Raw genomic sequence first — 57,671 nt, forward strand, 5'->3', positions numbered from 1 at the left:
GTCTTCGCACATCCAAATCCTGCTCCAGATGCACATAACCCCTCTCTGCATGAACTGGGAAAATGGCCTTAACAATTTCTTGATCCTGGCGCTGCCAGGTGTCAGGATTTGCACCTCACTTTTTACAGAACTTTGCCATGCTGAAACTTTTTGCACGATACATGTCAGTTGGTGTGATTAACACGCTTATTCACTGGGTTACCTTCGCCATCTGTGTAGAAAAGGGGTTACAGCAGTCACTGTCCAACTTTATTGCATTCTGCGTTGCTGTCACCTTCTCTTTCTTTGCAAACGCAAAGTGGACGTTCAGTTCAGAAGCCACAACGATCCGCTACATCATGTATGTGTTTTTCATGGGCATGGTGGCCGTCATGATTGGCTCCTATGCTGACCGGATGAAGGTCAATCCGGTCGTAACCCTTATCGTCTTCTCAGCAATAAGTCTGGTATGTGGCTTTGTCTATTCGAAGTACATCATTTTTCGAGATAAGAAATGAAAATATCGCTTGTTGTTCCCGTCCTGAATGAGCAGGAAGCCCTTCCTGTTTTCTATCAGACGGTAAGAAATTACACGCCGCTTGCAGATGATGAAATTGAGATTGTTTTCATCAACGATGGCAGTACAGACAATACAGAATCTCAGATTCAGGCGATCATGAAAAATGACGCGTTAGTCAAATATGTTTGCTTTACGCGAAATTTTGGCAAAGAACCCGCCCTGTTTGCAGGCCTTGAGGCCTCGACCGGAGATGTGGTTATTCCTATCGATGTAGACCTGCAGGATCCCATCGAGGTTATCCCGCTTCTGATCTCGAAGTGGAAAGAAGGCGCAGATGTTGTGCTTGCTAAACGGGTTGATCGCTCATCCGATAGCCATCTGAAGCGTAAAAGCGCTGAATGGTTCTATAAATTACACAACATGATCAGCAAACCGCAGATTGAAGAGAATGTGGGTGATTTCAGGCTGATGTCCCGCCATGTGGTTGATAACATCAAGCTGCTGCCTGAGCGAAACCTGTTTATGAAAGGTATTCTTTCATGGGTGGGTGGAACAACAGAGGTAGTCGAATACACGCGCGCTGAACGCGTCGCTGGGTCGACAAAATTTAATGGATGGAAACTCTGGAACCTTGCGCTGGAAGGTATAACGTCATTCTCTACGTTTCCTTTACGCATGTGGACCTATATCGGTTTCTTTGTTGCCGGGCTCTCGTTTTTTTATGGCGTGTGGATGATTGCAGATAAGCTGATCTGGGGAAACCCTGTAGCCGGTTATCCGTCAATTCTGGTTTCGATTCTTTTCCTGGGCGGCATTCAGCTAATTGGTATCGGTGTGCTGGGAGAATATATCGGCAGGATTTATATCGAGACCAAGCAACGCCCGAGATACATTATCAGAAATGATAGCGATATTTAGGGAAAAGGTTTGATAACTTTTTTAATGTTCAGGCGGAACTCATGAATTTAGAAATTAAAAAAAACAAAAAGTATCTTCTCAACGCCACAATATTTTTAATTATTGTTTTTCTTATAATAATGAGAAGGCCAGACATTATCTCAAACGCGCAACCCTGGGCTGAAGATGGCAGGTTTTGGTTACAGGACGCATATAACAACGGCATATTTAACACGCTTTTCATGCCTGAAAATGGTTATTTTCAGACTATATCTCGCCTGACCTACAGTATTGCTCTGCTTTTTGGTTTAAGTAAAGCTGCCTTAGTCGCTAACATAATAGGTATTTTAATCAGAGCTTGTTTCATTGCATTCATACTTTCAAGTCGTATTAAGTTTGCTCCTATAGCTTATCGGGCAACTGTTGCACTTTACGTTCTTTTGATGCCAAACGTTGCAGAAGGTTATCCAAATATCACCAATATGCACTGGTATCTTTCAATGTATCTTCTCTGTGTAATAATGTCTGAAAGGCCGGAGTCAACAGCATGGAAGATACACGATTATGTTTTATTGATAGTCAGTGGGCTAAGTGGGCCATTTGTAATTTTCATCGCTCCGTGTCTACTCATGAAGCGAGTATGCCAACATGGCGGAATTGTTAACGCCGTTAGGAAAATTAACTCCTTCGATATCGTTTTTACACTTTGTTTTTTAATTCAATTATATACAATTCTAACTTCATCTGGCGCTACCCGTTCATCGGCCCCTTTAGGCGCAAGTATTCAGTTATTCTCTGATATTACTTTTTATCGCATTATTCGTGGCGCTCTTATTGATAACACCTGGAAGCCAGGCATAAATGGCAATCAGGCATCCATTGCGTTAAATGTAATAATAATAACATCCATATTATATTATGCTTTAAAATCAGGATGGCGCTATAAGTCCATACTTCTTTTTCCATCACTGATGCTCGGATTTGCTCTTGCTAAGCCAATGATGAGCATGACAGACCCACAGTGGCCTTTATTTTTATCACCCTTGGGCGGAGAACGATATTTTTTTGTGACAAACATAGCCTTTTTCAGCTTTATAACTTTTCTGACAAGCAAAACAAAGAGGCCAGCAATCGCATTGTTGTGCCTGAATATTTTAATGGCGACAATGTACATCAGACATTTTCATATATATCCTTATTTTGAAGTTGGCTATAAAGAGCAAATCAGATTGTTTGAAAATTCCCCACCGGGAACTGAAGCAGATATAAGCATTAATCCACCAGGTTGGAAAATGCATCTGATCAAAAAGTAATGAAACTTGCCCTTTTAGGGCATTTTTCTTTACTGAAAGTAAAATTCACCTAGAGATTTTTCTGATGGAACTTAAAGCCGCCTTAAAAAAAGAAACTCTTTTAGTTTAATTCATATCATCGTTATTAGTATTATTCATCGTTTACTTTTTTGAACTTACCCACTTCACCCTATCTATTGATGAGGAATTTAGTAATAATATTGCTCACACTATCAGTATGGGTCGGTGGGGACATGTGTTGCTCAAATCAACAATCTTTCCTGAGCCATTTATTACATTTTATACTGAAATATTGTCTCTGGTTATACTTGCCCTTTCATGCTCTGTTATCTCAAAAACGTTAGGCCTAAATACGCAACAGTCTGTATTTTTCTCGATTCTTTACTCTGCCCTGCCTCAGTTTGCATATCAGCTAGAATTCTCTAACCAATCAGATACATTAGCTACAGCCGTGCTTCTATCCTCTGTATCAACTTATCTTACATTAAGAAAAAAAGGATTTTTACTGAGTATTATAACACCTGTAATCGCATTAACATTTTCCGTTTCGATTTATCAGTCTATAATTTTCCATCCTGTATCAATCATTGCTTCTTATATTTGCTATGCTATTGCCAACAACAAGTCTGATTTAACATTCAAAAACATCGTGTTCAAACCTGTTATTGTAATGATTGTTGCTGCTGTCGCCTATTCATTACTGACAAAGATCATTCAATGGCATTTTGGTAAAAGTTCAGAGTCATACTTTCTCAACATGATTGGCTGGATTCATCAACCCGTAAATGAAACTATAAAGTCTATAGTAGCATTCATAATTGATTATTTTTCTTTTAATGCCCCTTATGGGCTGAGTATCTATGCCTTTTCGTTACTTTTTCTTGTTGTAATTTTTGTCAGCCCCATTAAAAACCGCTTTGTTTTTCTGCTTTCAGCAGCCGCTGTAATACTATCGCCGTTCCTGATGAACGTAATAATCGGCGGATTCTTGCCTCCCAGAGCGATGAATTGCCTTGCTATATCTTTCGCAGCATCGGGTGTTATCCTATTTACTCTCTATGCTGAAAAGAGGATTTTATGGGCTGTTCCTGTGATTGTTTTACTCTATGGAACCGCTTCATCCAGCAAACTCTTCTACACCGGTTATCTCTCTTATAATCAGGATTATAATGTGTCGTCTTTTATTGCTAACGACATATACAAATATGTTGGTACGCCACCAGACAGGCCAGTCAGGATCTATTTCTATGGTGCACTCAACGTTGACTCGGTTGATAAACCTACCAACCACGACATGTTTGGAAGCTCTTTCCTCAACTGGGATGCCGGAAACTCCGCACGAATTTCGGCTTTTATGAATGCTACCGCAATAGCAAAAATAATTCCGACTTCCTTTGATGAAATAAAGCCAGAGATTGAAAAAATAAACTCAGCTCCGTTATGGCCTGCTAAAGATTCGGTATTTAAAATTAATAACGTTGTCGTAGTTAAGCTGGGTTCAACTCCGGGCAACTGCATCAATGGCGTATCTGAAAGCACAGATCCTACTCGATGCTTGTAAAATGAAAAGCCGCGGGGAGGGCTTATCGTTGTGAGGTAAGTGACGGTCACCGCTGCCTGCCCGACTGAACTACCGGATTTCAAACGGGCACGGTTAGCCCCGGTATCTTGCTACAAGTATGTTGTAACTACAAAATAGTCAGAACAGGAGAAGATGCAGCGGGAGCAGCCGGCTCCCGCAAAACGGTGTTCAGCGCCTTACTCCAGCGGCATCTTCACCGGATCGTCATAGCGATATTCAAAGCCCAGTTCGCTGCAGATACGCGACCCGTCAATCAGCTTACCGCTCTCTTTCACTGCCTCGGGCGCGAACTGAGGCGGCTGCAGCCCAAGCTGGCGCGTCACCGCCGGGTAAAAGGTGTCACGGGAGGGGTGCTTCGGCGCACAGAGGTTATAGGTCCGGCCCCCTTTCGGCGACTGCAGCAGCAGCGTAATGGCCTCAACCACATCATCGAGGTGCACCAGATTGACGCCCTGCGAACCATTAGCCACATCCTGTTTCCCCGCCAGGAAGCGTCCCGGATGGCGTTTGGGCCCGACCAGACCCGCCAGACGAACAACATCGACGCTGGTGCCAGGCAGATCGTGCAGCCAGTTTTCCAGTTTCACCAGCGTCTTTCCGGCGACGGTTTCGGCAGTCAGCGGGCTGTTTTCCCGCTTAGGCCCGGAGCTGCTGCCATACACAGAGGTGGAGCTGGTAAAGATAATGCGTGGCACCCTGTAAACCAGCGCGGTATCGACCACATTCTGCACCGCCTGCAGATAGGCCTCGCCCCCTTCTGCGGTGCGGCTGGCGGGCAGCGTCACGATCAGCGCATCAACATTGAACAGCGGTTCGATATCGGCGGCATCACACACCAGCTCAGGCGTCAGCTCCAGCTGAAAGGCCTCAATGCCGCAGCGGCGGGCCGCCTCAACACCGTCCGGCGTAGTTTTACTGCCTGTTACCTGCAAGCCCCGCGCCGTTAACGCCGTGGCCAGCGGCATGCCCAACCAGCCCAGTCCCACAATCGCGACCTTCTTCATATTGACTCCTGACGTAAAACATCCACCCTGACTTCACCGTAGTTTGCCCCCGGATTGCAAACCAGGACAACCTGTTTCAGTGCTTTCCGAACCGGGCCTATAAAAAAGTGTTGCCAACGGCACGCATCTTCGCTAGGTTAAACCCCACAAATGAATACTCATTCATCGACGAGATTATTATGACACGCGTTCAGTTTAACCATCATCACCACCATCATCCTGACTAGTCTTTCAGGCGATTGGTGCTGGAAGACTTTCAAGATCTTCCAGTGGTGCGAACGCAAGAAAACCCCCGGAAGATCGTCTTCCGGGGGTTTTTTTATGGGCTGACGTAACCACACATTCAGGACAGGATTAAGAGGACAGGAACCATGTTAGATAACACCCGTTTACGCATAGCTATGCAGAAATCTGGCCGTTTAAGTGATGATTCACGCGAACTGCTGGCGCGCTGCGGCGTTAAAATCAACCTTCAGCAACAGCGCCTGATTGCGTTTGCGGAGAACATGCCCATCGACATCCTGCGCGTGCGCGATGACGATATTCCTGGCCTGGTCATGGATGGTGTGGTCGATTTAGGCATCATCGGTGAGAACGTGCTGGAAGAGGAGTTACTCTCACGCCGGACGCAGGGTGAAGACCCGCGTTATTTTACCCTGCGCCGCCTCGACTTCGGCGGCTGCCGCCTGTCGCTGGCGATGGGAACCGATGACGAGTACACCGGTCCGCAGTGCCTCGACAACGCCCGTATCGCCACCTCCTATCCGCACCTGTTAAAGCAGTACCTCGATAAAAAAGGCGTCAGCTTCAAAACCTGTATGCTGAACGGTTCCGTTGAAGTTGCGACCCGCGCCGGTCTGGCTGACGCCATCTGCGACCTGGTCTCCACCGGGGCCACGCTGGAGGCCAATGGCCTGCGTGAAGTGGAAGTGATCTATCGTTCAAAAGCCGTCCTGATTCAGCGCGACGGCGAGATGCCTGCCGCCAAGCAGGAGCTGATTGACAAGATGATGACCCGTATTCAGGGCGTGATCAAAGCGCGCGAATCGAAGTACATCATGCTGCACGCGCCGAGTGAGCGCCTTGAAGAGGTGATCAGCCTGCTGCCTGGCGCAGAGCGCCCGACCGTGCTGCCGCTGGCGGGAGATGTCAGCCGCGTGGCGATGCACATGGTCAGCAGCGAAACCCTGTTCTGGGAAACGATGGAAAAACTGAAGTCACTGGGTGCCAGTTCGATTCTGGTGCTGCCAATTGAGAAGATGATGGAGTAAGCCATGGCCTTTTCTACCCCGATTGAATGGCAGCAGTGCACCCCGGAACAGCAGCAGGCGCTGCTGTTACGTCCTGCGATTGCCGCCTCTGACAACGTCACACAGACGGTGCGCGACGTCCTGGAGCAGGTGAAGTCCGGTGGTGATGAGGCGCTGCGCCAGTTCAGCGCCCGGTTTGACAAGGCGCAGGTTGACCATCTGCGCGTGACCCCGCAGCAAATCGCAGAAGCCAGCGCCCGTCTGAGTGACGCGCTGAAGCAGGCGATGGCTGTGGCGGTGAAGAATATCGAAACCTTCCACAATGCCCAGATCCTGCCGCCCGTGGATGTGGAAACACAGCCTGGCGTGCGCTGCCAGCAGATTACCCGTCCGGTGAAATCGGTCGGGCTCTATATCCCCGGCGGTTCCGCCCCGCTCTTCTCAACCGTGCTGATGCTGGCAACACCGGCACGCATCGCCGGATGCGGGCGCGTGGTGCTCTGTTCACCTCCGCCGATTGCCGATGAGATCCTTTATGCCGCGCAGCTGTGTGGTGTTGAAGAGGTCTTTCAGGTGGGCGGCGCGCAGGCTATCGCCGCCATGGCTTTCGGCACGGAAACAGTGCCGCGCGTGGACAAGATTTTTGGTCCGGGCAACGCATGGGTCACTGAGGCAAAACGTCAGGTGAGTCAGCGCCTGGATGGCGCGGCAATCGATATGCCGGCGGGTCCCTCTGAAGTGCTGGTGATCGCCGATGAGGGGGCGACGCCCGCGTTTGTCGCCTCTGATCTGCTTTCTCAGGCGGAGCACGGCCCCGATTCACAGGTGATTCTGCTGACGCCTTCCCTGAAGCTGGCTGAGGCAGTTGCGGAGGCGGTTGAACAGCAGCTGGCACAGCTTCCGCGTGCAGCCACCGCCCGTCAGGCGCTGGAGAGCAGTCGCCTGATCGTGGCGCGTGACCTTGAAGAGTGCGTGGCGATTTCTAACCTCTACGGCCCGGAGCACCTGATTCTGCAGACCCGTCAGCCGCGCGAGCTGGTGGACACCATCACCAGCGCCGGTTCCGTCTTCCTGGGCGACTGGTCGCCGGAGTCGGCGGGGGATTACGCGTCAGGCACTAACCACGTCCTGCCAACTTACGGTTACACCGCGACCTGTTCCAGCCTGGGACTGGCCGATTTTCAGAAACGCATGACGGTGCAGGAGCTGACGCCGCAGGGTTTCCTGAACCTGGCCGCGACGATTGAAACCCTGGCCGCCGCTGAGCAGCTGGATGCCCACAGGAATGCCGTCACCCTGCGCGTTGCCGCACTGAAGGAGCAAGCATGAGTCAGGATATTGAGCAGCTGGCGCGCGCCAATGTGCGCGCGCTGACCCCCTATATGTCGGCGCGTCGTCTGGGTGGTAACGGCGATGTCTGGCTTAACGCCAACGAGTTTCCGCTGCCGGTGCCGTTTGAGCTGTCGCAGCAGACGCTGAACCGCTATCCCGAGTGTCAGCCGAAAATCGTGATTGAGCGCTATGCCGCCTACGCAGGCTTAACACCCGAGCAGGTGCTGGTGAGCCGCGGCGCGGATGAAGCCATTGAACTGATCATGCGCGCCTTCTGTGAGCCGGGTCAGGATGCGATTCTGTTCTGTCCACCGACCTATGGCATGTACAGTGTCAGCGCCGAAACCATCGGCATCGAATACCGCACCGCTCCCGCGCTGGACGGCTGGCAGCTGAACCTGCCCGCGATTGCAGAGCAGCTGGAAGGCGTTAAAGTCGTTTATCTCTGCAGCCCCAACAACCCGACCGGTAACCTGATCAATCAGGAAGATATCCGTCAGTTGCTGGCAATGACCGCCGGAAAAGCGCTGGTCGTGGCCGATGAGGCCTATATTGAGTTCTGCCCGCAGGCGACCCTGACCGGATGGCTTAAGGATTATCCGCATCTGGTGATCCTGCGTACGCTCTCGAAAGCCTTTGCGCTGGCAGGCCTGCGTTGTGGCTTTGCGCTGGCGAATAAGCCGGTGATCGACCTGCTGATGAAGGTCATTGCCCCCTACCCGCTGGCGACCCCCGTGGCCGACGTTGCGGGTCAGGCACTCAGCGAGCAGGGTATCGCCCTGATGCGTGAGCATGTGGCGCAGCTGAATGCCAGTCGCGGCTGGCTGCTGGATGCACTGGCTCAGCTCAGCTGCGTGGAGCAGGTTTTCCCCAGTGAAACCAACTATGTGCTGGCGCGCTTTACCGATTCGCCCAGGGTCTTCAAAACCTTATGGGATCAGGGCATTATCCTGCGTGATCAAAACAAAAACCCAGGCCTGTCGGGATGCCTGCGCATCTCTATCGGCACGCGTGAAGAGTGCGAACGAGTGATCGCCGCGCTGCAAGCCTTTTCTGTGGAGCAAGCATGAGCCAGAAGACCCTTTTTATTGACCGCGATGGCACCCTTATCTCTGAGCCGCCTGAAGATTATCAGGTTGACCGACTGGATAAGCTGGCGTTTGAGCCAGACGTTATCCCGGCGCTGCTGGCGCTCCAGGCCGCCGGTTATCGGCTGGTGATGATCACCAATCAGGATGGTCTGGGCACCGCCAGTTTCCCGCAGGCGGACTTCGATGGTCCGCACAATCTGATGATGCAGGTGCTGACCTCACAGGGTATCGCGTTTGATGATGTGCTGATCTGCCCGCATATGCCGGACGACCACTGCGATTGCCGCAAGCCGAAAATCAGAATGGTGGAAGCCTGGCTGGCAGAAGGCGCGCTCGATACCGCCAACAGCTACGTCATCGGCGATCGCCTGACCGACGTTCAGCTGGCGGAGAACATGGGCATTCAGGCTATCCGCTACGGCGCAGATGGCCAGAGCTGGCAGACCATCCAGCAGCGTCTGACCCAGCGCGATCGTCATGCGCTGGTGCAGCGCAACACCAAAGAGACGCAGGTTCGGGTTGAACTGTGGCTGGACCGCGAAGGCGGCAGTAAGATCAATACCGGCGTGGGCTTCTTCGACCACATGCTGGACCAGATTGCGGTGCACGGCGGTTTCCGCATGCACATTGAAGTGAAAGGCGATCTCTACATTGACGATCACCACACGGTGGAAGATACCGGTCTGGCCCTGGGAGAAGCGCTGCTGAAAGCACTGGGCGACAAACGCGGTATTGGCCGTTTTGGCTTCGTGCTGCCGATGGACGAATGCCTGGCGCGCTGTGCGCTCGATATCTCCGGCCGTCCGCACATCGAGTTTAAAGCCGAGTTCAACTACCAGCGCGTGGGTGACCTCAGCACCGAGATGGTCGAGCACTTCTTCAGCTCGCTCTCTTACGCCATGATGAGCACCCTGCATCTCAAAACCAAAGGCAAGAACGACCATCACCGTGTCGAGAGCCTGTTCAAAGCCTTTGGTCGTACGCTGCGCCAGGCGATTCGCGTAGAGGGTAATACCCTGCCGAGCTCGAAAGGAGTGCTGTGATGAACGTGGTGATCATGGATACCGGGTGCGCCAACCTCTCCTCAGTGAAATGGGCGATTGAACGTCTGGGCTACCGCCCGGAAGTCAGCCGCGATCCTGATGTGGTCCTGCGCGCTGACAAACTGTTTCTGCCGGGCGTTGGCACCGCGAAGGCGGCGATGACGCAGCTGGAAGAGCGTGACCTGATCGATCTGGTGAAAGCCTGTACCCAGCCCGTGCTGGGGATCTGTCTGGGGATGCAGCTGCTGGGACGCGGCAGCGATGAAAACGGCGGCGTGCCGACGCTGGGCATTATTGATGAACCGGTTTCGTTGATGGACACGCAGGGTCTGCCGCTGCCGCACATGGGCTGGAACCAGATTACCGCGCAGGCGGGCAATCACCTGTTCCGCGGCATCGACGATGGCAGCTATTTCTACTTTGTTCACAGCTACGCCATGCCGGTCAACGCCAGCACCATCGCACAGTGTCACTACGGCGAAGCCTTCACCGCAGCGGTGCAGAAGGATAACTTCTTCGGCGTCCAGTTCCACCCGGAGCGTTCGGGCAAAGCGGGCGCACAGTTGCTGAAAAATTTCCTGGAGATGTAATGATTATCCCCGCGTTAGATTTAATCGACGGTAAAGTCGTTCGTCTGCATCAGGGCGATTATGGGCAGCAGCGCGATTACGGCAGTGACCCGCTGCCACGTCTGCAGGATTACGTTCGTCAGGGCGCAACCGTTCTGCATCTGGTAGATTTGACCGGCGCGAAAGATCCGGCGAAGCGTCAGATCCCCCTGCTGAAAACCCTGCTGGAAGGGGTGGATGTGACGGTGCAGGTCGGTGGAGGCATCCGCAGCCGTGACGATGTGCACGCCCTGCTGGAAGCCGGTGCCAGTCGTGTGGTGGTGGGTTCCACCGCCATCAAACAGCCGGAAGAGGTCAAACGGTGGTTTGCCGAGTTTGGCGCTGAGGCGATCGTGCTGGCGCTGGATGTGCGTATCGACGCAAGTAACCGTAAAGAAGTGGCCATCAGCGGCTGGCAGGAAGCGGCTGGCGTGACGCTGGAAGAGGTGATTACCGATTTCCAGCAGGTGGGCCTGAAGCACGTGCTCTGCACGGATATCTCCCGTGACGGCACCCTCAGTGGCTCCAACGTCGCCCTCTATAAGGAAGTGACCGCACGCTTCCCGTCCGTCGCCTTCCAGTCCTCTGGCGGCATTGGCGAACTTAATGATATCGCCGCCCTGCGCGGCAGCGGTGTTCAGGGCGTTATTGTCGGTCGTGCGCTGCTGGAAGATAAATTCACTGTTTCGGAGGCGATCTCATGCTGGCAAAACGGATAATTCCCTGCCTTGATGTGCGTGACGGCCAGGTGGTCAAAGGCGTACAGTTTCGTAATCACGAGATCATCGGTGACATCGTGCCGCTGGCCCAGCGCTACGCCGCCGAAGGGGCCGACGAACTGGTGTTCTACGACATCACCGCCTCCTCCGATGGCCGGGTCGTGGACAAGAGCTGGGTGTCGCGGGTAGCGGAAGTCATCGATATTCCGTTCTGCGTAGCGGGCGGTATCAAAACCCCCGAAGATGCGGCGCGTATCCTGGAATTTGGTGCGGATAAGATTTCGATCAACTCACCGGCGCTGGCTGACCCGACGCTGATCACCCGCCTCGCGGACCGTTTCGGCGTGCAGTGTATTGTGGTCGGGATCGACACCTGGTTCGATGAGAGCAGCGGCAAATATCAGGTTAATCAATACACCGGTGACGAAGCGCGCACCCGCGTGACCCAGTGGGAAACGCTGGAGTGGGTGCAGGAAGTGCAGAAGCTGGGCGCGGGTGAAATCGTGCTGAACATGATGAATCAGGATGGCGTGCGTAATGGCTATGACCTGGTGCAGCTGAAGAAAATGCGGGATGTCTGCAAGGTGCCGCTGATCGCCTCTGGCGGCGCAGGTACGATGCAGCACTTCCTGGAAGCCTTTACCGAAGCCAATGTTGATGGGGCGCTGGCCGCCTCGGTATTCCATAAGCAGATTATTAATATCGGTGAGCTGAAGAGCTTCCTGATCGACAACGGAGTGGAGATTCGCGCGTGCTAACCGAACAACAACAGGCTCAGCTCGACTGGGACAAAACAGAAGGCATGATGCCGGTCATCGTGCAGCACAATGTCTCAGGCGAAGTCCTGATGCATGGCTACATGAATCCGGCGGCACTGGAAAAAACGCTGGCTGAAGGCAACGTCACCTTTTTCTCCCGTACCAAAAACCGTTTGTGGACCAAAGGTGAAACCTCCGGCAACTTTCTGCAGGTGGTCAGCATTACGCCAGACTGCGACAACGACACGCTGCTGATCCTGGCCAATCCGATTGGCCCGACCTGCCATCTGGGCACCAGCAGCTGCTTCTCCCCCGCGGCACCGGAGTGGACCTTCCTTTACCAGCTGGAGCAGCTGCTCGCTTCGCGCAAAACAGCCGATCCGGAGAGCTCTTACACCGCCCGCCTCTACGCCAGCGGCACCAAGCGTATCGCGCAGAAAGTGGGTGAAGAAGGGGTGGAAACCGCGCTGGCGGCAACCGTCAACGACCGGCATGAGCTCACCAATGAAGCCTCAGACCTGGTCTATCATCTGATGGTGCTGTTGCAGGATCAGGATCTCGACTTCAGCACGGTGATCAATAACCTGCGCGACCGCCATCAGTAAATGTGCAACAACCTGCTCAGAATACCGTTTTTATGCGGATTCTGAGCAGGATTCTTCTCACATCCTGCACCGCTCCCCTTTCGTGAACACCGCCCATCTACCCGGGAGAAGACCATGACCACCCATGAAAAGTTAATCGCCCTTCTCGACCAGCATCAGGCGCGCTATCGCCTGATGGAGCATGAGGCGACCGGTAAATGTGAAGCCGTCGCGGCAATACGCGGCACCGAAATCGGTCAGGGCGCGAAAGCGCTGGTCTGTCATGTCAAAGGCAACGGCGTTAAACAGCATGTGCTGGCCGTGTTACCCGCCGATCGGCAGGCCGATCTGAATAAGGTTGCCGACGCGGTGGGCGGACGACGCGCGTCACTGGCCAGTCCGGCAGAAACCGACCAACTGACCGGCTGCGTATTCGGGGCGATACCGCCGTTCAGCTTTCATCCCGACCTCCGACTGATTGTGGACCCCGCGCTGTTTGAACGTTATCCGGAGATCGCATTTAACGCCGGTCTGCTGGAGCGCTCAGTGATCCTGAACACCGAAGACTACCGGGCGCTGTGCAAGGCTGACGTGATAGAGATAACGCAATAATTGCCATCCCGGCAGCCCGGCGATACTCTGCATAATCACTCATCACGACAGAATAAGAGCAAAATCATGAACATTTTCACGCAACGCCTGCGTCAGACGCTGGCTCTCACCCTTCTGGCAGGCTGTGCATTTGGCGCGCAGGCAAAAATTGAACAGGTGCGTTTCGCGGTCGACCCGACCTATCCGCCATTTGAATCGAAAACGCCCCAGGGCAAGCTGGTCGGCTTTGACATTGACCTGGGCAACGCACTCTGTAAACAGATGCAGGCGAAATGCGTCTGGGTCGAAAGCCAGTTTGACGGCATGATTCCCGCGCTGAAAGCACGTAAGTTTGATGCCATCCTGTCAGATATGGGCATTACGGAAGAGCGCCTGAAGCAGATTGACTTTACCGTGCCGCTGTATGACACCCACACGCAACTGATTGCCCGTAAAGGCGCCGGCATCCTGCCCACCGTCGAGTCTCTGAAAGGAAAAACGGTTGGCGTGGAACAGGGAACGGTTCAGGAGCGCTATGCCCTGGCGAAATGGCAGCCTCATGGTGTGACCGTCGTCCCTTATGGCGATCAGGCACAGGTAGAAAGCGATCTGGTTTCAGGCAGGCTGGACGCGGTCTTTACCGATGCGGCACAGGCGGCTATCGGATTCCTCAAACAGCCACAGGGCAAAGAGTTTGAGCTGGCCGGCCCGATTATTCAGGATCCGATCATCGGCCCCGGCACGGCGATTGGCCTGCGTAAAGGCGATACTGAGCTGAAAACCGCGCTGGATAACGCCTTTGCCGACATCAAAAAGAACGGCACCTTTGATGAGATTCAGAAGCGCTACTTCGCCACGGATATCTCTATTCAGCAGTAGTGTCGCAGGCCCCATTTTCGTCCTCACTGCGATCCGGCACTATACTCTAACCTTTTCGGGACGGCGCGCTGTCGTCCTTTGCCGATTAAAGGACATTAACACGGTATGCATCAACAACATCATCCACTGTTAAGCGCCTCTTTAGGCACCCAGCGTGAAATCATCAGCTTTCACTTTGCTCAGGATCATGAGCGTCAGGTCTATATCCAGGCGGCATTGCACGGCGATGAACTGCCGGGGATGGCGGTGGCGTGGTTCCTGAAGCAGCGGCTGCAGGCGCTGGAATCCGCCGGGCAACTCAAAGCCGCCTTTACGCTGGTGCCGGTTGCCAATCCTCTGGCACTGGGCCAGCACTGGCACGGTACTCACCTCGGACGTTTTCATACCCTCTCCGGTCAGGATTTTAATCGCCGTTTCCCCTCCCTGGGCACCACCCTGGCGGCCGGGCTGGCTGAGAGCCTGACCCAGAGTGAATCGCAGAACAGAAGCCTGATCCGCGATGCGATCGATCGCCACTACCGCGATACCGTCCCTAAGACCGAACTGGATGCACAGCGCTACACGCTGATGCGAATGGCCAGCCAGGCCGATCTGATGATTGACCTGCACTGCGACTGGGAAGCTGTACCGCATCTCTACACCACCCCGCATGCGTGGCCGGATATTGAGCCGCTGGCACGCTGGCTGGGCAGTGAAGTGCAGTTGCTGGCGCAAATCTCCGGCGGCGAACCCTTTGATGAAGCCTGCTGCGAACCCTGGCTGACGCTGGCGGAGCGGTTTGGCAAAGATTATCCGATGCCACGCGGGCTGCTGCCGGTGACACTGGAGCTGCGTGGCGTGCGTGATGTCTCGCCTGAGCAGGCGGAAAAGGATGCGGATGCCATTATTTCAGCGTTGCAGGAGGGGGGCTATATCGGCTACAGCGAACCTTCGATTTCTGTGGAAGTGGCCGCGCCCGTTATTGGCGGCGATGAGCTGGTCCCCGCGAGCGCAGGCGGGGATGATGTGGTGGCCATCAATGACGGCTCCATCGGTTTAACCGTACCCGATGCGGCTGAAGCGCCGGGAGAGACTGGCGTGATCAAAGAACGCCATAGTGAGGGTTCTGCGGCCTCCTCCCCTGCCCTGAAAAACCCGCCGACACCTCTGGCTGGCTGTGAATATATTCACTCGCCGGTGTCAGGATTGATTCTGCATCGTAAACCGCTGGGCGCAGAGATTCGTCCGGGAGAGGTAGTGGCTGAGATTGTCGATCCACTGACGGATCACATCACCCCGCTGGTGGCGGAGCATGGCGGTATTCTCTATGCACGGCACTGGGTGAGGTTTGCTACAGCAGGCATGCTGGTGGTGAGGCTGGCGGGAGAGAAAGAGATTCGGAATGGGGATTTACTGGTGGGATAAAAAAAGGGCTTCCCGAGGGAAGCCCTTTTTAGTGATTAATCTAACCACTCGGTGTGGAATACACCGTCTTTATCAATGCGCTTGTAAGTATGGGCACCGAAGTAGTCACGCTGCGCCTGAATCAGGTTAGCAGGCAGGACTTCTGAACGATAGCTGTCGTAGTAAGCAATCGCTGCCGAGAAGGTCGGCGTCGGAATACCGTTCTGGATGGCGTAAGAAACGACATCACGCAGCGCCTGCTGATACTGATCCGCGATATCTTTGAAGTAAGGCGCCAGCAGCAGGTTAGCGATGCCTGCATCGGCTTCATAAGCATCAGTAATCTTCTGCAGGAACTGGGCACGGATGATGCAGCCAGCACGGAAAATCTTCGCGATTTCGCCGTAGTGCAGATCCCAGTTGTTCTCTTCTGATGCCGCACGCAGCTGTGAGAAGCCCTGCGCATAAGAGACGATTTTACCCAGGTACAGAGCACGACGAACTTTCTCGATAAACTCAGCTTTATCGCCGGTGAAGGCCTGCGCCTGTGGACCGCTCAGGACTTTAGACGCCGCGACACGCTGGGTTTTCAGCGAAGAAAGATAACGCGCGAAGACAGATTCAGTGATCAGGGACAGAGGTTCGCCGAGATCCAGCGAGCTCTGGCTGGTCCACTTACCGGTACCTTTGTTCGCTGCTTCATCCAGAATCACATCAACCAGGTATTTACCGTCTTCATCTTTCTTGGTGAAGATATCTTTGGTGATGTCGATCAGGTAGCTGCTCAGCTCGCCGTTGTTCCAGTCGGTGAAGGTTTCAGCCAGCTCTTCGTTATTCAGACCCAGTGCGCCTTTCAGCAGTGCGTAAGCTTCGGCAATCAGCTGCATGTCGCCATATTCGATGCCGTTGTGAACCATCTTCACATAGTGACCCGCGCCATTTGGACCGATGTAAGCCACACAGGCTTCACCATCTTCGGCACGTGCTGCAATCTTATCCAGGATTGGCGCAACCAGCTCATAGGCTTCTTTCTGGCCACCAGGCATGATAGATGGGCCTTTCAGTGCGCCCTCTTCCCCACCAGAAACACCGGTACCGATGAAGTTGAAGCCCTGGTCAGACAGCTCTTTGTTACGACGGATAGTGTCTTTGTAGAAGGTGTTACCACCATCAATCAGAATGTCGCCTTTATCCAGGTGTGGAGTCAGAGAGGCGATAGTCTTATCGGTCGCTTCACCCGCCTGAACCATCAGCAGGATACGACGAGGTTTTTCCAGCGATTCGACAAACTCTTCAACGGTGTAAAAAGGAGCAAGTTTCTTGCCCGGGTTCTCAGCGATGACTTCATCAGTCTTTTCGCGTGAACGGTTGAAGATTGAAACAGTGTAACCGCGGCTCTCAATGTTAAGAGCCAGATTGCGGCCCATCACTGCCATACCTACAACGCCGATCTGTTGCTTGGACATATTTTACTCCTGATCGATATATACAGAGCCGTTCAGCTCTATCCCACTTATGAATTCAGACAATTTTAACTTAGCGATTACCATACAACATTTTTTTAAAGAATGTTATCCGTAACACTAAGGTCGTGTTGAAGGAAAGCACTGCTAAACAATAAGAGAGGCGACAATAAGTAAAATCTCTAACCTGTCTTATTACGAATTCTTACAGTTAAACTGTGAAAGGCATTTAGCGTTAAACTGCTCTCTTTCACGATCGTTAAACCAGCCCCATTTGTTGAAATAACGGACAGCGGAAACAATGTGGTAGAAAAGGAATTTAGCATCCTGGTATGAGCGTCGTTGCGATTCATGCACAACGGTGGATTCAGGACAATACTGGATGCCCAGCCCGGAAGCGGAGACACGCCTGGAGAGATCCACATCTTCCATATAGAGGAAAAAGTGTTCGTCAAATCCATTGGTATGATCGAGCGCCTGCCGGCTGATAAGCATGAAGCAGCCAGAAAGTGAAGGAGCATAAAATGGACGACTATAATCAGCTTGATGCAGCTCATAATCGCTATTTGAAACTTTCATATAACGCGAGCAAAAGCGTCGCATAAATAACTGATAAGGCGTCGGCAACAGCTTACAACTATGCTGAAGAGTTCCATCGGGGTAAATCACTTTAGGAATAGTCAGTGAAAGATTATTTTCTTTAGTAAATCGATAAAGAGAATCAACTTCTCCGCAGCCAAAGCTGATATCAGGATTACAAATCAGCATATATTCACACTGATGCTTATATTCCTGAAAGGCTTTATTATGGCCAGCACCGAAACCTTTATTATTTGCTACAGTTAAAACCGAAACTTTCGGATGAGAATAATCATTTAACCAGTTACAATGACCACCATTGTCAACTATGCAAACTTTATCAATACTTTTCTCAGCCAGCAATGAATCCAGCGTGCGTGAAATATCCTCATAAGCATGACGATACAGGACAAGCGATGCGATTATTTTCACAAGATTACCAAAATTAGAACCTGTTAAATAGAGCGTAAGAGAAATTCGTCATCTGCCCCAGGCGGTTTTGATGATAGACGCCGGAGGCTATGAATAATTTTAAACGCGCAGGTAACGCGCTGTCCCTGATTTGGCGAAAAGCATCAAAAACAACCCGATTTTCAGGAGTCATTTCAGCTTTAAGTTGTGCCAGAAAGCTGAAATTCACATCATTCCAGTGTCGATTGCGCCCCTGATGAGCATCAATAAAATTACTGACTCGCTGTGTCAGCTTCATTCCGTTGCCAATCACGTTAGCGTTGTGCTGTCGGTATAACACTGATGGCTCAGGATCATAAAAGACGCTTCCACCACAGGCGGTGACGAGCAAATAAAGCGCCCAGTCATGGGCGATAACAGGCATGTCGAGTATTTTCAGAAAAAGCTGGCGCGCCGCAGCATTGAAGACCATGGTGTTTCCGCTTGCGATATTTTGCAGTAATGCGTTAGGGAAGCCAGGTCTTTTAGCATTAAGTGGCGATAAGCCCAGAACCTGATCATGCTCGTCTATTAACCGGGTTCTGCTGCAATAGAGTGCCGGGCTCTCGTCGGGCAGGGATTGCAGATATTCAACGGCACGTAACAGCTTAGCAGGATGCCATATGTCATCCTGGTCAGCAAAAGCATAAAAATCTGCCTGTATTGCCGGGTTGCCAATCAGAGACTTAAAATTTTCGCAAAACCCTTTTTTCGGACCGGCAAGCACTGTGCAGCTATTTTCTGCACCCGAAAAAAACCGCTCTGTGACAGAGCGGGTATCGTCTGTGGAGCCGTCATCAGACACCCATAAAGACCAGTTTTTCCACTCCTGATCTTTTATAGACTGCAGTTGCTTGCCGATGAAAGCGGCACCATTGAAGGTGCCCATAAGAATAGCAACCTGTCCCTTATGTTGTGTGGTTAACATTGGGAATGGTTCTTGAAGTAATCCTGAAACTTAACAACTTTATTACGTGTACTGCCCCAGGAGTCAAAATTCTCTATCTGCATGAAAAGATGATTTTTACGCCAGTCATCTTTTGTCGTCAGTGAAATAAGCGGTTCCGCCAGCTGCATCGGGGTGAGATTCACCTTTAATCTTGCTACCATCGCCAGAAAATCGTCACAAAATCTATCCACACCTTCGGTCAATTGTGCATTAATCAGGTTATGATCCTTTGATTTAGTCCGGCCAGGATCCGTTACTGGATAAACACCATCTTTAACCGGTTTATAGCCAATAACCGTATTATGTGGTGCAGAGAAAAATAGCTCTATGGCCACGCGATTCTCATAAATCCTGTCCACTAAATCCGGACTGGTCGTATCATTATCAATAAATGCTTTCATTATCTGATGGGGTGTACGACGTTTTCTTTCAAAAGTATTGGCAATGCAAAAATAGTAGCCAATTACATTTATGTTCATGAATTTCTTGACAGTATGGATAAACGCTTCCTGAGTCGTTCCGCTCCAGCCCACGTCTACCATCGCGACAGTGTCGCCCTCTTTAATGCCCAGAGAGTGAAGATAAATGAACAATCCGCGACGATTACGCTGACATACCTTCAGAATTTCTGCTCGAAGCGCGATAAGAAACTTTTCAACTATCTCGTAATTTTCTGGGGCAATGACCAGATCAGGTGCAACACCGGCTGAGACCATCACGCTGTCAGCCGGTGGCTCTACGCCAATACGCTCCAGTAATTCACCCGGGGATAATCCATCAGAGCCTGACATCAGGAAGGGCAGGTTCTGGCTGAAGTTCTCTTCGTCCATCAGAGAGAGATTGAAAGCAATCCGGGATCCCATGAAATAGGAGAAAGAAGGCAGCTTTTCCGTGAAATAACGTGATGCCAGTCTTTCCAGCGCATAACCATCACGGGAAACAAACAATAGCTTATCAACATTGTCTGTAATGCATTCTTTTCGAATCCATTCAAGGAAGCCCCAGGTCGCGGGTGCCTGGTATTCGTAGCCCAGCTGCTGAAAAGAACCGGCAGCGACATTTTCAGGCCGCAGGGTTCGCATCATGCCGTTAATCAGGGAAGAGGCCAGAGGCTGCTTTTTCCCCTTATTGATTAAATGAGGCGATTGGTAATGCCATGCAGTGATACTTTTTTCGCGTGGCTTAATAAAATCAGCCAGTTCATTATCACCGATGTGCAATACCTGATGCGGTTCCACTTCGCACTCTGCAAGCAGGTAGTCGAATATTTCTCCCGTATCACGTTTCGTCGCATTACGACTTGCAGAAATGTACAACGGCACGTCTGGCATATCATACTTCTTCAATGCCGCGCGGAAGAAATCCTCTTCAAGATACATATCTGAAGTGATAACTACGGTTTTACCCGATGAAATCAAATCGTTAAAAAAATCAACAAAGAAAGGATTTGGCTCGACCAGAGCCAGCTCAAGCTGATATTCCGCTTCCATCAGGCTTTCAGTACCGCCACGGGTGCCCTGAAAATTATTATAGATATTCTTAAGGGTGATCTCTTTTCTGCCCTCTCTGACCATCTGAGCAAAGGCATTTTTTTGCGCTTTACGACGCAACTGTCTGAAGTCTGGAAGATAGAACTTATTCGCTAACAGATCAAAAGCATCTTCAGGATCGTCCAGTGGACGAATAAAAAGAGTATCAAAAAAATCAAAAGAGATAACTCTGGCGTCTTTAGCTAAATGACGAAGCGAAATCAGATCCATCTCTTCTTTCGTATAAGCAGTGTTAACAGTGTTATCGCAATTAATCATTTCATGATCTCGAAATTATGTCCATTAAACGCAAAGTTGACATTGTAGAAAGGGTCATACTGATAGTACTGCGGATGTTTACTGTTCAGACGACTCAGTTCATTTTGCAAACGTCTTACTTTTTCAGCATCCATATGATCAAGACCGCGCGAAACAGATTCATGATGTATTAGCGTAACAGCCTGACACATAACGTTATAATAACCGTTTTCAACCAGACGCATACAAATATCAACATCGTTATAAGCGATCGGGAATGATTCATCAAAACCGTTTATCGACTCATATTTATCACGTGCAACCATCAGACATGCTCCTGTAACGGCGAGCCAGTTATATTCAATCTGATTGCGTAAGAAATAGCCGGGATGGTTTTTATCCTGTCCAATATAGGCGTGCACAGGGCCTGTCTGAAGATTGAGCACCCCGGTATGCTGAATTGTCTGCCCGTCAGCATAGACCAGTTTAGCGCCAACAGCACCCACGTGTTTCTGCTGAGCGTAGCCGCCCAGTCTGTTCAGCCAGTCGTCCTGCAGGACTTCAGTGTCATCATTTAGGAAAAGTAACAAACTCCCCTCAGCGTGCGCAACACCAATATTATTGAGCTCGGAAAAATTGAAGGGCTGGTCGTGTCGTATTACAGAGACAGCACTTTCGAGCTTGAGCTTATCGAGATACGCAAGCGTTTCGGATTTCTGAGATCCGTTATCAACCACGATTATTTCATAATGAACCCAACTGGTCTTGGTGCGAATTGAATCAATGCAGCGCGCGAGCACGTCATGATTGTCCCGCGTAGGAATGATGATCGATATTAAGGTCTCTGGACGGAGATCATAATTCACGCGGAAATAACCATGATAGCCAGGCAGCTCCTCAACAACACCTTCGATACCACGACGCTTCAGCGCATCTTCACGTACCGCTCTGGAAGCGGCTAAGACGTAAGGCTTGGCAGTAATATCCGACGCGACTGAGGCGGGGATAATACGCCAGTGATAAAGAATTTTGGGTATATGCGAAATTTTCTGAGTAATTTCACTCAGTCTGAGAATGAAGTCCCAGTCCTGACAACCATTAAATTCTGTCCGTAATCCTCCCAGCTGACGGGCAGTGCTCAGACGAACACATGCTGCGTGGCAGGTATACATAGTACCCATCATGGTATCTGGCGACCAGTTTGGTTTGAAGTGAGGCTGAGAATAGTTGCCTTCCGGGGTGAATTTATCCTCGTCACTGTAGATAAAATCAGGATCTTCTTCGTTGATGCATTTTACGAATTCAAACAGGCAATCCTGTGTTAACTCATCATCATGATCCAGGAAAACAATGTAATCACCGCTTGCATTCTCTATCGCAACGTTGGTCGCACCTGCAATCCCCTGATTTTTTTCCATATGAATGACTTTGATTCGGGGATCGGATAAAGCATCGAGAGCCGGTGCGGTCTCCTCGTCAGGACTGCAATCATTAGCCAGCACTAGTTCCCAGTTGTCATACCATTGATCTTCAACCGACTTAACCATCAACGCCAGTAAATCCAGCGGCGTGTTGTAGATAGGCACAATTATTGAGAAAAGCGGTTTGACCTCGAACTCATTGAGAATATCTTCAAAATAATTCGGCTTCCTGGCCGGAATATAAACGTACTCATCCGGACGATCAGAGAACGAGTAGGTTCCATTATTACTGTGCGAGAGAAAAACTGGCTTGTGACCGTTGCCATTATTGATAATCGTCTGTTCATATAAAGCCTGATTGAAAGCAGGATGATGCCGGAACCAGGCAGGCCTTACTTTCATGGCAATTTTTAATGCTTTTTCTTTATATCGCTCAGGTAATTGCAGATAGACGTTGCGCGATACTTCTCTCACGCGCTTTTTCAAACCGCTGTTGTTAGCCTTCGCCTGTGCAATGGCCTTACCTGATTTTACTTTTATTCTCTGCCCCAGATAAAAGAGCCTGAAGAAGTTTCTCTTAATTGGTTGTCTTATCTGCAATGGAACCCGGCGGCCTGCAACACGTAATGGGGCGGAAATTTTCCAGCTTGCAGAGTTCAGAATGGTTTCGACATCATGACGATATTTGTTCAGAAGATGGCTCTGATGTTCATGAAGTGCATGAAGCTGATTTAATTCATCCTGCAATCTGATGGCGCGATCACTTTCATTCTTAAGCGATTCTTCAAGATTAACAATACGCAGCTGGTATTGATCTTTGAGGTTTTTTTCGTGGCTTATTAGTGAATTGAGACCGTTCAGGTCAGTCCAGTATTCAGCACGAACGGCAAGCGAGAATCCTTTAAGCGTGCTGTAAATATCTTCAGCATTCTTATGCTGAATTTTCGCCAGAAAAGCTGACTCCTGCTTCAGATATTTTCGTGAGTCAGCCCCTGAGCATGAAAAGCCCATAGCATTCAACACTGCCGTGGTTAGTTCAGCGATGTTATTACTAATACAGTTTCGGCTATTACCAGCAGAGGTCACCCGTAGCAGGGAGTGATAAATACCGCGATATGCGATATAACCCAGCGTGATGGCGTCGGACGCGTGCCACTCCTGGTCAAAGAAGACAAACTCACCGTTGTCTTTTCTGATCACATTAAAGGGTAAGGCATCCAGATAAGAATCGGGCAGGACAATATCTTTATCTGTCACTAACGGCACCTGCGCTCTGAGCTGTAGCTGATCAAGCCACCCTTTTGCCCATGCCGCCAGTTCTTCGACACGCCAGTGAGGACGATTGATAATACGTAAAAGATCGGTCCAGAGAGATTGGCCATAAATGAACCTTTCCATATCCGCAGACTCAACATCGTTGTCCTGACTGGATCCTGAAAATACAGATAAGCCCTCATCTGTCTGTATGAATTCTACACTCTTTTTCTTATCTGTATTACGCTCATCTGAATAGTAAATAGCAGCCACGTTTTCATGAAGAGCATCCTGCTTAACCGCACTTGTGACCATCAAAAAGGAACTTGAGAGATCAGCAGCAATTTCATTGTTCCAGATGTTTTTGATGCCCTGCTCAATTGAGAACAGATGCTGTGGTACAAGTTGCTTTTCTTTGTGTGCGCTTTCCATGGCTAACTGGCTTAACGCTCTGGAATGCTTCTGCCAGCCCAGCGGGGTGACCACTGTGCAGGGCAGCTTATAATCCGGTAACGGAATATATTCCAGTGTGTCCTCGAAACCGGCTTTATCCAGTTCATTTAACAGCTCTTTACGACCAAACGTTACAACGCTCTTTTCGTCGTAACTGTTATTCAGCCCATACATTGGTAAATTCACATGGTCTTCACGTGCGCCCGAGAAATATTTGATGCCCAGTTTATTTTCAATGGCTACAAATAATTTACCCTCTTTCTTCAGACGTTTTTTGCACGCCTGCAAAAGCTTCTGTTCACCGTTTTCACCAACGAAGACCCGAGCGTATTCAAGCACCCCGATCAGTAAAACCGCATCGAAATCACCGAAATCCGGGAGCGTATCGGAAGGCGCACAAATGACAGTGACATTCGGAAGATCACGGCAGCGTGAGCGGGCAATCGTGGCGCGACGGAAACTTCCTTCAACAGAGACAACCTCTGCCGCATTCTCACCGAGGAACCGACTGATTGCACCACATCCACAACCGATTTCTAATATTCTTTTCCCCTTCATCCACTCCTGGAAGGGGCGTAACAGGTTCGAACGAACAGGGCTAAGATGATAGGTTGAAGGCCAGTCTACAATGAAGGGTTCTAATTCTTTTGAGTCAACGCTGACGTCTGATACTTCACTGATTGTTTTGTATATGTAGTTTTCAGTCTCTTCGCCGTCGCTATACGCAAAATCCTTCATGTCTGAAGGCGACCAAAGGGTCGTCTTTTCATTTTTCTGAAAACCAGCATCTGATAAAATTTTTTCTAAATTAGCCATTTTCAAGTTTTATTCTCGCGTTTAAATCGGCCAAACCGGTAAAAGTACCTACAGGTCCTACAGGCAAATGAATTGAGTCATAGCGACGATCATGAGGGATTATTTCGCCCTGCGTGTTGCTACTCGCGATGCCCACAGAAACAAAATAGTCGCCTTCAAAAAGAAGATTTGGCAGTGTTACCGATACGATAAAGGACTGATCGGGCTTTGCCTCTTCGACGATCGAAACGGCCTGCCACTCACTGTTGGTATTGTAGATGGTGACACCCTCTTTGGTTTTGATGGCAAAACCAAAAATAGGTCTGAAAATATAGTCATGACAAATGATTTTAAACAGAAATTGAATGGGCAGTTTAGGCTCAAAGATACCCGGAAATGCCTGACCATCCTGTTCAAAATGATAGTCATAAATTTCTGCCGCCTTATCTCCCCACCGATATTCTGAGGGATTGTAATGGGGCCGCTCATCGAACACGCTGTTCAGCCTGCGCTGGCTTTCTGTGTTACCCTCCGCCGCTGTTTCCAGATCAGTTTCCCGCTCCAGCCGCTCCTCTTCACCTTTAGCCGCCAGCGCAATTTGCTTATCCACATCGGCACGCGTGCTGTCATTATCGCGTTTTTTTCCGAATAAAATATCCAGATAGCGGTTTATCACTTCACGGGGTGCACCACACTCCTGCGTAATCCCCCCATCAAGCAGTAATGCCCGATCACAATGCGTTACGATCTGCTCGGTTGCATGGGAAACAAAGAGAATGGAGGTGCCATTTTGTTTGAGCTTTTTCAACCGGGCAAAACATTTAGCCTGGAACTTTGCATCTCCCACGGCAAGAGCTTCGTCCACGATCAACACTTCTGGTTCGATCTGAGCCTGAACAGCAAAAGCCAGTCGGACGAGCATGCCGCTTGAATATGAGCGGACAGGAGAATGGATGAAGTGGCCGATGTCAGCGAACGAAAGAATGTCATCAAGTCGTGATTCAGTTTCTTCACGAGTCAATCCCATCAGGGATGCGTTGAGGTAAACGTTTTCGAGTCCGCTGAAGTCGTTGTTAAATCCTGCACCCAACTCCAGCAGTGCGGCCACGCGCCCGTTAACGGTGACATTACCGGATGTGGGCGTTAATGTTCCGGCGATAATCTGCAATAACGTAGATTTGCCCGAACCATTTCGCCCGACGATACCCATTGTTTCACCCTTGGGTAAAACAAAAGAAACATCCTTTAAAGCCCAAAAATCTTCATGATAAGCCCGGCTTTCGCGTCCTACTACCCGGTCTACTTTTGGCACAATAAACTGTTTTAATCGTCGTACTGGATTTTCATACACCTGAAAACATTTACTTACGCCATCTATAATAATCGCATTTTCATTAAAGGACATCAGCAAAACCTTTTCGCGTTTTTTGGAACCAGGCGTAACACAGCCACATGATCAAAAGTGAGATAAGTGTGTAGATTGCCATACCAGAAAAATCAGGTAATTTGCCCCATATAAGCACCGCCCGGGCCTGCTCAATGATGAACGTTAACGGATTGAGCATTATCAGCGGACGCAGATTTTCGGGGAGTGAAGATATCGGATAGAATACCGGCGACAAAAACATCATCACGGTCATAATTATGGTAATTGTCTGTCCCACATCGCGCAGATAGACGCCTAAAGAGGATAGGAACCAGGTTAGCCCTAAAGTCAGCAGAGCCAATGGCAAAATAACAACGGGTATAAAAACGATAGTCCAATGGATATAACCATTGAAAATGAAGAAAGCGGTGATTAAAACGAGCAAACTGATAAAGCTATGGAAAAGAACGCTCAAAAAACTCACAACCGGCAGTATTTCTAAAGGAAATACCACTTTTTTGACATAGTTTACGTTGCCGAGTATCAGTGAAGGAGCACGACTAAGCGTTTCGGCAAAAAGACCATGTATAATCAGGCCGACAAACAGAATCACGGCAAAATCAGTCTTTGATTCATTCAGCGCGCCAGCGGTTCCCCACCGGGCTTTAAAAACCACTGAAAAAACGAAGGTGTAAACCATGAGCATAAAGATTGGGTTAATAAAAGACCACAAAATGCCCATTGTCGAACCGCGATAACGACCGACAACCTCTCGTTTGGTCATTTGAAAAATGAGATTTCGGTTTGCCCATGTCTGACGAATCAGAGAAAAGAGTGAGGTAGATCTCGAACTATGCGGATTCATTAGTAATCTCTTAAAAGCTTGAGCTGGAGTTTTTACTGCTGTTACGAACTAATTTTGACTTCAAACGCTTATAGTCCCGGCAATACTGATTGCCAGACACACGATGATTAATATTTTCTCGTGTTTTAAAAGGCATCCGGGCCTGTCGGTTAAATTCTGGTGTAAACTGAGCTTTCTTCTCAATCTTTATTGATACAATCTGTGTTGGAATTTCAGCGACACTGCGCCTTAAAACAAGTAAAGGATGGCCATTTTTATTGGCTCATCCTTAACTTTAACAAATCAAAATAATCACTTCAGTTCGGACAGGAGTAATCCGGCTTTATCTTTTTCAGATAAGATAGGATCTGAAACAGGCCAGTCAATGCCTAATTCAGGGTCATTCCATGACAGACAGCCTTCGCTTGAAGGATCATAATAGTTGGTACATTTATATTCAAAATCTGCAAAATCTGAAATTACGACGAAGCCATGTGCTAAGCCTGGCGGAACCCAGAATTGCGTCTTATTTTCTTCTGACAGATAGACGCCAACCCACTGTTTATAGGTTGGTGATTCAGGCCTGATGTCGACTGCGACATCAAAAACCTCCCCTCTTACAACACGAACCAGCTTGCCCTGAGGATTATTGCGCTGGAAGTGTAAACCTCTTAACACATTTTTTGCTGAGCGCGAATGGTTATCCTGAACAAATTCACCTTCAATGTTAAGCGCGCGCTTATATTTTTCACTCTGGAACGTTTCCAGGAAAAAACCACGTTCATCACCAAAGACTTTTGGCTCAATAATTTTTACATCAGCAATTTTAGTATCGATAATCTTCATTATAAACGCCCTTCCACCAGCGCCATCAGGTATTTGCCATATTCATTTTTAAGATAGGGCTTAGCCAGTTCCTGTAATTGCTCTTTATTAATGAAACCCATTCTGAAGGCAATTTCTTCCGGACAAGCGACTTTCAGCCCCTGACGTGATTCTATGGTCTGGATGAAATTATTCGCTTCCATCAGGCTCTGATGCGTGCCGGTATCCAGCCAGGCATGTCCGCGGCCCATAATGGAAACAGAAAGCTTACCCTGCTCCATGTAGATGCGGTTGATGTCCGTTATCTCCAGTTCGCCGCGCGGTGATGGCTTGAGGTTTTTCGCCATCTCAACCACGCGGTTATCGTAAAAATAGAGTCCGGTTACGGCATAGTTGCTGCGAGGATGCTCAGGTTTTTCTACCAGTGAAACAGCTTTACCTTCGCTGTCAAACTCGACAACACCATAGCGCTCAGGATCGGTCACGTGGTAGGCAAAGACCGTGGCCCCTTCATCTTTCACAGACGCAGCTTCAAGCTGCTTGTAAAGGTCATGCCCGTAGAAAATGTTATCGCCCAGAATAAGAGCGACTGAATCCTCACCAATAAACTCTTCACCAATAATGAAGGCCTGCGCCAGACCATCCGGACTTGGCTGCACTTTATACTGAATCGAAATCCCCCACTGGGAACCATCGCCTAACAGACTCTCAAAGCGTGGCGTATCCTGCGGCGTACTGATGATCAGAATATCGTTGATACCAGCCAGCATTAACGTGCTGAGTGGGTAGTAAATCATTGGCTTATCATAGACCGGAAGCAGTTGCTTACTCACTGCCATCGTCACCGGGTAGAGGCGTGTTCCTGAGCCACCAGCGAGAATAATACCTTTATTCTTTTTCACTATTTCACCTTAATTGACCAGGCCGCTTGTGCAGCCTGCGGCTATTAAATAAGAGTTTCAAGCAACATACGTTCGACGCCCACAGACCAGTCCGGCAGTGTCAGACCAAAAGCCTGCTGGAACTTCTCTGTATTCAGTCTTGAGTTAGCCGGGCGTTTAGCCGGTGTCGGGAATGCACTGGTGGGTACCGCATTAATTGTCTGAACCTGAAGCTCAACACCCTGTGCTTTCGCAAACTCAATCACTTTAGTGGCATAGGCATGCCAGGTGGTCTCACCTGCTGCAATAAGATGGTAAATGCCAGCAACGCCACTGTTACCCAGCGCCACTCTGATTGCGTGAGCAGTGCTATCAGCGATGAGTTCTGCCCCGGTTGGCGCGCCATACTGATCGTTAATCACAGACAATGCATCGCGATCTTTTGCCAGCTTAAGCATGGTTTTAGCGAAGTTATTTCCCTTCGCGGCATAGACCCAGCTGGTGCGGAAGATGAGGTATTTCGTCATGTTACTGACGATGGCCTGCTCCCCTTCCAGCTTGGTCTGCCCATACACATTCAGTGGCGCTGTTGCATCGTCTTCACGCCAGGGTTGAGAACCCGATCCATCAAACACATAGTCGGTTGAGTAATGAATCAACCACGCGCCAGTTTCTTCGGCCGCTCTGGCCAGCGCATCAATTGAGGTAGCATTGACCAGACGGGCTTTGTCCTCTTCTGACTCAGCCTTATCCACTGCGGTATAGGCAGTAGCATTGACGATAACGGCTGGTCTGATTCTGCGAACTGTCTCTGCAATCCCCTCAGGATTTTCAAAATCGCCACAGAAGTCAGTAGAGTGACGATCTACGACAATCAGATTACCCAGCGGTGCCAGTGCACGCTGTAACTCCCAGCCAACCTGACCGTTCTTACCAAAAAGCAGAATATCCATTAGCTACGTTTCTCGTAGTTTTGTTCGATCCAGTTCTGATAGGCACCACTCTTTACATGCTCAACCCATTGTGAATTGTTCAGGTACCATTCGACAGTTTTCTTCAGACCTGTTTCAAAGGTCTCTTCCGGTTTCCAGCCCAAATCTTTTTCAATTTTAGCAGCATCGATCGCGTAACGGCGATCGTGTCCCGGGCGATCCTGAACGTAGGTAATCTGATCGCTATACGGGGTTGCTTTTGGACGCAACTCATCCAGCAATTCGCAGACCTTCAGCACTACATCGATGTTTTTCTTTTCGTTGTGGCCACCGATGTTGTAAGTAGTCCCGGTTTTTGCATTTTTCACCACGGTATAGAGTGCGCGCGCGTGGTCTTCAACATAGAGCCAGTCACGGATCTGATCGCCTTTACCGTAGATTGGCAGTGGTTTGCCTTCAAGCGCATTGCTGATGATCAGCGGGATCAGCTTTTCCGGGAAGTGATAAGGACCATAGTTGTTTGAGCAGTTAGTGACAATCACCGGCAACTTGTAGGTGCGGCCCCATGCGCGAACCAGATGATCGCTGGCAGCTTTAGTCGAGGAGTAAGGGCTGCTCGGCGCATAAGGTGTCTCTTCGGTAAACAATGGCAGCTCGCCATCCATTTCATCCGGATGCGGCAGATCACCATAAACTTCATCCGTCGAGATATGGTGAAAACGGAAGGCATTTTTTCGTGCTTCAGGTAAGGCACTCCAGTAATGACGTGCCGCCTCTAACAGAGCATAGGTGCCTACCACGTTCGTCTGAACAAACTCTGCCGGACCAGTAATTGAACGGTCAACATGGCTTTCAGCGGCCAGGTGCATGATGGCATCAGGCTGAAATTCATTCAGTACGTCAGTGACAGCCTGTCCATCACAGATATCAACCTGTCTGAACGTGTAGCGGGAGCTGTCGCTGACGTCTTTTAATGACTCCAGGTTGCCTGCATAAGTCAGTTTATCAACGTTTATAACTTCATCATTCGTATTGTTAATAACATGACGGACAACTGCCGAACCGATAAAACCTGCACCACCAGTGATAAGTATCTTCATAACGTGTTTATTCCTGACAAGCTATCTGAGGCATGGGTGCCTGTATAAAATGCAGACAATCATATGCGTCCAGAGCACGCTACCGCCCCTGGGTTACAGCTCCCACAATGCTGATTGTCTTCAGACGAATGACTATGCTGATACCGAGCACTCGCTTCACGATCAGCATTTCATTGATTGATATCACTTTATTAATGAAATTGTTTAAGTGGGTTTATCATTCAACAATCGCAAATTCTATCACTCAGGTATGGCTATTACGAATAAAATGCGTTTGTTTAACAGGTGTTAGTTCAACTTATGAGCGCTTGACTGACGCAGGGGATGGTTACTGATGTGCCAGGACGAGACAATCAGAATAGTGAGAAAGGGTCGATAAGATATTTCAATGTAAACATTAAAAAAGGCGAACCTCCGTTCGCCTTTTTTCAACTACCGGAACCCATCCGGGTTCTTACTCTGCCAGTTCCACGTATCGCGCATCATTTCATCGATGCCGCGTGTTACACGCCAGTCGAGCTCACGGTTCGCCAGGGACGCATCTGCCCAGAAGGCAGGCAGGTCGCCGTCACGACGGGGTTTGATCTCAAACGGAATCGCTTTGCCGGAGGCCTGCTCAAACGCCTTGATCATTTCCAGAACCGAGAAACCTTTACCGCCGCCGAGGTTAAAGGCGGTGTAGCCCTCAACTTTGCTCAGATGGTCCAGCGCTTTCAGGTGTCCTTCAGCCAGGTCAACCACATGGATGTAGTCACGCAGGCAGGTGCCGTCTGGCGTATCGTAGTCACCGCCAAACACACCCAGCTTCTCCAGACGACCAATCGCGACCTGTGCGATGTAAGGCAGCAGGTTATTCGGGATGCCGGTCGGGTCTTCGCCGATTTCGCCTGACTCATGCGCGCCAACCGGGTTGAAGTAGCGCAGCGCAATCGCCTTAAACTTCGGCTCTGCCTTAGCAAAGTCGCGCATGACGAACTCGATCATCAGCTTAGAAGTGCCGTAAGGACTTGTGGTGCCGCCAATCGGGGTCGTTTCCACATAGGGAACCGGTGCATCCGCGCCATAAACGGTGGCCGATGAACTGAAGATGAAGTTCCAGACGCCCGCGTTGCGCATCTCTTCCAGCAGCACTACCGTACCCGCGACGTTGTTCTCGTAGTACTCCAGAGGCATACGCGTCGACTCACCGACCGCTTTCAGCGCGGCGAAGTGGATGACGGCGGAAATGCTGTTTGAGGCAAACAGGTCGCGCAGGCAGGCGCGGTCACGGATGTCGCCTTCGACGAAGGTCGCTTTCTTCCCCGCCAGCTTTTCAACGCGGTTGATCGCTTCGCGTGAGGCATTGCAGAGGTTATCCAGCACCACTACATCATCACCGCGCTGCAGCAGCGCCAGTACGGTATGGGAACCGATATAGCCTGCCCCGCCCGTTACCAAAATAGCCATGTGCACTCCTTGTAAGCTGCCGCGCAGTGCGCGGCAAAATAATTACTGTTGTTTTGCCAGGATGTTCTGAATCGCTTCGCGGAAATCGCGGCCCTGAGCGTTGTTACGCAGTCCGTAAGAGACGAACGCCTGCATGTAACCCAGTTTACGACCGCAGTCGAAGCTGTGACCGGTCAGCAGTGAAACATCAACAGGTTTGTTTTTGCTCAGGCTGGCGATCGCATCGGTCAGCTGGATACGGCCCCAGGCGCCCGGTTCAGTGCGCTCCAGTTCAGCCCAGATGTCCGCAGAGAGCACATAGCGTCCTACTGCAGCCAGGTCAGAGTTCAGCTCAGCCGGATGCTCTGGCTTCTCAACAAAGTTGGTGATACGGCTTATATCGCCTGGGTTATTGATCGGCTCTTCGGTGGTGATCACCGAATACTCAGAGAGGTCGGAGGCAGGCATATGCTGTGCCAGAACCTGACTGTGGCCGGTTTCTTCAAAACGGGCAACCATTGCCGCGAGATTATAACGCAGGTGGTCAGCAGTGGAATCATCCAGCAGCACGTCCGGCAGCACCACGACAAACGGATTATCACCGATCATCGGACGGGCGCAGAGAATCGAATGGCCCAGACCCAGCGGCTGTGCCTGACGCACGTTCATGATAGTTACGCCTGGCGGGCAGATAGACTGCACTTCGCTCAGCAGCTGACGCTTCACACGCGCTTCCAGCAGCGCTTCCAGTTCATAAGTGGTATCGAAGTGGTTCTCGACCGCATTTTTCGATGCATGCGTGACCAGCACGATCTCTTTAATACCTGCGGCAACACATTCGTCAACGATGTACTGGATCATCGGTTTGTCGACGACAGGCAGCATCTCTTTCGGAATGGCTTTAGTCGCAGGGAGCATATGCATACCGAGGCCCGCAACCGGGATTACTGCTTTAAGCTTGGTCATATTTATTCCGTTTAATAAAATGAAGATGTGGGTCGATTATGCAGGATCGGCCGGAAGAGCAAGTATAATCTTTATCTGAAAAGCGGACAGTAACTCTCTGTCATAACTTAGAAAGTCGGCATTTTGCCCATTGCACGCGATACCATAAACTGAGTAAAGACAATCAGTAATCGCAGATTGCTACTGTGATCTGCAGCACTGTTCGTTGCATGGCTGAGACCAGCCATAAATGAAAACGGGCGACCCTGAGGTCACCCGTTAATATCGCTGTGAGATGATTACAGCCAGCCTTCAAACCACTCCGGCATGATGAAGAGATTGAAGTGGTTCACCAGCACCATCAGGCCGACAAAGACCACCGACACCGCCACCCACTGCCGGGCATAGGGCATAAAGCGAATGCCAATCACCGGCTTGATAAAGAACGGGTGGGCCAGCGCCGAGATCAGGATCTGCGAGATGGAGAGCGTCAGCGCCACATAGAGCACGTTTGGCCAGATAAAGGTGGTCGCCAGCACGCCCAGCACAACGATACTCGCCACGATGTTCCAGTAAAACTCGACGTTGGTGCGTCCGTTAGCCTGCGAAATGGCACCGGTCAGTCCCCCCATCGGCCGCAGCATACCGAACAGCAGCATCAGCGGGATCAGATGATAAACCTGCTCGTGAGATGCGCCATAAAGTATACGGACGATCACCGGCGAGAAGATGCCAATAACCAGATACATCGCGCTGCTGAACAGCATGATCCCCAGAGTGCCCTTGAGGAACAGCTTTTTCAGCTGCTCGGCATCGTGCTGTTTCTCAGCAAAGCGCGGCAGCGCCAGACGGTTGATGACCGGCGTCACCAGTTTCAGCGGTTGCAACACCAGCTCTTTTGCCAGCGAGTAGACACCCAGCATCTCTGCGCCCATCACCTTACCGACCACCAGCGCATCCGCCTGGGTGCGCAGCTGGTTAATGGTCTGGGAGCCAAGCTGGTAGCTGCCGTAGCGAATCGCCCCGAAGAAGGTCGCTTTGTCGAACTCCCAGGTCGGGCGCCATGACTTCTCACCCAGTGCAATCATGCAGAGGATACGGGTAAAGGCGTTGATGAACAGGCCGAGAATCGCTGCCGCTACGGTCAGTGAGGTGAACTCCAGCATTGCCACCACACAGAGGAAGGCAAACAGCTTGGTGCCCATCTCAATCTTCGCCAGCGACACCATCCGCCTGGTCTTGATGTAGTGCGCCTGGTACTGCGACAGATGTCCCAGCACGAGGAAGTTGAGACTGGTCAGCATGATCAGCCCCGTCAGCTCTGGCAGGTGATAGAACCAGGCCACCGGGAAAGCGATCAACAGCATGATCAGGCCAGTGCAGAGACTGAGTGATACGTTAACCCAGTAGATGGTGCTCTGCTCACGGCGGGTGATGTTCTGGCGATGCACCAGATAACTGCTCATCCCCATATCCTGCAGGACACCCGCCACCGCCAGAATGGCGTTGATGATGGCCAGCAGTCCCAGCTCGTGGGTTTCCAGTTTGCGGGCGAGAAAGCTCAGCTGTGCAACCTGCAGCACCGCAGAAAAGCAGGTGCTGCCAAACAGCCAAATCGCCTGTGACTTAAATCCACTCACGCCAGTCGCTCCAGAATCTGTGCCAGTTCGCCGTAGGCGATATGCTGATTAAACTCCGTCTCAACTTTATGCCGCGCAGCAGCGACCACCGGGGCCACATCCACTTCGCCCTCAGAGAGCTTAAGCAGCGTCTCTGCCAGCGCCTCGGGATCGTCCTCTTCCACCAGCCAGCCGGAGACGTTGTTCTCAATCAGTTCGGGAATACCGCTGTGGAAGGTGGAGACCACCGGCAGGCCGACCGCCATCGCCTCCATCAGCGCAACCGGAATCCCTTCCATGTCGCCATCGGCGGCAGTTTTGGAGGGCAGCAGGAAGATGTCCGCTTCGCTCAGCGCGCGACGGATCTCCTCCTGCGGTTTGAAGCCCGGCATACTGACGCAATCTTCCATCCCCTCGCGGGCGATGAAATCACGCATCATCTCATCCTGATCGCCATTGCCGATGATGGTGTACTGGAACTGACCGCCCCGCTGCTTCAGGATGGCGCTGGCTTTCACCGCCACATCCAGTCCTTTCTTCTCGGTCAGACGCGCCACCGAGACGATACGCAGCGGCTTGTGAAATGCCTGTCGCGGCTGGAAGTTAAACTTCTCTGGCTCAATCCCCATGCGTGTCACATGAATTTTTTCCGGCGGGCAGCCCATCTCAATCAGCTTGTTTTCCCACAGGTGGCTGATTGGCAGCATCAGTTCGCTCTGGCGGAACAGATTGACGTAGTCGAGCTTGTGCTCTTCCAGAATGTGACGACGGGAAATATCGGCGCCGTGAAACACGGTCGCCTGCTTGCCCTTCAGTACGCCAAGCTCACGCAGCTTATTCGCCAGCGCTCCTGCATAGCCGAAATGCACCAGGAAAACATCCGCGGTGAACGTCTGCTTCGCGTTGGCCACGATCGACGGCAGCAGCAGCTTGCTGGACTGCGCGCCATAACGACGCATGTTCAGCGAACGCAGCAGCGACGGTTTGGTCACGTTTGGCAGCACCAGCCTGATGCGCTGGTTGAGCTTATCGACAATCGAGATCTTCTCTTCCGGCAGCAGATAATGCGTCTTCGCCGCCAGACCATACTCATCAAACGCGGCGTGCCGGTTCACTAAATCGCCGGGAAAGACTGAAATAATCTCCACCTCGTAACCGGCATCAATAAAATGGGTTACCTGATTCAGAACGAATGTCTCAGAGGCAACCGGGAAACGCATGGTGAAAAAAGTCAGTTTCATCACATTACCCTAATACTTTGAGAATCTCTTCAGTGATCCGGTTGCCAATTTCCCTTTCATTCGCAACGGCCGTATTGACCTTCAGCTTAATGTTGTCGTAGTCGGCAAGCACACTCTTCACCTTGTCGATCAGCGAACCATCCATCAGGCTTTTCACATCGGTTGCCATCTGCGGCAGACCCAGCTGGTTCATCACACCCATCGACTTGTGCTCATAGTTGATCGCCACGGCCGGGGTGCCAAAGTTCATGGAGATAATCGCCGAGTGCAGGCGGGTACCAATGGTCAGATGGCAGTGGCTCAGCAGGATACCCAGCTCCAGGTCATTAAACTCATCCATGATGACATGGTAATGCTCAGGCTGCTCCACGTGATCGCGCAGGGTCAGTGCCACCATGCGGTCATCTTTGGCATAGCTGTCGATGCCGGTACAGGTGGAGAACGCCACGACCTGGTAGCCTTCTGCGATCATCGCATTGATCACCCGACCAAAGGCTGCTTCATACTCTTTCTGTGTGACGCCCAGACGTTTATCAAACGGCGCCAGTTCGCGCACGGTGATGGCGATGGTTTTACGGCTGCTGATAATCCCCTGCCAGTGAAGCAGGTTATGGCTCGGATTTTCCACTTCACGCGCGCGCACCAGGAAAGCGGTGTCGACGCCGGCCGCGACTTTCGAGCTGGTCACGCCATCACGTTTCATCAGATCGAGGCTGACTGACTCACGCAGAACCAGGCTGTTAACGCGGTCAAAAACAAAGTTCGCCAGCGCATTGACGCGCGGGTTCTGGAACGGACCCACCGAGTGACCAATCAGGTAAATAGGCTTTTTCGCCATCAGCGCACAAAGCGCGTGGTCAAACTGGGTGACGCCATAGAGATCGACGAAGAATGACCCGCCAACCTGAATAATGGCGTCATATTTCGCCAGGCTTTCGGTAAAGGCTTTGAGGTGCGGTGGCACGGCAAACGACTTAAAGACGCCGCCCTTGCCCAGGTGCGCCATCATGATGTCGGGCATCAGACGGTTCGCGACTTTACGCTTAAACGAACCGACCAGACCTTTGCCTGACTTGCTGTTGTGCAGAAACAGCGCATCCTGCTGAATATCCTGCTGGAGCAGATAACCGGAGCTGGTTGGATAACGGCTAATCACATCAATGTCTAAATCACTGCGTGCAGACTTCATTGAATCAATCAGTCCACGAAGAATCGCGCCATCCCCACGATTCCCACACGTATGGTTACCCACCAATAAAATTTTCATAACAACTCCGAATAAATTTTTTTAATTCTGTAAGCCGCCCGGATCCGTCATGGGCAAAATGAGCTCTGTTCAAAATAATGCTTACGGGATAACGCACCCAAAGGTACCGCTCCTGTTAAAACCGGCCGCCTCCGTTGTGGCGGCCGTCATGCAAGGGTTAGGACTTAATGGCAAAGTAAGGCAGGGCAACCTGTTTCCCGTTGATGACCACGGAAACAAAGCCTTCCGGCTTGCTGGTATCGACCTGGTCGGCAGAGAGCGGACGCGACGCCATCAGCAGATCGCCCTGCTCGTTGGCCCCGACACCCGCTTTGCCGTTGTGCAGGCTGAAGCGCTGCGGCGCACGTTTGGTTTTATCGCCCGCCGGCGGATTGCCTGGCTCCATCCGCGCGTTAACGCGCGCGCAGCGACCGGTAACAAAGCGATCCTTGCCGGTGGTTTTCACCAGCACGGCGGCCGACGGCGTCCAGCCCGCCAGTTTGACGAAGAGGCGAACGTCGGTGTCATGTTCAGCGACATAGCGCACATCAAGGACCGGGCTGCTGCCTTCGGCTGACCAGCTCGCTTCAGAGAGATCTTTCTTGCGCTGCACGTGGATCACGGCGCGGCCACCGGTGGTTTTGTCGCTGATCAGGTTCATCAGGGGCTTGTCGCCGCTGCCGTTGCTGAACTGCGCCTGACCAAAGATTTCGATCTCCCAGGAGTCGCCCACCGTGGGTGAGTAGAGGCTGCCGAGATCAAACCAGGTCTCCTGGTTGGTATTGTTCTCCAGACGCCAGCGCGAGGTGATGTAGTTGTACTTCAGGCTGCCATCCAGCGCGACGCCGTAAGATTCAACGCGGGTCGACCCCATCTCCCAGATGCTGAGCAGACGATCGCCCTGCATCGAGTTATCGATCCAGCTGCCTGACTGCAGGCTGGTCTGGCGCATATTGAGACGCGTGTTGTGGGCGATCAGCGGGTTCTTACAATCCTCCAGGCTCAGCGCATCAACGATCCACTGGCCGTTGGAGAGATCGCCCGGGTTGTCACAGTGCTCAATCCAGCCGTTGTGAATAATCGACTGACCGCAGCGCGGCAGGTTGAGGACTTTGCCCCCACGGCAGTACTGCGCGTTGAAGTTCGACAGCTCGATAGCGGTGCTGTGGTCCCATTTGCCCTGCTTCTGTCCTGACCAGCCCGATTTGATGACGTCGCCGCTGCAGCGGGAGGCGTACCACTGGTCGATTTTACAATCGAGGGTATCCTGCAGGCTGATCGCGGTACCGCCGACGGCGTTAAAGCGCAGGCAGGCACCCCGGAAATATTGTCCGCCCGGGCAGATGTTATGGAAAAAGCCCTGCTGGTTCGGACTCTTATCGCTGTTGCCGTTAAAGATCAGGTTGGAAAGCTCGACCCGGCGGGCATTCATCTGGAAGACGAACTCTGACTTACCATCGGAAACGAGGGTGGTCGCCGGGAAGTAACCAAAGTTGACCATCGCACCGGACATGCGGAAGAAGTTGAGATACTTGTCGCCCAGGTTGCAGGCGGAGACCATAAAGGTCCCGGCCGGGAACTGAACGCAGATCTGCTGGTTCGCCTGCTGCGACCACTGGAACATCGCCATAATGGCGGGTGCCGTATCGGTTTTCCCATCGGCGATGGCACCGAAATCAAACAGCGTCAGACGGTTGAAATCGTCTACAACACGACGCCAGTGAAAGCCGTCACCGGCAAAGTTGACGCCGCCATCATTCTGCGCGGGCTGGAAGCTGCCGACGAACTCGCCGCCGCCCACTTCCCGTCCCTCGTGCCAGCTTTTGAGTTTGATCTTAGCCCCTTCAAACAGCGGACGGGTCTTGCGTAACTCCGCCACGGACGGGATCTCGCCAATCAGCTGATAACCCGCCGGCTGAGACAGGCGCTGACTGAAATCAGCGGCGCCCGGGCGACTGACATCCGGGATGTTAAACAGGGTCTGCCCGTTATTATCTTCTACCGTCATCGAATGCGAAGGATCGGCAATCAGCGCAGCATTATCCTGAATAAACTGCGCAAAGTTGCCCTTGTTCAGCGCGATAGGCTGAGCAATCTCGGAGACTTTACCGCTGGCGTCACGCAGGAAGACCGGAATCTGGTTGCCAGGCTTGCTGGCATCCACACCGGCTTTACCAATCCAGAGCTTACCCTCAAAGCTCTGCCAGAACTGCGGTGGCATCGCGTAGACATTTTCCGGCGTCAGGATCGGCACGTCTCCTTTCGGCACGGCGGTGGCATCAACCGGTTTCAGGGCAATGCCGTTACTTTTAGCAGCGTAGCTGGAAAAGGTGCTCACGGAGAGAGCCCCCACCAGAGCGGAGGCGGCGGTCTGTAACACTTCTCTTCTTTTCATGCATCAATTCCCGTAGTCAATAAGGCCATTGGCCATGGCGGTGTCCCTGAGGCACGTCGCAAGTGAGCGTTTCCAGCTCCGGTTAAACCAATGACAGCCAGCTTTTTTTGATCTGATTACCGTCGAATTTCAGCGCGGTCTGTTTCGTTTTTTCGCTCATGGCATAGAGCAGCGCATCATCTGTCGCCAGCTGCTCCATTCGCGCCAGAAACGTGGCTTTGTCATTCATGGGCACCAGGAAACCATCTTCGCCGTGGTTGATGATCTCCTGAGGCCCGGTCGGGCAGTCGTAGGCGACGACCGGCAGTGACCAGGATTTGGCTTCCAGCAGCACCAGCGGCAATCCTTCATAGCGGGAGGTCATCAGCGCCATGTCGCTGTCGCGATAGTAGTCATTGATGTTGCTGACCTTGCCGACAAACTTCACGCTGTCCGTAATCCCCAGCACTGCCGCCTGATCGTGCAGCTGCTGACGCAGTTCACCGTCACCGGCAATCACCAGCGTCCAGTCCGGGTGTTTTCTGGCAAAGTCGCGCCAGATATCCAGCATCAGGTCAAACCCCTTCTGGTTATCCAGACGTCCGACGGCCAGCGCCTGACGGGAGCGGGTCTGGCGCTGATAGCCTTTGTAAACCACCGGATTGGGGATTTGCATGCTGGGAATGCGCCAGCGGCTGAACACCTGATGATCTTTGTCGGTCAGAACAATCACGCGGTCGTAGTAGCGCAGCAGCAGGAACTTGAGGAACTTAATCGGTTTGCTGAAGGAGTTAATGGCGATATGTTCGCAGGCGTAGGCTTTTCCACGCTTCTTCTTCATCAGCAGCAGATTCCAGAAGGCGAACATCACGCTCAGGCGGCCCATGCTGATCAGGAAGACGGTGTCGAAACCCTCTTCATGGATTCGGGCAACCGCGCTTTTGATGGGGTTACTCTGCCCTTCGAAGCTGACAATCTCTTTGACATGCTCAAACGGGTAGAAGGTTTTTCCGCTGCCTTCCAGCGAGTAGATGGTGACGTCATGCGTTTCGCCAAGACATTCTGACATGAAGTTACAGATGTTCTCGGTGCCCGCATAGGAGTAAGCATCTTTGATCACCAGGACAATTTTTTTCATGAAACGCTATCCACCTCAAATTTTAAAGACAATCCTGTCGACGGGCTTAACGATGCTTAAGGGTAAACAGCACACCATTCACCATATACCAGGCGTAATAGTAATAGATTTTTAAAGGATTGTTTTTATAGATAATTCTTAATAATTCGAGGTGCCACTGGGCCGCTTTATTCTTATTACGTGAAAGGGAATCCCCTAACTCGTAATAGTTGACCAGAATCGTCTGAATTACGCGTGCCTGCTTGTAGCGGGTGAACAACTCATAGAGAAACAGGAAATCTTCGTGCCCTTTGCGCTGGAAGAAGAGTCCCTGAGGCGGGCGGCGGAAGCAGACGGAAGAGAAGCAGACGCGATACTGCTTTTTCACGAAATTTTCCTGCTGCAGATAAGGTTTGCCGTAGGTGATGTCGTGCTCAGCCTTGCGGGTTTTGTAGTGATACTCGGTAATGACAAAATCATCACCGGCCTCAATGGCGGCCACCTGCTGAGTCAGCTTATCCGCATGCCATTCATCATCACTGTCGAGGAAGGCGATGATCTCTTCCGTAGCCGCACGCAGCCCGACGTTGCGGGTCTCTGCTGCGCCCATGTTGACCGCGTTGTCCAGAATGGTGATGCGCGGGTCCTGGCAGTGCTCGCGCACAAACGCCAGCGAGTCGTCAGTGGATTTATCGTTGACCAGATAGAGGTGCCAGTCGGTATAGTGCTGGTTGATCACCGATTGCACGGCGCGTAATACCGTCTGACGGGCATTATACATAGGCATCACAATGCCAACGGTTCCAACAGAAGTCTTCATCTTCAACCCTGAATTAAATGAAAAGAGAGTGGCTCCTGATATCAGGAGCAGAGCGGGACGCGCCGCGCGTCAGGAGATCGCTTTCTCACCACCGAAACGTGCTCTGACCTTGTCTTTGACCCGGTTCATGAAATAGGCACGGTTATCTTTGTTGGTGAGGAAGAAGTAGCGGGCAAAGCTCAGGCTCGCCATCAGCGACTTGCCATCCATCTTGTAGCGCAGCGGCAGCTTAAAGGCTTTGTAGGTGTGGATATCACGCGGGGTCAGATGCGGCTTCATGGTATCAAGCCAGAACATCGAATATTTCACCGATTCGCCTTTGTGCTTCGATCCAAATTTGGTGACCAGATGATAGTTCGCCAGCGGCGCGGCAATCATCACGAAGTCATAGCCCATGCGGTCGGCACGAATACAGAAATCATAATCCTGATGGCGGATATAGCGGGTATCGAACTGAATTTTTGCCGCGTCTTCCCGCTTCAGCACGATGGTGCTGGTCTGGATAAAGCCGTAGCAGCCGAACAGATACTCGGCGACGGTTTCGTTTTTGCCTGGTGGCTGCATCGGCATCACTTTCAGGAACGATCCATCCTGATAGATATTGACCTGACTGAAGATGACAAATTTCTGTCTGCCCTGCCCCTCCAGCTGCGCGATTTTCTCGCTCACCTGCTGCAGTTTGTCAGCGGCCCATTCATCATCGGCGTCCAGGAAGCTGACATAGTCGCCGGTGGCCAGCTCAATGCCTTTGTTGCGCGCACCGGCGCCGTTAAGTTTCACCTCAGAGAGCACCAGATTGATATCCAGCTCCTGATAGCGTTCGCTGCGAACAACGTCCGCCAGCGCTGCGGCATCCGCCGACTTATCATCAACGATGATGACCTCAAAATTGCGATACGTTTGAGCTTTAACGCAATCCAGCGTCGTGACAATCGATTCTGACGCGTTATAAGCCGGAATTACGATAGAGAAACGAATGTCCTTCATGGCCAGCACCTCATCAAAATAATTCAAAAATAAACAGTTCAGTCGACAACCGTCGAAGAAAAACCGGGGATCTGACAGGCGGCTGCCTCTCTGGAGAGTCCAGCCGCCCGGTAATCAGTGAATCAACCAAAACTCCCGCGCCACTTCATAGCCGGTCACCGCCTGCTTGGTTGAAATGGTGTTGTAGTAGAGGTAATAGAGCAGGAAGAACACCAGCATGCCAAACAGCGCGGGTTTCCATGACCGTCTGGCCTGATAAATCAGCGAGGTCAGGATGATCGGTTCAACCTGCTGCAGATAGTTAGACAGACGCGAACCGGATGGGAAGTTGTACAGGAAGATCCTGATCGCGCCGCCGATGGCAAAACTTAAAATCAGCAGATAGTTAAGACGATACTGGGCGTAATTTTCGCGCTTCAGCTCATCGGTCAGCATGAAATAGAAAAACACAAACACCAGCATGATGTTTTTCAGGTTCGACACCGCCAGGATACTGCCACCCATCGCATAAGAGGGGTCATTGTTATAGCCCGACGCCCTCTCACCCAGCGATCCCAGATGTCCGGCAATCAGGGCAATAAAGCTGGAACCGCCCACGACGGAGAGCGGCAGGCTGGCCACGATGATGATCACCGGCCACCAGCGCCAGTCACGAATAAACAGGAACGGCACCAGCGTCACGACCATGATCCCGGTGTTGTGACTGGTGAACGACAGCACGAAAAAGGCAAACGCCCACCAGTAGCGCTTGAGATAGATCGACCACAGAACGCCAAGGAACAGCGCCGAGCTCAGGCCAAAGCGAATCTGGTTGATGTCTTTGTTGATAAAAATGTGCGCCGAATAGAGCATCAGCGCCAGCACCGGATAGGGTGACATCTTCCGGAAAAAGTAAGTGTTAATGAAAACGGCAATGGCGCAGAAGACAAACAGAAAGATGCTGGCGTTGTGCGAAAACAGGCTGGTCAGCCAGGCGATCGCAAAAATCAGCGGTTCATAACGGAAAAATGCGACGGTTTTAAAGAAGCCGTTAATCTCGATACGTCTGACAAAGTCTTCAAAGAAACTCCGGTACTGGAAATCATCCATGCCGGTGCCGAGACCGCGAATCCCCCCGAAAACAATCAACAGTATGGCGGCCACACAGAGCAGCCAGGTCAGAATATGATTTGTGCGTTCGTCTTTTTTTAGCGCGATTTCAAACAGCGCAAGCAGCAGTAAAAAGCCTGATACATACCAATAGGGAGCCATGGTGTGATTCCTTAATTCCACAAGTTCTCATGCCAGCAATCATCCTGCTTCGCCTTCCCGGCCGGCTTTTCCGCGAGCCAGAGAGCACGATCACAAATGACGTGCGGGCGATGCCCTGCTGGAGATGAAGTCTGTTGAGTGACGCTCGCCATGCGATTTATCGTTTTATCGCTTTTCCGGGTCCGGACAGAATAACCTGTGTCAATTGATGCGTGTCGTCATTCAAAGGGACGATAAAAAGGGGCGGTCAGACCGCCCCCTGTTGCTTACTCAATGATCAGCTTTTGTTGGTCTTGCCGTAGTCGTAGGCGTAGTAGTCGTAACCATAGCCATACGCGTTGGCCGCTTTACGCACCACGGCGTTGAGGATCACACCTTTAATCTCAATACCGTTCTGGGCAAAGCGTTTGAAGCTGACGTCCACTTCTTTCGTGGTGTTGGCTTCGAAACGCGCCACCATCAGCGAGGTGCCTGCCAGCTTACCGATAATTGACGCATCGGTAACGGCCAGGATAGGTGGCGTATCGATTAATACCAGGTCGTAGTTCTTGCTCGCCCAGTCCAGCAGCTCACCCATGCGACGATGCATCAGCAGCTCAGACGGGTTCGGCGGCACCTGACCACGAGGCAGGAAGTCGAAACCGTATACCCCCTGCTGAATCAGCGCCGGGCTGAACTCGGTTTTACCGGACAGAACGTTGGACAGGCCTGATTTGTTATCCGCGCCCAGCAGTTCGTGGGTGTAGCCACGACGCATGTCGCCATCGATGAACAGGACACGCTGGCCCGCTTTCGCGACCAGGGTCGCCAGGTTGGCACAGATAAAGGTTTTACCAATACCCGGGCTGGCGCCGGTGATCATCAGGATGTTGTTTTTCGCTTCCATCATGGCGAAGTGCAGGCTGGTACGCAGACTACGGATCGCTTCGATAGAGAGGTCAGTCGGGTTACCCAGTGCCAGCAGCGTTTCGTGCGGGTCGGTTTTCACCTTGCTGCCGCGACGCGCCAGGGCTTCGGTATCCTTTTTACGCTGCCAGTCTGACAAAGGCACGCTGGCATAGACATTCATGCCCAGCTCTTCCAGCTGATCCGGGTTCTCGATGCCGTGATGCAGCAGCGCTTTCAGCAGAACCAGACCGACCGACACGAACAGACCCAGAATCAGGCTAGCGGCGATGATCAGCATCTTCTTCGGTGCGACCGGCGCGTTTGCTGTCTGCGCGCTGTCGATGATGCGGACATCACCCACGGTGCTCGCTTTACTGATGCCCAGCTCCTGCTGACGGTTCAGCAGCTGCATGTAGATCTCCTGACCAGACTGAACGTCACGGGTCAGACGCAGGATTTCCTGCTGAGTCTGAGGCATGCCAGAGATTTTCTTGTTCAGCTGAGCCTGCTCATTCTCCAGCGTTTTACGTTTTTCCAGCAGCGCACGGTAGGTCGGGTGATCTTTGGTGAACAGCTGAGAGACTTCCGCTTCACGGAAGGTCAGTTCGTTCAGCTGGCTCTGCACGCTGACAGAGGAGTCCAGGGCAGATTTCGCTTCCAGTGACAGGTCAACCGACTCGTTCTGACGACGGAAGGCGTTCAGTTTGTTTTCCGCATCATCCAGCTTGCTGCGAACGGCAGGCAGCTGAGTGCGCAGGAACTCCAGACTTTTCTCGGCCTGCTCAGACTTGCGCTCAACGTTCTGCAGCAGATAGTTGTTCACGATCTGATTCAGGACTTTGCTGATCTGCTCCGGATCTTCACCCAGGTACTCCAGACCCAGCACGCCGGTATCTTTACCTTTGTCAGCTACGGTCAGGTTGGAGAGAACAGAACGGATCGCCTGCAGGTCGTTCAGCTTGGTGACGGTGAAGCTGGTGCCTTCGTCAGCGTGGATCTCGCTGACCAGCATGGTGACGTCGCCGTGCGACTCCAGCTGACCGACTTTACCTTTGAACAGCTCATCACCATCTTTAGAAACGGTGTAGCTCTGCGGGCCGGTCACTTCCAGTTCCACGTTACGCTTGTCGATGGTGCGTGGGATTTCCAGGCGGGAAATCGCGATGCTGGCAGGTTTATTCCCCATCAGGCGCGACAGACCCTTACCGATAACCGGGAAGTAGTTCTGCTCAACCACGGTATCCAGACCCAGATCGTCAACCGTTTTGCCGATGACCATACGGGATTCGAGGATCTCGATTTCCGTATCAGACGCCGGGGTCGGTGGCAGAATGCTGTCAATTTCGTTCAGAACGGTGCTGGCGTTCTTCTGCTCAACCTGAACCAGCGCATCTGCGCTGTAAATCGGTGTCGCAAACAGTGTGTAGAGTGTTCCCGCCAGCATGAAAAAAGCGGTAACGGCAACAATGATCCAGCGATGATCAATTAGCTGTCCCACAAGATGCGCCAGATCCCATCCATTCGACTCCTCTCCCGGCGCGGTTCTGACCTTATTTTTTATATTCATGGATAATCCCAACTATCGGCTTAATACGTTGACCCACTTCTGGGTAGCGTTTTCCAGTAACCCGTAAATCTCTTCAAAGGCCTCACGGCTTTTTCGATACGGATCCGCAATTTCTTTCTGATTGAGCCAGTGCCCAAGCAGCATGGTTTTGCCACGCGCAGCGGGGTCGATGCGATTCACCTGTTCAATCTGTCGCTTTTCCATCACCAGAATCAGATCGGCCTGACGGCACATCTCGGCCGTCAGCTGCTGCGCCTGGTGACCGTCCAGCGACAGACCCTGCGCAGCGGCGACGTCAGAGGCTGTCTGGTCGGCCGGGTGGCCTACCAGCGCCCCCAGGCCAGCAGAACGAACATCCAAATCGGGCAGCGCGCGTTTAAACAGGCGCTCTCCGGTGGGAGAGCGGCAGATATTGCCGACGCAAACGACTAACACGGACGTAATCATGGTCAGACCTTAGTTCGACCAGTTGCGGATACGCAGCGCGCTCTCGCTCACATCGTTGATACCCGCAATGGTTGGCAGTAATTGCGAGATCACACGGTTCCAGCGCGTCAGCGGTGTAGAGGTGACATAAACGATGTCGTAAGGCTGAAGCTGGAAATCGGTGCCCATCACCATGGATGCCGCATCTTTGGTGTTCAACTGATAGATGTTGGCAATCTTGCTGCGATCGGTACCGTGCAGTGGACGAATAACGAAGACACCGGTGGCGTCAGAGGTGGTCTGATCCATCCCGGCCGCATTACCCAGCGCTTCCGCCAGCGTCATGCCGCTGCGGTCCATTTTCAGGGTCGCCTGCTGCTTCACTTCGCCCATGACGAAGATTTTCAGATCGTCATTACGCGGAACGTAGAGGATATCGCCCGGATAGAGGAGATGGTTCTGGCTCAGGTCACCATTCTGCATCAGCGCCTGCAGAGAGACACGCTGCTCACGACCATTGTGCGTCAGCACGACGTTACGCCAGTCTGCATCGGCAGCCAGGCCGCCCGCGGCGTTAATCGCATCCAGAATCGTCAGCGGCACGTTGGTAATCGGCTGCTGGCCTGAGGTGGTGACAGAACCGGTCACGTAGGCTTTCTGTGATTTGAACGAGGCGATGCTGACATCAACCTGAGGACTTTCGATGTACTGTGCCAGGCGGCGGGCGACTTCGTTACGAACGTCGCCGACGGTACGGCCCGCGACACGCACACGACCGATGTAAGGATAGAAGATGGTGCCGTCTGAGTGTACCCAGTTGCCGGTGTCGCTGGCGCTACGATACTGACCGGCTGGGGTGGTCAGCTCCGGGTGATCCCAGACCGTGATGGTCAGGACATCGCCCACACCGATACGGTATTCGTAGTTCTGAATTTCGTTCTGGAGAGTCGGGTTCGCCTGGGCCACCAGTGGCTTAGGACGCATCTTCTCAACCAGTGAAGGGGTTAACGGAAAGACGTTGACGTATTTGTCGATGTCAAAGTTGCTATCCTGCTGCTCAATGACATCTTTTCCCGACGTAGAAAGGCGCTGACCTGGTTCGATCGTACACCCGCTGAGGAATGTGGCGGATACCAGCAAGGGTATCAATTTCATTTTGATTGTAATCATTTAGATCTTCGCTATCAGTTATTTATTGATAGAGGCGAAACCGCCGCTGTGTAAGCGTCCAACAAAAAAAGTAAATCCTGCCTGACTTAAGCTCTGAACCTGTCGTTCATTATCCTTGCTCCACTTGTTATACGTTGTCGCCATCTGTCAGGGCGAATCTGCGTGCCGTGCATCATAGTAGACCAATAATGCACGACGATATCCCTGACGATGGCGCCAACAACGACACGCCTGACAACGGCACAACACCTCTGAGTGCGCGTTAACGCACTCCTTTCGACTCATACTTAATACGCACCGTCACGTTTCAGGACGACACCCACTGTTTTGAACAGAATGGCGATGTCATTCCACAGTGACCAGTTTTTTACGTACCACGAGTCGAAATAGACGCGGGTTTCATAGTCAACATCATTACGACCGCTGACCTGCCACAATCCCGTCATGCCTGGCTTAGCCATCAGGTAATAATCAACATCACCAGCATAACGGCAGAGTTCATCTTCAATGACCGGACGAGGACCGACCAGGCTCATATCACCGCGCACCACATTCCAGAGCTGAGGTAACTCATCCAGACTGGTTTTACGAATGAAGTGGCCCACTTTAGTAATACGTGGATCATTTTTAAGTTTGAAATCTTTATCCCATTCCGCACGTGCAATCGGGTCAGTACTAAGGACCTCTTCCAGCACTTCTTTGGAATTAATCACCATCGAACGGAACTTCAGGCATTTAAATTTACGGCCATTCATTCCTACACGTTCGTGACCATAAATCGGCGGTCCACCATCACGGCCAACCAGGAAGCCGAGCACCAGCAGCGCAGGCATCAGCATCAGAATAATCGACAGCGCACCGACAATATCGAATGTCCGCTTCAGGAAGCGCGACGTGCGTTTCGCCAGGTTGTTCTGAACACGCAGAATCATCACTTCATGGCTGAAGATGTAGGCCATGTCGGTCCCGTAGAGCGGCACACCGCGCAGGGTCGGGATAACGGAAACGGAACGGCAGTTGTGCATCGCCAGCGATTTCAGCCACATATCGCGGTACTGACTCTGCTCAAACTCCACCGCCACGATGAACTGGGTTTCACTGCTGGCCAGATGCCAGAGTTCCTGCTCGTCACGCAGCACCGGCACGCCGTTCATGATCTCCTGCGGGCAGGTTCCATCAACGTCATAGAAGGCCACCACGTCAAAGCCCATCACCTCTTCGCTTTGCAGCGCCTGCCAGGCTTCGTGGGCATTTTTGCTGCTGCCAATAATAATGGTCTGTTTTTTCCACAAGCCATTTTTATTAAGCAGACGTTTTGCCAGGGCGCGACAGGTTGGAATGAAAATCAGCGCCAGTACCCAGGTCAGCAGCCAGACGAAACGCGACATCTGCCACTGCGACAGCGCGGTAATCGACAGGTCAATAACAGAAAATATAAGAATGGTACGAAAAACTTCTTTTAATTCGAACCAGAAAGGTTTGCGGTAAGTGTAGTGACGAAGTCTTACCCAGAACCAGCCGATGCAAATAATTGACAGACAAATGTGCGTGGCAATTTGTAGATTCATTTCTTTTTCAGAAATATCTGCCAGCGGCGAATCTGACTGAACATTAATTAGCATCATCGCTATAAATAAAGCTGCGTTGAAACAAATTAAATCTGAACAGGCCAGCGTTAATTTGGTAATAAGACTTTTAAACGTAAATTGTGTATCGCGCATATTTAACTCTTTATTTTATTTCCTTTAACCCGCAACGGCTATCGCCTGTTTAATCGCTGAACGATGAAGCCTCTTCAGACTGAGCCGTTTCTAAGGGGAGCTCCTGCGGCGTTTACGCCCATGATCTTAACCATAAATCCAATAATATTGTGATGAATACCAACAGATTACTCTGACTTTAATCACCGCCAGCGCTGCTCATTTTATCAACGAAAAACACGATTCAGGCACGCTACCGCCCTTGGCTGTCGCTGCCAATATCGCTGTCATCATTCATATTGCTCCCCATAATGCGTCAGCGTTACCGGAACGCATCATACAGACGTTCGCGCTCAAATTACGCAATCCGGACATTGCGATTAATGTCGAATTGGTACGCAAATTACGACTCTGGGGAAGAGTTTGCTAACTTGTTGCTATACTAGTTATTACTGGCTTGTTTACAAGCAGGTCCCGCTATCCCTGGACTATTTTAGGAAAAAGACTACCAGCGATTAGTATTGGAGCCAGACAGGCAGTGCAATCCTTTCGTAATAATTCGGATTAATGCCATACTCCCGCTGCGATAAATCGCATAAGCCCCGCAGGTGAATATCGTTTTCACGGTGCAGAATGAGTAAGAATTATCTCCCCTCCCCTCTGCAGAGTTAATCAAACCGTCACACCGTTATGCTCATCTTTTGCACGATAAATCCGGGCTATCCGGCTGCAACGCCCCTGCCCTGTCATTTGTACCGGGCTTCGCACTCCACTATCATCAGAGAAAACGCAATTTAAAATATTCAGGTGAACACGAGATGCTGGACGTAATGGCGGATCCCTCGCTCTGGGCAGGATTAGTAACGCTAATCGTTCTGGAACTGGTTTTAGGTATCGACAATCTGATCTTCATCGCCATTCTGGTTGAAAAACTTCCCGGACCCCTTCGTGACCGGGCACGCGTGATCGGACTGCTGCTGGCGCTGCTGTGCCGGTTGCTGCTGCTGGCTTCGCTCTCCTGGCTGGTTACGCTGAAGGAACCCTGGGTTACGCTGGCGGGCCATCCCTTCAGTGCGCGCGATTTGCTGCTGCTGTCAGGCGGGATTTTCCTGCTATTTAAGGCCACAACAGAGTTGAATGCGCGGCTGGAAGGCCATGATGAAGAGAGCGGTCAACAAAAAGGCGGCGCTAAATTCTGGCCGGTGGTGGCGCAGATTGTGGTGCTGGACGCCATCTTTTCACTGGATGCCGTGATTACGGCCGTCGGGATGGTCAACGACCTGCCGGTCATGATGATTGCGGTTACCATTGCCATTCTGCTGATGCTGCTGGCCAGTAAGCCCTTAACCCGCTTTGTGAACAGCCATCCGACGATTGTCATCCTCTGCTTAAGCTTTTTACTGATGATTGGCTTCAGTCTGGTGGCAGAGGGCTTTGGCTTTGTGATCCCGAAAGGGTATCTCTACGCCGCCATTGGCTTCTCGGTAATTATTGAGGCGCTGAACCAGCTGGCTCACTTCAACCGCAGGCGGGTCCTCTCGGCGGGTCGCCCGCTGCGTCAGCGAACGGCGGAGGCGGTGCTGCGACTGCTGCGTGGCGCGGCGGAACCGGCGGAGCTGGACGCAAAGACCTCGTCACTGATTGCAGACAGCGATGACAGCATGCTGTTTAACCGGCAGGAGCGGGTGATGATTGCCCGGGTGCTGGGTCTGGGTCAGCGCCACGTCAACAGCATCATGACCTCGCGCCATGACGTCGAACATATCGATCTCAGTGACGACCCGGCAGAGATCATGTCACGCCTTGACCGCAATCAGCACACGCGGATCCTGATTACCGACCACTCCAGCGAACCGCTCGGCGTGGTTCACGTCATCGATCTGCTGCATCAGTCACTGCACAACGTGTCGCTCGACCTGCGCGCCCTGATCCGCCAGCCGCTGGTGTTTCCTGAACGCCTGACGCTGCTGCAGGCGCTGGAGCAGTTTCGCCAGGCGCACACGCACTTCGCCTTTGTGGTGGATGAGTTTGGTTCGGTGGAGGGTGTCGTCACCCTGAGTGATGTGATGGAAACTATCGCCGGCAATCTGCCGAACGAAGCCGGTGAAATCGACGCCCGTTACGATATTCAGATTCTGGCTGAAGGCCATTGGGTGGCTAACGGCCACATGCCACTGGAAGATCTGGCGCTCTACGTGAAGCTGCCGCTGGATGAGCAGCGCGACTATCATACGCTGGCAGGATTACTGATGGATAAGCTGCAACACATCCCGCAGGCCGGCGATGCGCTGCAGCTGGGCGACTATCTGCTAAAAACCCTGCAGGTTGAAAACCACCGGGTTCAGAAGGTGGAGATCCTCTTCCAGCCCGCCGCTGATGATGAGGTGTAAGGCACTGCGCCCGTTACGGGCGCAGGATTTTCTTCAGGTTCTGTTTGTTCTCGTCATCTTTCTGACGATCGATCCACTGATTGAGCCGGGATTTCGCTTCACTCTGTAACCGGTCACGCAGCACTGCATCCACCGGCAGTGAATATTGCAGACTGTCCCAGTCGCCATACATACGCAGCGGAATCGGCTGAGCAGACAGCGTCTTCACCAGCGCGTCGTCACCCTGCCAGCCACTAATTTTCAGACCCAGCGTGACATCCAGCTGACGCTGCGCCAGATCCACCCTGCCCGCGCCCTGTAAGCCGAGATCCTGACCATTGCCTTCGATATCGCTGAAGCTGAGCACACCTTTATTCAGGGCGACCTGCGCACTGATCGACTCAATGCCTTCATCGGCCTTCTCTGTATTGCTGACTTTGTCGCTCACCCGCGCCACGGCGCGCTGCACCATCTGCTGAAGGTTAATCTGAGCCAGCTTCAGGTTACTGGCGCTGATCGTCGCCCTGCCCTGCCAGCGACGTTTGGCCGCCTCGACATTCAGCGTGTCGCCGGCCAGTTCGCCATCAAGACTCAGATTGCCCTGCAGACTCTCCGGCAGCGCAAATGCCTTCAGCAGCGGCTGAATGGCAATCAGCCGGAGCTGGGGCTTCAGGGCCACCTGCGTCTCCGGCTGACGGATATCAATGCTGCCGGGGATCGAGAAGCTGCCATTGCCCAATTTGCCGCGCAGGGTGTTCAGGGTCATCAGCCCCTGCTGGTTGCTGGCATCGACGGTGAGGCCGGTGAGCGACAGTCCGCGCCAGACCGCACTGTCCGCCTGTAATTTCAGGGCCAGATCCATCTCGTTCAGCGGGGAATCGGCATTGCGGGTTTCACGCGGCGCAGCAATCACCGGCGACCGTGCGACGGTCGCGCGCTGCACGCCGGGCGTCTCGGCAACGGGGGCACCGTTCAGCAGATTATCGAGGTTCAGCGTGGTCGCTTTCAGATCCAGCGCCAGCCGCTGCGGCGGCGCAATATGGCCCTCACCCTGACCGGTCAGCGTGGTGTCATTAGCCGTGAGTTGCAGGTTGCTGAAGGCAAACTGCTGGCGGTCGCCATTCCATTCGCCCTGCAGGGTCAGCGAACCTTTAATGCCCTGAGGCGGGATATCGGCACCGGAAAGGGTGTAATCAAACTGCTGGAGCTGGCCGGTGAGACGATGAGGATACTGGGCGGCATCCAGCTGACCTTTGAGGGTGACAGTGGCGTTGCGCTGGTTGCGCATCAGCGTGGTGCTCAGCGCCAGCGTCGCCTGCTTGTTCGCGTCCTGCTCCATGTTCATGTTGAGGTCGCGAAAATTGTATTCGTCGCCGCCTGGCTGCTGCCAGATCAGCAGGCTGTCTGCCACCTGCAGTTTCGCGATGTCAAACGACCAGCCGCCGGAGGGAGCAACCGGATCGGCATCACGGGGTCCCTGGGGGGCATTTTTGCTCAGCCGGGCAGCGCTGTCTGGCGTGACGCGCACCACCGCATTTTTCAGCAACACCTGGCTGACGCTCAGCTGATGGGATAACAGCGGCCAGAGATCCACATCCAGCCGCATATTGTCGGCCGAGACCAGCGGCTGGCTGGCACCCGGCGCGGTCAGACTCATCCGGCCGGAGAGAATGCTCAGCTGCGGCCAGACGTGCCAGCGCAGATCGCTGCTGACCTGAAGCTGATAACCACTGCGTTGTTCGACCTGCTGCACCATATAGGCACGGAAGTCGTTGGGATTGACCAGCAGTACCAGCGCGCTCATTCCCGTTACGACCACCACTAACAGGATGGCCAGCGTGGTTATCACTCTTTTCATCAAATCCTCAGATCAGTCTTTGTCGATACGACTGGCGTCAGCGCCCTGCTGACCCCGATATTTGGCATCTTCACGACGGTTATAAGGGCGTGCAGCCGGGCCAGAAAGCGGCTCGAAACTCAGCGCGCCGATAAGCATACCGGGACGCAGCGCCAGCGGCAGTTTACCGGAATTGTAGAACTCCAGCACGATCCGGCCCTGCCAGCCGGGATCGATGCGGTGCGCCGTGACATGCACCATCAGTCCGAGCCGGGCCAGCGAAGAGCGACCATCCAGCCAGCCCACCAGATCGTCCGGCAGCGTCACCGACTCCAGCGTTACCGCCAGGGCCAGCTCACCCGGATGCAGGAAAAAGGCTTCGCCATCCGCCAGCACGATCTCATCGCTCATCACGCGATCCAGTGCCGCGCTCACTTCCTGTTTCGGGCCGCTCAGATCGATAAAGGCTGCGGTATGACCGCTGAAGGTACGGAACTGATTGCCCAGGCGCACATCGACCGTGGCGCCGTTGATGCGCTCGACCGGCGGACGCGGCTCAATCGCCAGCTTGCCGCTGTCCAGCCAGGCTTCGATATCGCGATCGCATAATCTCATTGCGGTAACTCCATGACATGAGTGTAGCAAACCGGCAGGCGTGCCTGCCGCCGGTCTGCCTCACGTCCTCAGGGACGTGAACTATTCAAAAAACTGGTTGATTTTCGCCTTGAGGATATCGATGGCGATACGGTTCTTCCCGCCGCGTGGCACGATGATATCCGCGTACTGCTTAGACGGTTCGATAAACTGCAGGAACATCGGACGCACGGTCTTCTGATACTGGCTCATTACCGAATCCATGGAGCGGCCACGCTCATTGACGTCACGTTTCATACGGCGCATCAGACAGATGTCGAGCGGCGTGTCCACGAAGATGGAGAAGTTGAGCTCCTGGCGCAGGCGCGCGTCGGTCAGCAGCAGGATCCCCTCAAGGATAATTACCTTCTTCGCCTTGAGGATCTGCGTTTCCTGGGTGCGGGTGTGCTCGACATAGCTATACACCGGCAGCTCAATATCCTGCCCGGCTTTGACGGCCTGCAGATGCTGCAGCAGTAAATCATGATCCATCGCGCTCGGATGGTCATAATTGGTTTTAACCCTCTCTTCCATGGTGAGGTGACTTTGATCTTTGTAATACGCATCTTCCGGGATAACCCCGATATGCTCGCCACCAACCTGATCACGGATTTCACGATAGAGCGTGCTGGCAATTAAACTTTTACCGGATGCGGAAGCGCCGGCAATGCCTACAATCACGCACTGATGGGACTTGTCAGTCATACTTTTTTAAGACCTGATAACTGGAGCCTGCCACTGGTCACACATTACGCGGGCAGCTGACGGGCCGAAATGGAGAGGGTGTGTTCGCGCTAAGTATAGGGATTTCGGCCTTTTGATGCCAGAGAAATGGCGTCTGCGACTTTTCAGACTTTCTCCTTTGGACGCCACTCATTTCACCGATAAACTAGTGTCACCCCCTACTCAGAAAAAAATGGCCTGCGCAGCGGGCCGTTCAGATAACCCGTGTCGCGAACGTGACGACCGAATGATGCATCAGGAGTTGTATGCACTGGAAGACTTTGACCTATTTTGGCGACAGCATGCTGTTGATTCCGACAGCGGTGATTATTGCGCTGATTCTGCCGTGGAAGAGTGATAACCGTCTTACGGTGTTTTACTGGATTGTGGCATTTGGCCTGGCCGGTCTGACCGTCAGCCTTTCTAAAATTCTGTTTCTGGGCTTTGGCATCGGCAGCGCCCGCTTCAACTTTACCGGCTTCAGCGGTCACAGCGCCATGTCTGCCACCCTGTGGCCAGTGATGCTGTGGCTGATCTCCGGGCGCTGGCCTGCGCTGCTGCGCGTGGCGGCGATTGGCGTTGGCTATCTGATCCCGCTGATGGTCGGTTTCTCCCGTCTCGTTATCCACGCACACTCGAAAAGTGAGGTGGCGACCGGTCTGCTGCTGGGCTTCACGCTGAGCACCGCGTTTCTGATCTCCCAGCGCCGCACCGCGCTAAAGGGCTTCAGCTGGCCGCAAATCGGGGCCGCGCTGCTCGTGCCGTTTGTCCTGATGAGTCACGGTCGCGTTGCCACTACCCAGCAGTTTCTGGAGCGCTTCTCTGCCAGCCTGGCGGGTCTGGAAAAACCCTACACCCGGGCCGATCTTTTTCGCCAGTAATCAACAGGCTGCCCATCGATATTTCCCTGCCCGTCAATTCGCTGAATAACGGGCAAACTCGATTTCCTCCCTTTTTTCTTTGCCGAATGTGCTAGCATGCAGTCAGAGAATGACCGGTGCCTGATTCGCCATTGCGGAGCTCTGCACCCTGCCGGAAGTCTGCATGACGATTGAGATCTTTGCCCCGCAAAATAGCACACCTGGCCACTGGCTCTCGGCCCTGCTCCTGGGCTGTGCGGTATTTGTCCTGACGCTGTTCTGTCTTGAACTGATCGTGGTGAGCGTGAAAATTTCACCGCTCTGGTTCCCGACCACCTTCATGACTATTGTGGTGTTTCGCTGCCCGCTACGTCAGCTGCCGCTGCTGCTGACGGCCTGCGTGCTCGGCACCGCAGCCGCTAATGCCATCGTCATCGGCCCTGCCCTCGCTAACATTAAATTCGCCCTGCTCAACCTGGTGCAGGCGGGCGTGGGCGGGATGCTGCTGCGCGCCCTGCTCGATCGGCGTGCGCCGCTGAATTCGCTGCACGACTGGGCACGGCTGGTGCTGTCGGTGGGCATTGTGACCCCGCTGCTCGGCGGGCTGCTGGCGCTGTGGATGCTCAGGGTTAGCGGGCACGCGTCGTTTCCCTTCTTCTATACCTGGGTGATCTCTGAAATCATCGGCATGCTGGTGTTAGGCCCGATGTTACTGCTGATGCCGTGGCCGCTGCGGCGCGCGCACTTCAGCGATCTGCGTCCGGCGGAGTGCGTGCTGACGCTGCTTATCACTTTAGGCGCCAGCTACCTGGCACTGCGTTTTATGCCGTGGCCCTTTACCTTTATCGTGGTGATCCTCTTCTGGTGCGCCGTTCGCCTGCCTAAGCTGCAGGCGTTTGTGCTGTTCTTCCTCAATGCCAGCTTTATCGCATTATTGCTGGCCTGTAACCTGGTCAGCGTGGTGAATAACAACACCGCGCTGGGCCCGGTCTCCAGCTGGTTACCCTTCCTGCTGGTCCTGATCCCCAGCCATATTATGTCGCTGGTGATGGATGCGTTCCGGCGCGAAAAGCTGCATATCACCGACAGTGAAACTCGTTTCCGTCATGCGATGGAGTACTCCGCGATCGGTATGGCGCTGGTCGCGCCGCAGGGTAACTGGCTGCAGGTGAACCGTTCGCTTTGCCAGATCCTGGGTTATCCGGCGGAGGAGCTGAAGCGGCTGACGTTTCAGCAGATTACCCATCCCGACGATCTGGCTCTCGACCTGCAGCAGGTAAACCAGCTGCTGGAAGGTGAGATTGATACCTACACCTTTGAAAAACGCTATTTCCGCAAGGATGGTGAGATCGTCTGGGCGCGGCTGACGGTGTCGCTGGTGCGTGACGGCGACACGGCACCGCTCTATTTTATTGCGCAGATCATCGACATCTCCGAGCTGAAAAAGAGCGAGCAGGTAAACCGGCGCCTGATGGAGCGCATCACGCTGGCGAATGAGGCGGGCGGCATCGGCGTCTGGGAGTGGAACCTGCTGACCGGCGAGATGCTGTGGGACAAGCGCATGTACGCCCTGTTTGGTCTGGCTCCGCATGAGTCGCCCAGCTATGACCTCTGGCTCCATCTGCTGCATACCGCCGATCGCGAATATGCCGCATTGACGGTGCAGCAGGCGATAGAGCTGCGCAGTGCGTTCCATATGGAGTATCGCATCGTGGACGCGCAGGGTCAGCGCTGGATCCGCACGCAGGCGAACCGGCAGCTGAGTAAAGAGGGCCGTATCGAGCGTATGCTCGGCATCTGTCAGGACATTACGCCGCTGCGCGATCTTAATGAAGCGCTGT

Annotated in this window: 48 protein-coding genes and 1 other annotated feature (1 of these 49 running past the window's edge); of the genes, 19 read left to right on the plus strand and 29 right to left on the minus strand. The window is 52.3% G+C overall.

The window, feature by feature from the left end:
• Window positions 1–137: 137 nt before the first annotated feature.
• The 4 genes from CKF42_RS11390 to CKF42_RS11405 all read left to right on the plus strand — a co-directional run bounded on the left by CKF42_RS11390 (window position 138) and on the right by CKF42_RS11405 (window position 4,270).
• The gene (locus CKF42_RS11390) at window positions 138–497 is read left to right on the plus strand and encodes a GtrA family protein (RefSeq protein WP_111208224.1); all 360 of its coding nucleotides are present in this window, start codon (window positions 138–140) and stop codon (window positions 495–497) included.
• Complete coding sequence (locus tag CKF42_RS11395) at window positions 494–1,417, plus strand: glycosyltransferase family 2 protein (protein ID WP_111208225.1); 924 nt, start codon at window positions 494–496, stop codon at window positions 1,415–1,417. The genes CKF42_RS11390 and CKF42_RS11395 overlap by 4 nt, the downstream gene beginning before the upstream one ends.
• A gap of 41 nt (window positions 1,418–1,458) precedes the next feature.
• Entirely contained in the window at window positions 1,459–2,709 is a 1,251-nt protein-coding gene (locus tag CKF42_RS11400) for a glucosyl transferase (RefSeq protein WP_111208226.1), read from the plus strand.
• A 136-nt stretch (window positions 2,710–2,845) separates the two neighbouring features.
• The gene (locus tag CKF42_RS11405; RefSeq protein WP_255420969.1) at window positions 2,846–4,270 is read left to right on the plus strand and encodes a glucosyltransferase domain-containing protein; all 1,425 of its coding nucleotides are present in this window, start codon (window positions 2,846–2,848) and stop codon (window positions 4,268–4,270) included.
• Window positions 4,271–4,467: 197 nt separating this feature from the next.
• Here CKF42_RS11405 and CKF42_RS11410 read toward each other — a convergent pair whose 3' ends face one another.
• Window positions 4,468–5,295 (minus strand): NAD-dependent epimerase/dehydratase family protein, encoded by an 828-nt coding sequence (locus tag CKF42_RS11410; protein ID WP_111208228.1) that lies wholly within the window; start codon window positions 5,293–5,295, stop codon window positions 4,468–4,470.
• 179 nt (window positions 5,296–5,474) lie between these two features.
• Between CKF42_RS11410 and hisL the strand changes: the two genes are divergently transcribed.
• The 12 genes from hisL to CKF42_RS11470 all read left to right on the plus strand — a co-directional run bounded on the left by hisL (window position 5,475) and on the right by CKF42_RS11470 (window position 15,554).
• Window positions 5,475–5,522, plus strand: a complete 48-nt coding sequence (gene hisL, locus CKF42_RS11415; protein WP_100396937.1) for a his operon leader peptide — start codon at window positions 5,475–5,477, stop codon at window positions 5,520–5,522.
• Window positions 5,498–5,618 (plus strand) — a sequence feature (His leader region). Its footprint overlaps the gene before it by 25 nt.
• Window positions 5,619–5,666: 48 nt before the next feature.
• Window positions 5,667–6,566 carry an ATP phosphoribosyltransferase gene (hisG, locus tag CKF42_RS11420; RefSeq protein WP_111208229.1) on the plus strand — a complete coding sequence of 300 codons (900 nt, stop codon included), beginning with the start codon at window positions 5,667–5,669 and terminating at the stop codon, window positions 6,564–6,566.
• 3 nt (window positions 6,567–6,569) lie between these two features.
• On the plus strand, window positions 6,570–7,874 hold the full coding sequence (gene hisD / locus CKF42_RS11425; RefSeq protein WP_111208230.1) for a histidinol dehydrogenase: 1,305 nt from the start codon (window positions 6,570–6,572) through the stop codon (window positions 7,872–7,874).
• A complete protein-coding gene (gene hisC, locus CKF42_RS11430) occupies window positions 7,871–8,947 on the plus strand; it encodes a histidinol-phosphate transaminase (RefSeq protein ID WP_009089314.1) in 1,077 nt (358 codons plus the stop codon). Before hisD ends, hisC begins: the two co-directional genes overlap by 4 nt.
• Window positions 8,944–10,011 (plus strand): bifunctional histidinol-phosphatase/imidazoleglycerol-phosphate dehydratase HisB, encoded by a 1,068-nt coding sequence (hisB, locus tag CKF42_RS11435; protein ID WP_111208231.1) that lies wholly within the window; start codon window positions 8,944–8,946, stop codon window positions 10,009–10,011. Before hisC ends, hisB begins: the two co-directional genes overlap by 4 nt.
• Window positions 10,011–10,601, plus strand: coding sequence for an imidazole glycerol phosphate synthase subunit HisH (gene hisH, locus CKF42_RS11440; RefSeq protein ID WP_111208232.1), 591 nt, complete (start codon window positions 10,011–10,013; stop codon window positions 10,599–10,601). The genes hisB and hisH overlap by 1 nt, the downstream gene beginning before the upstream one ends.
• On the plus strand, window positions 10,601–11,338 hold the full coding sequence (gene hisA / locus CKF42_RS11445) for a 1-(5-phosphoribosyl)-5-[(5-phosphoribosylamino)methylideneamino]imidazole-4-carboxamide isomerase (RefSeq protein ID WP_111208233.1): 738 nt from the start codon (window positions 10,601–10,603) through the stop codon (window positions 11,336–11,338). The genes hisH and hisA overlap by 1 nt, the downstream gene beginning before the upstream one ends.
• On the plus strand, window positions 11,320–12,096 hold the full coding sequence (gene hisF, locus CKF42_RS11450) for an imidazole glycerol phosphate synthase subunit HisF (RefSeq protein WP_009089307.1): 777 nt from the start codon (window positions 11,320–11,322) through the stop codon (window positions 12,094–12,096). Before hisA ends, hisF begins: the two co-directional genes overlap by 19 nt.
• Entirely contained in the window at window positions 12,090–12,701 is a 612-nt protein-coding gene (gene hisIE, locus CKF42_RS11455) for a bifunctional phosphoribosyl-AMP cyclohydrolase/phosphoribosyl-ATP diphosphatase HisIE (RefSeq protein ID WP_009089305.1), read from the plus strand. The genes hisF and hisIE overlap by 7 nt, the downstream gene beginning before the upstream one ends.
• A gap of 114 nt (window positions 12,702–12,815) precedes the next feature.
• Window positions 12,816–13,292 carry a YbaK/prolyl-tRNA synthetase associated domain-containing protein gene (locus CKF42_RS11460; RefSeq protein ID WP_058956675.1) on the plus strand — a complete coding sequence of 159 codons (477 nt, stop codon included), beginning with the start codon at window positions 12,816–12,818 and terminating at the stop codon, window positions 13,290–13,292.
• Window positions 13,293–13,358: 66 nt separating this feature from the next.
• Window positions 13,359–14,150: an ABC transporter substrate-binding protein gene (locus CKF42_RS11465; protein WP_111208234.1), complete on the plus strand. Its 792-nt coding sequence runs from the start codon at window positions 13,359–13,361 to the stop codon at window positions 14,148–14,150.
• 105 nt (window positions 14,151–14,255) lie between these two features.
• Window positions 14,256–15,554, plus strand: a complete 1,299-nt coding sequence (locus CKF42_RS11470; RefSeq protein ID WP_111208235.1) for a succinylglutamate desuccinylase/aspartoacylase family protein — start codon at window positions 14,256–14,258, stop codon at window positions 15,552–15,554.
• Between the two features lie 35 nt (window positions 15,555–15,589).
• Here the strand turns inward: CKF42_RS11470 and gndA are convergent, their stop codons facing one another.
• The 25 genes from gndA to wbaP all read right to left on the minus strand — a co-directional run bounded on the left by gndA (window position 15,590) and on the right by wbaP (window position 49,429).
• Complete coding sequence (gene gndA / locus CKF42_RS11475) at window positions 15,590–16,999, minus strand: NADP-dependent phosphogluconate dehydrogenase (protein ID WP_111208236.1); 1,410 nt, start codon at window positions 16,997–16,999, stop codon at window positions 15,590–15,592.
• A 192-nt stretch (window positions 17,000–17,191) separates the two neighbouring features.
• Complete coding sequence (locus CKF42_RS11480; RefSeq protein ID WP_111208237.1) at window positions 17,192–18,007, minus strand: glycosyltransferase; 816 nt, start codon at window positions 18,005–18,007, stop codon at window positions 17,192–17,194.
• Between the two features lie 13 nt (window positions 18,008–18,020).
• Window positions 18,021–18,953, minus strand: a complete 933-nt coding sequence (locus tag CKF42_RS11485; RefSeq protein WP_111208238.1) for a glycosyltransferase family 2 protein — start codon at window positions 18,951–18,953, stop codon at window positions 18,021–18,023.
• On the minus strand, window positions 18,947–20,782 hold the full coding sequence (locus CKF42_RS11490; protein ID WP_233501039.1) for a hypothetical protein: 1,836 nt from the start codon (window positions 20,780–20,782) through the stop codon (window positions 18,947–18,949). Before CKF42_RS11490 ends, CKF42_RS11485 begins: the two co-directional genes overlap by 7 nt.
• Entirely contained in the window at window positions 20,779–24,705 is a 3,927-nt protein-coding gene (locus tag CKF42_RS11495) for a glycosyltransferase (RefSeq protein ID WP_111208240.1), read from the minus strand. Before CKF42_RS11495 ends, CKF42_RS11490 begins: the two co-directional genes overlap by 4 nt.
• A complete protein-coding gene (locus CKF42_RS11500; RefSeq protein ID WP_111208241.1) occupies window positions 24,698–26,089 on the minus strand; it encodes an ABC transporter ATP-binding protein in 1,392 nt (463 codons plus the stop codon). The genes CKF42_RS11495 and CKF42_RS11500 overlap by 8 nt, the downstream gene beginning before the upstream one ends.
• Window positions 26,079–26,915, minus strand: coding sequence for an ABC transporter permease (locus tag CKF42_RS11505; protein ID WP_111208242.1), 837 nt, complete (start codon window positions 26,913–26,915; stop codon window positions 26,079–26,081). Before CKF42_RS11505 ends, CKF42_RS11500 begins: the two co-directional genes overlap by 11 nt.
• A 291-nt stretch (window positions 26,916–27,206) precedes the next feature.
• Window positions 27,207–27,740, minus strand: a complete 534-nt coding sequence (gene rfbC / locus CKF42_RS11510; protein WP_111208243.1) for a dTDP-4-dehydrorhamnose 3,5-epimerase — start codon at window positions 27,738–27,740, stop codon at window positions 27,207–27,209.
• On the minus strand, window positions 27,740–28,621 hold the full coding sequence (rfbA, locus tag CKF42_RS11515; RefSeq protein WP_111208244.1) for a glucose-1-phosphate thymidylyltransferase RfbA: 882 nt from the start codon (window positions 28,619–28,621) through the stop codon (window positions 27,740–27,742). Before rfbA ends, rfbC begins: the two co-directional genes overlap by 1 nt.
• Before the next feature lie 44 nt (window positions 28,622–28,665).
• Window positions 28,666–29,553, minus strand: a complete 888-nt coding sequence (gene rfbD, locus CKF42_RS11520) for a dTDP-4-dehydrorhamnose reductase (RefSeq protein ID WP_111208245.1) — start codon at window positions 29,551–29,553, stop codon at window positions 28,666–28,668.
• Window positions 29,553–30,632 carry a dTDP-glucose 4,6-dehydratase gene (gene rfbB / locus CKF42_RS11525; RefSeq protein WP_111208246.1) on the minus strand — a complete coding sequence of 360 codons (1,080 nt, stop codon included), beginning with the start codon at window positions 30,630–30,632 and terminating at the stop codon, window positions 29,553–29,555. The genes rfbD and rfbB overlap by 1 nt, the downstream gene beginning before the upstream one ends.
• A gap of 432 nt (window positions 30,633–31,064) precedes the next feature.
• Window positions 31,065–32,078 (minus strand): UDP-glucose 4-epimerase GalE, encoded by a 1,014-nt coding sequence (galE, locus tag CKF42_RS11530; protein ID WP_009089272.1) that lies wholly within the window; start codon window positions 32,076–32,078, stop codon window positions 31,065–31,067.
• A 42-nt stretch (window positions 32,079–32,120) separates the two neighbouring features.
• Window positions 32,121–33,023, minus strand: coding sequence for a UTP--glucose-1-phosphate uridylyltransferase GalF (gene galF, locus CKF42_RS11535; RefSeq protein ID WP_009089271.1), 903 nt, complete (start codon window positions 33,021–33,023; stop codon window positions 32,121–32,123).
• A gap of 278 nt (window positions 33,024–33,301) precedes the next feature.
• Window positions 33,302–34,642, minus strand: coding sequence for a lipopolysaccharide biosynthesis protein (locus CKF42_RS11540; RefSeq protein WP_111208247.1), 1,341 nt, complete (start codon window positions 34,640–34,642; stop codon window positions 33,302–33,304).
• Window positions 34,639–35,862: a glycosyltransferase gene (locus CKF42_RS11545; RefSeq protein ID WP_111208253.1), complete on the minus strand. Its 1,224-nt coding sequence runs from the start codon at window positions 35,860–35,862 to the stop codon at window positions 34,639–34,641. Before CKF42_RS11545 ends, CKF42_RS11540 begins: the two co-directional genes overlap by 4 nt.
• Window positions 35,863–35,866: 4 nt before the next feature.
• Window positions 35,867–37,129: a colanic acid biosynthesis pyruvyl transferase WcaK gene (wcaK, locus tag CKF42_RS11550; protein WP_033736181.1), complete on the minus strand. Its 1,263-nt coding sequence runs from the start codon at window positions 37,127–37,129 to the stop codon at window positions 35,867–35,869.
• A 157-nt stretch (window positions 37,130–37,286) separates the two neighbouring features.
• Complete coding sequence (locus CKF42_RS11555) at window positions 37,287–39,503, minus strand: phage tailspike protein (RefSeq protein ID WP_111208248.1); 2,217 nt, start codon at window positions 39,501–39,503, stop codon at window positions 37,287–37,289.
• An 82-nt stretch (window positions 39,504–39,585) separates the two neighbouring features.
• The gene (locus CKF42_RS11560) at window positions 39,586–40,620 is read right to left on the minus strand and encodes a glycosyltransferase (RefSeq protein ID WP_009089262.1); all 1,035 of its coding nucleotides are present in this window, start codon (window positions 40,618–40,620) and stop codon (window positions 39,586–39,588) included.
• Window positions 40,621–40,666: 46 nt separating this feature from the next.
• On the minus strand, window positions 40,667–41,419 hold the full coding sequence (locus CKF42_RS11565) for a glycosyltransferase family 2 protein (RefSeq protein WP_046102193.1): 753 nt from the start codon (window positions 41,417–41,419) through the stop codon (window positions 40,667–40,669).
• 69 nt (window positions 41,420–41,488) lie between these two features.
• Window positions 41,489–42,406: a glycosyltransferase family 2 protein gene (locus CKF42_RS11570; RefSeq protein WP_009089259.1), complete on the minus strand. Its 918-nt coding sequence runs from the start codon at window positions 42,404–42,406 to the stop codon at window positions 41,489–41,491.
• 114 nt (window positions 42,407–42,520) lie between these two features.
• Window positions 42,521–43,657, minus strand: coding sequence for an EpsG family protein (locus CKF42_RS11575; protein WP_009089257.1), 1,137 nt, complete (start codon window positions 43,655–43,657; stop codon window positions 42,521–42,523).
• Window positions 43,658–43,934: 277 nt separating this feature from the next.
• Window positions 43,935–46,112, minus strand: a complete 2,178-nt coding sequence (gene wzc, locus CKF42_RS11580) for a tyrosine-protein kinase Wzc (protein WP_009089255.1) — start codon at window positions 46,110–46,112, stop codon at window positions 43,935–43,937.
• A gap of 12 nt (window positions 46,113–46,124) precedes the next feature.
• Complete coding sequence (locus CKF42_RS11585; protein ID WP_009089253.1) at window positions 46,125–46,559, minus strand: protein-tyrosine-phosphatase; 435 nt, start codon at window positions 46,557–46,559, stop codon at window positions 46,125–46,127.
• A 9-nt stretch (window positions 46,560–46,568) separates the two neighbouring features.
• The gene (locus CKF42_RS11590) at window positions 46,569–47,708 is read right to left on the minus strand and encodes a polysaccharide export protein (RefSeq protein ID WP_009089251.1); all 1,140 of its coding nucleotides are present in this window, start codon (window positions 47,706–47,708) and stop codon (window positions 46,569–46,571) included.
• 287 nt (window positions 47,709–47,995) lie between these two features.
• Window positions 47,996–49,429 carry an undecaprenyl-phosphate galactose phosphotransferase WbaP gene (wbaP, locus tag CKF42_RS11595; protein WP_111208249.1) on the minus strand — a complete coding sequence of 478 codons (1,434 nt, stop codon included), beginning with the start codon at window positions 49,427–49,429 and terminating at the stop codon, window positions 47,996–47,998.
• Between the two features lie 797 nt (window positions 49,430–50,226).
• Here wbaP and CKF42_RS11600 point away from each other — a divergent pair.
• Entirely contained in the window at window positions 50,227–51,798 is a 1,572-nt protein-coding gene (locus CKF42_RS11600; RefSeq protein ID WP_058956686.1) for a TerC family protein, read from the plus strand.
• 13 nt (window positions 51,799–51,811) lie between these two features.
• On the opposite strand, the gene asmA is transcribed toward CKF42_RS11600, so the two are convergent.
• The 3 genes from asmA to udk all read right to left on the minus strand — a co-directional run bounded on the left by asmA (window position 51,812) and on the right by udk (window position 54,952).
• Window positions 51,812–53,635 (minus strand): outer membrane assembly protein AsmA, encoded by a 1,824-nt coding sequence (gene asmA / locus CKF42_RS11605; protein ID WP_058956687.1) that lies wholly within the window; start codon window positions 53,633–53,635, stop codon window positions 51,812–51,814.
• A 12-nt stretch (window positions 53,636–53,647) separates the two neighbouring features.
• A complete protein-coding gene (dcd, locus tag CKF42_RS11610; protein ID WP_009089244.1) occupies window positions 53,648–54,229 on the minus strand; it encodes a dCTP deaminase in 582 nt (193 codons plus the stop codon).
• An 81-nt stretch (window positions 54,230–54,310) separates the two neighbouring features.
• Window positions 54,311–54,952 (minus strand): uridine kinase, encoded by a 642-nt coding sequence (gene udk / locus CKF42_RS11615; protein WP_009089240.1) that lies wholly within the window; start codon window positions 54,950–54,952, stop codon window positions 54,311–54,313.
• A gap of 284 nt (window positions 54,953–55,236) precedes the next feature.
• Between udk and CKF42_RS11620 the strand changes: the two genes are divergently transcribed.
• Both CKF42_RS11620 and CKF42_RS11625 read left to right on the plus strand, forming a co-directional pair.
• On the plus strand, window positions 55,237–55,851 hold the full coding sequence (locus CKF42_RS11620) for a phosphatase PAP2 family protein (RefSeq protein ID WP_009089238.1): 615 nt from the start codon (window positions 55,237–55,239) through the stop codon (window positions 55,849–55,851).
• A 163-nt stretch (window positions 55,852–56,014) separates the two neighbouring features.
• Window positions 56,015–57,671 carry the 5' portion of a diguanylate cyclase gene (locus CKF42_RS11625; protein ID WP_111208250.1) on the plus strand. Its footprint extends 1,679 nt past the window's final position, so 1,657 of the gene's 3,336 nt are visible here — the first part of the coding sequence; the start codon lies at window positions 56,015–56,017; the stop codon falls past the right edge of the window.

Source organism: Pantoea sp. ARC270 (assembly GCF_003236725.1).
GTDB classification, from domain to species: Bacteria; Pseudomonadota; Gammaproteobacteria; order Enterobacterales; family Enterobacteriaceae; genus Pantoea; species Pantoea anthophila.

What these genes read in the sequence shown, in the direction of transcription:
- CKF42_RS11390 (WP_111208224.1), top strand. Translation starts at nt 138, where the DNA reads ATGCTGAAACTTTTTGCACGATACATGTCAGTTGGTGTGATTAACACG.
- CKF42_RS11395 (WP_111208225.1), top strand. Translation starts at nt 494, where the DNA reads ATGAAAATATCGCTTGTTGTTCCCGTCCTGAATGAGCAGGAAGCCCTT.
- CKF42_RS11400 (WP_111208226.1), top strand. Translation starts at nt 1,459, where the DNA reads ATGAATTTAGAAATTAAAAAAAACAAAAAGTATCTTCTCAACGCCACA.
- CKF42_RS11410 (WP_111208228.1), bottom strand. Translation starts at nt 5,295, where the DNA reads ATGAAGAAGGTCGCGATTGTGGGACTGGGCTGGTTGGGCATGCCGCTG.
- hisG (WP_111208229.1), top strand. Translation starts at nt 5,667, where the DNA reads ATGTTAGATAACACCCGTTTACGCATAGCTATGCAGAAATCTGGCCGT.
- hisD (WP_111208230.1), top strand. Translation starts at nt 6,570, where the DNA reads ATGGCCTTTTCTACCCCGATTGAATGGCAGCAGTGCACCCCGGAACAG.
- hisC (WP_009089314.1), top strand. Translation starts at nt 7,871, where the DNA reads ATGAGTCAGGATATTGAGCAGCTGGCGCGCGCCAATGTGCGCGCGCTG.
- hisB (WP_111208231.1), top strand. Translation starts at nt 8,944, where the DNA reads ATGAGCCAGAAGACCCTTTTTATTGACCGCGATGGCACCCTTATCTCT.
- hisH (WP_111208232.1), top strand. Translation starts at nt 10,011, where the DNA reads ATGAACGTGGTGATCATGGATACCGGGTGCGCCAACCTCTCCTCAGTG.
- hisA (WP_111208233.1), top strand. Translation starts at nt 10,601, where the DNA reads ATGATTATCCCCGCGTTAGATTTAATCGACGGTAAAGTCGTTCGTCTG.
- hisF (WP_009089307.1), top strand. Translation starts at nt 11,320, where the DNA reads ATGCTGGCAAAACGGATAATTCCCTGCCTTGATGTGCGTGACGGCCAG.
- CKF42_RS11460 (WP_058956675.1), top strand. Translation starts at nt 12,816, where the DNA reads ATGACCACCCATGAAAAGTTAATCGCCCTTCTCGACCAGCATCAGGCG.
- CKF42_RS11465 (WP_111208234.1), top strand. Translation starts at nt 13,359, where the DNA reads ATGAACATTTTCACGCAACGCCTGCGTCAGACGCTGGCTCTCACCCTT.
- CKF42_RS11470 (WP_111208235.1), top strand. Translation starts at nt 14,256, where the DNA reads ATGCATCAACAACATCATCCACTGTTAAGCGCCTCTTTAGGCACCCAG.
- gndA (WP_111208236.1), bottom strand. Translation starts at nt 16,999, where the DNA reads ATGTCCAAGCAACAGATCGGCGTTGTAGGTATGGCAGTGATGGGCCGC.
- CKF42_RS11485 (WP_111208238.1), bottom strand. Translation starts at nt 18,953, where the DNA reads ATGTTAACCACACAACATAAGGGACAGGTTGCTATTCTTATGGGCACC.
- CKF42_RS11490 (WP_233501039.1), bottom strand. Translation starts at nt 20,782, where the DNA reads ATGATTAATTGCGATAACACTGTTAACACTGCTTATACGAAAGAAGAG.
- CKF42_RS11495 (WP_111208240.1), bottom strand. Translation starts at nt 24,705, where the DNA reads ATGGCTAATTTAGAAAAAATTTTATCAGATGCTGGTTTTCAGAAAAAT.
- CKF42_RS11500 (WP_111208241.1), bottom strand. Translation starts at nt 26,089, where the DNA reads ATGTCCTTTAATGAAAATGCGATTATTATAGATGGCGTAAGTAAATGT.
- CKF42_RS11505 (WP_111208242.1), bottom strand. Translation starts at nt 26,915, where the DNA reads ATGAATCCGCATAGTTCGAGATCTACCTCACTCTTTTCTCTGATTCGT.
- rfbC (WP_111208243.1), bottom strand. Translation starts at nt 27,740, where the DNA reads ATGAAGATTATCGATACTAAAATTGCTGATGTAAAAATTATTGAGCCA.
- rfbD (WP_111208245.1), bottom strand. Translation starts at nt 29,553, where the DNA reads ATGGATATTCTGCTTTTTGGTAAGAACGGTCAGGTTGGCTGGGAGTTA.
- rfbB (WP_111208246.1), bottom strand. Translation starts at nt 30,632, where the DNA reads ATGAAGATACTTATCACTGGTGGTGCAGGTTTTATCGGTTCGGCAGTT.
- galE (WP_009089272.1), bottom strand. Translation starts at nt 32,078, where the DNA reads ATGGCTATTTTGGTAACGGGCGGGGCAGGCTATATCGGTTCCCATACC.
- galF (WP_009089271.1), bottom strand. Translation starts at nt 33,023, where the DNA reads ATGACCAAGCTTAAAGCAGTAATCCCGGTTGCGGGCCTCGGTATGCAT.
- CKF42_RS11545 (WP_111208253.1), bottom strand. Translation starts at nt 35,862, where the DNA reads ATGAAACTGACTTTTTTCACCATGCGTTTCCCGGTTGCCTCTGAGACA.
- wcaK (WP_033736181.1), bottom strand. Translation starts at nt 37,129, where the DNA reads ATGAAAATTTTATTGGTGGGTAACCATACGTGTGGGAATCGTGGGGAT.
- CKF42_RS11555 (WP_111208248.1), bottom strand. Translation starts at nt 39,503, where the DNA reads ATGAAAAGAAGAGAAGTGTTACAGACCGCCGCCTCCGCTCTGGTGGGG.
- CKF42_RS11560 (WP_009089262.1), bottom strand. Translation starts at nt 40,620, where the DNA reads ATGAAAAAAATTGTCCTGGTGATCAAAGATGCTTACTCCTATGCGGGC.
- CKF42_RS11565 (WP_046102193.1), bottom strand. Translation starts at nt 41,419, where the DNA reads ATGAAGACTTCTGTTGGAACCGTTGGCATTGTGATGCCTATGTATAAT.
- CKF42_RS11570 (WP_009089259.1), bottom strand. Translation starts at nt 42,406, where the DNA reads ATGAAGGACATTCGTTTCTCTATCGTAATTCCGGCTTATAACGCGTCA.
- CKF42_RS11575 (WP_009089257.1), bottom strand. Translation starts at nt 43,657, where the DNA reads ATGGCTCCCTATTGGTATGTATCAGGCTTTTTACTGCTGCTTGCGCTG.
- wzc (WP_009089255.1), bottom strand. Translation starts at nt 46,112, where the DNA reads ATGAATATAAAAAATAAGGTCAGAACCGCGCCGGGAGAGGAGTCGAAT.
- CKF42_RS11585 (WP_009089253.1), bottom strand. Translation starts at nt 46,559, where the DNA reads ATGATTACGTCCGTGTTAGTCGTTTGCGTCGGCAATATCTGCCGCTCT.
- CKF42_RS11590 (WP_009089251.1), bottom strand. Translation starts at nt 47,708, where the DNA reads ATGATTACAATCAAAATGAAATTGATACCCTTGCTGGTATCCGCCACA.
- wbaP (WP_111208249.1), bottom strand. Translation starts at nt 49,429, where the DNA reads ATGCGCGATACACAATTTACGTTTAAAAGTCTTATTACCAAATTAACG.
- CKF42_RS11600 (WP_058956686.1), top strand. Translation starts at nt 50,227, where the DNA reads ATGCTGGACGTAATGGCGGATCCCTCGCTCTGGGCAGGATTAGTAACG.
- asmA (WP_058956687.1), bottom strand. Translation starts at nt 53,635, where the DNA reads ATGAAAAGAGTGATAACCACGCTGGCCATCCTGTTAGTGGTGGTCGTA.
- dcd (WP_009089244.1), bottom strand. Translation starts at nt 54,229, where the DNA reads ATGAGATTATGCGATCGCGATATCGAAGCCTGGCTGGACAGCGGCAAG.
- udk (WP_009089240.1), bottom strand. Translation starts at nt 54,952, where the DNA reads ATGACTGACAAGTCCCATCAGTGCGTGATTGTAGGCATTGCCGGCGCT.
- CKF42_RS11620 (WP_009089238.1), top strand. Translation starts at nt 55,237, where the DNA reads ATGCACTGGAAGACTTTGACCTATTTTGGCGACAGCATGCTGTTGATT.